The sequence below is a fragment of the Nostoc sp. ChiQUE01b genome, assembly GCF_034531255.1.
In the GTDB taxonomy this organism is placed as follows: domain Bacteria; phylum Cyanobacteriota; class Cyanobacteriia; order Cyanobacteriales; family Nostocaceae; genus Nostoc.
This window is the reverse complement of sequence record NZ_JAVRBM010000036.1, coordinates 1-57,671: the sequence shown is the minus strand read 5'-3', so window position 1 is coordinate 57,671 and position 57,671 is coordinate 1. Positions and strand designations below refer to the sequence as shown.

At 39.8% G+C, this 57,671-nt stretch carries 45 protein-coding genes and 1 pseudogene (1 of these 46 running past the window's edge); 34 read left to right on the top strand and 12 right to left on the bottom strand.

What is annotated here, in order from left to right; genetic code table 11:
• A protein-coding gene (locus RMY63_RS22465) for an ABC transporter permease (protein ID WP_322730836.1) crosses the window boundary here: on the top strand, nucleotides 1-183 show its 3' portion. The gene continues 879 nt to the left of window position 1, outside the view; only the last 183 of its 1,062 coding nucleotides appear in the window; its start codon lies off the left edge, out of view; its stop codon occupies nucleotides 181-183.
• 75 nt (nucleotides 184-258) lie between these two features.
• Complete coding sequence (locus tag RMY63_RS22460; protein WP_322730835.1) at nucleotides 259-1,197, top strand: ABC transporter permease; 939 nt, start codon at nucleotides 259-261, stop codon at nucleotides 1,195-1,197.
• A gap of 139 nt (nucleotides 1,198-1,336) precedes the next feature.
• Here RMY63_RS22460 and RMY63_RS22455 read toward each other — a convergent pair whose 3' ends face one another.
• The gene (locus RMY63_RS22455) at nucleotides 1,337-1,942 is read right to left on the bottom strand and encodes a DUF4276 family protein (protein WP_322730834.1); all 606 of its coding nucleotides are present in this window, start codon (nucleotides 1,940-1,942) and stop codon (nucleotides 1,337-1,339) included.
• Complete coding sequence (locus RMY63_RS22450; RefSeq protein ID WP_322730833.1) at nucleotides 1,939-3,093, bottom strand: AAA family ATPase; 1,155 nt, start codon at nucleotides 3,091-3,093, stop codon at nucleotides 1,939-1,941. The genes RMY63_RS22455 and RMY63_RS22450 overlap by 4 nt, the downstream gene beginning before the upstream one ends.
• Nucleotides 3,094-3,276: 183 nt before the next feature.
• On the opposite strand from RMY63_RS22450, the gene RMY63_RS22445 reads away from it, so the two are divergent.
• The 3 genes from RMY63_RS22445 to RMY63_RS22435 are packed head-to-tail and all read left to right on the top strand — an operon-like array spanning nucleotide 3,277 to nucleotide 5,578.
• Entirely contained in the window at nucleotides 3,277-4,035 is a 759-nt protein-coding gene (locus tag RMY63_RS22445; RefSeq protein ID WP_322730832.1) for an ATP-binding cassette domain-containing protein, read from the top strand.
• Nucleotides 4,032-4,664, top strand: a complete 633-nt coding sequence (locus tag RMY63_RS22440) for an ABC transporter permease (protein ID WP_322730831.1) — start codon at nucleotides 4,032-4,034, stop codon at nucleotides 4,662-4,664. Before RMY63_RS22445 ends, RMY63_RS22440 begins: the two co-directional genes overlap by 4 nt.
• Entirely contained in the window at nucleotides 4,664-5,578 is a 915-nt protein-coding gene (locus tag RMY63_RS22435; protein WP_322730830.1) for a glycine betaine ABC transporter substrate-binding protein, read from the top strand. Before RMY63_RS22440 ends, RMY63_RS22435 begins: the two co-directional genes overlap by 1 nt.
• A 181-nt stretch (nucleotides 5,579-5,759) precedes the next feature.
• On the opposite strand, the gene RMY63_RS22430 is transcribed toward RMY63_RS22435, so the two are convergent.
• The 3 genes and pseudogenes from RMY63_RS22430 to RMY63_RS22420 all read right to left on the bottom strand — a co-directional run bounded on the left by RMY63_RS22430 (nucleotide 5,760) and on the right by RMY63_RS22420 (nucleotide 10,850).
• On the bottom strand, nucleotides 5,760-6,389 hold the full coding sequence (locus RMY63_RS22430; RefSeq protein WP_322730829.1) for a Uma2 family endonuclease: 630 nt from the start codon (nucleotides 6,387-6,389) through the stop codon (nucleotides 5,760-5,762).
• A 78-nt stretch (nucleotides 6,390-6,467) separates the two neighbouring features.
• Nucleotides 6,468-9,413 (bottom strand): annotated as a pseudogene (locus RMY63_RS22425) (beta strand repeat-containing protein); the annotation flags it as partial.
• 705 nt (nucleotides 9,414-10,118) lie between these two features.
• A complete protein-coding gene (locus RMY63_RS22420) occupies nucleotides 10,119-10,850 on the bottom strand; it encodes a phytochelatin synthase family protein (protein ID WP_322730827.1) in 732 nt (243 codons plus the stop codon).
• A 100-nt stretch (nucleotides 10,851-10,950) separates the two neighbouring features.
• On the opposite strand from RMY63_RS22420, the gene ggt reads away from it, so the two are divergent.
• Complete coding sequence (gene ggt, locus RMY63_RS22415; protein ID WP_322730826.1) at nucleotides 10,951-12,732, top strand: gamma-glutamyltransferase; 1,782 nt, start codon at nucleotides 10,951-10,953, stop codon at nucleotides 12,730-12,732.
• 68 nt (nucleotides 12,733-12,800) lie between these two features.
• On the opposite strand, the gene RMY63_RS22410 is transcribed toward ggt, so the two are convergent.
• Both RMY63_RS22410 and RMY63_RS22405 read right to left on the bottom strand, forming a co-directional pair.
• A complete protein-coding gene (locus tag RMY63_RS22410) occupies nucleotides 12,801-13,061 on the bottom strand; it encodes a hypothetical protein (RefSeq protein WP_322730825.1) in 261 nt (86 codons plus the stop codon).
• 516 nt (nucleotides 13,062-13,577) lie between these two features.
• The gene (locus RMY63_RS22405; RefSeq protein WP_322730824.1) at nucleotides 13,578-13,712 is read right to left on the bottom strand and encodes a hypothetical protein; all 135 of its coding nucleotides are present in this window, start codon (nucleotides 13,710-13,712) and stop codon (nucleotides 13,578-13,580) included.
• 147 nt (nucleotides 13,713-13,859) lie between these two features.
• Here RMY63_RS22405 and RMY63_RS22400 point away from each other — a divergent pair, with 147 nt between their 5' ends.
• The 13 genes from RMY63_RS22400 (at nucleotide 13,860) to RMY63_RS22340 (ending at nucleotide 28,365) form a co-directional block, all read left to right on the top strand.
• The gene (locus RMY63_RS22400) at nucleotides 13,860-14,063 is read left to right on the top strand and encodes a hypothetical protein (protein WP_322730823.1); all 204 of its coding nucleotides are present in this window, start codon (nucleotides 13,860-13,862) and stop codon (nucleotides 14,061-14,063) included.
• Between the two features lie 879 nt (nucleotides 14,064-14,942).
• Nucleotides 14,943-17,147: a polysaccharide biosynthesis tyrosine autokinase gene (locus tag RMY63_RS22395; RefSeq protein WP_322730822.1), complete on the top strand. Its 2,205-nt coding sequence runs from the start codon at nucleotides 14,943-14,945 to the stop codon at nucleotides 17,145-17,147.
• A gap of 70 nt (nucleotides 17,148-17,217) precedes the next feature.
• The gene (locus RMY63_RS22390; protein WP_322730821.1) at nucleotides 17,218-18,171 is read left to right on the top strand and encodes a glycosyltransferase family 2 protein; all 954 of its coding nucleotides are present in this window, start codon (nucleotides 17,218-17,220) and stop codon (nucleotides 18,169-18,171) included.
• A 121-nt stretch (nucleotides 18,172-18,292) separates the two neighbouring features.
• A complete protein-coding gene (locus RMY63_RS22385; RefSeq protein WP_322730820.1) occupies nucleotides 18,293-19,615 on the top strand; it encodes a flippase in 1,323 nt (440 codons plus the stop codon).
• A 25-nt stretch (nucleotides 19,616-19,640) separates the two neighbouring features.
• Entirely contained in the window at nucleotides 19,641-20,567 is a 927-nt protein-coding gene (locus RMY63_RS22380) for a glycosyltransferase family 2 protein (RefSeq protein WP_322730819.1), read from the top strand.
• A gap of 18 nt (nucleotides 20,568-20,585) precedes the next feature.
• Complete coding sequence (locus RMY63_RS22375; RefSeq protein WP_322730818.1) at nucleotides 20,586-21,815, top strand: O-antigen ligase family protein; 1,230 nt, start codon at nucleotides 20,586-20,588, stop codon at nucleotides 21,813-21,815.
• A 48-nt stretch (nucleotides 21,816-21,863) separates the two neighbouring features.
• Nucleotides 21,864-23,135, top strand: a complete 1,272-nt coding sequence (locus tag RMY63_RS22370; RefSeq protein ID WP_322730817.1) for a glycosyltransferase family 4 protein — start codon at nucleotides 21,864-21,866, stop codon at nucleotides 23,133-23,135.
• A gap of 24 nt (nucleotides 23,136-23,159) precedes the next feature.
• Nucleotides 23,160-24,176 carry a hypothetical protein gene (locus RMY63_RS22365; protein WP_322730816.1) on the top strand — a complete coding sequence of 339 codons (1,017 nt, stop codon included), beginning with the start codon at nucleotides 23,160-23,162 and terminating at the stop codon, nucleotides 24,174-24,176.
• Between the two features lie 127 nt (nucleotides 24,177-24,303).
• Nucleotides 24,304-25,197 carry a glycosyltransferase family 2 protein gene (locus tag RMY63_RS22360; RefSeq protein WP_322730815.1) on the top strand — a complete coding sequence of 298 codons (894 nt, stop codon included), beginning with the start codon at nucleotides 24,304-24,306 and terminating at the stop codon, nucleotides 25,195-25,197.
• Between the two features lie 107 nt (nucleotides 25,198-25,304).
• A complete protein-coding gene (locus RMY63_RS22355) occupies nucleotides 25,305-26,456 on the top strand; it encodes a glycosyltransferase family 4 protein (protein ID WP_322730814.1) in 1,152 nt (383 codons plus the stop codon).
• Between the two features lie 120 nt (nucleotides 26,457-26,576).
• Complete coding sequence (locus tag RMY63_RS22350; RefSeq protein ID WP_322730813.1) at nucleotides 26,577-27,401, top strand: WecB/TagA/CpsF family glycosyltransferase; 825 nt, start codon at nucleotides 26,577-26,579, stop codon at nucleotides 27,399-27,401.
• A 217-nt stretch (nucleotides 27,402-27,618) separates the two neighbouring features.
• The gene (locus RMY63_RS22345) at nucleotides 27,619-27,918 is read left to right on the top strand and encodes a transposase (protein ID WP_322728688.1); all 300 of its coding nucleotides are present in this window, start codon (nucleotides 27,619-27,621) and stop codon (nucleotides 27,916-27,918) included.
• A gap of 18 nt (nucleotides 27,919-27,936) precedes the next feature.
• Nucleotides 27,937-28,365 (top strand): transposase, encoded by a 429-nt coding sequence (locus tag RMY63_RS22340; protein WP_322728687.1) that lies wholly within the window; start codon nucleotides 27,937-27,939, stop codon nucleotides 28,363-28,365.
• Nucleotides 28,366-28,586: 221 nt separating this feature from the next.
• Here the strand turns inward: RMY63_RS22340 and RMY63_RS22330 are convergent, their stop codons facing one another.
• Nucleotides 28,587-29,681, bottom strand: a complete 1,095-nt coding sequence (locus tag RMY63_RS22330) for an endo-1,4-beta-xylanase (protein WP_322730812.1) — start codon at nucleotides 29,679-29,681, stop codon at nucleotides 28,587-28,589.
• Nucleotides 29,682-30,030: 349 nt separating this feature from the next.
• Between RMY63_RS22330 and RMY63_RS22325 the strand changes: the two genes are divergently transcribed.
• From RMY63_RS22325 to RMY63_RS22285, 9 genes are all read left to right on the top strand, one after another.
• Nucleotides 30,031-30,606, top strand: coding sequence for a TetR/AcrR family transcriptional regulator (locus RMY63_RS22325; protein WP_322730811.1), 576 nt, complete (start codon nucleotides 30,031-30,033; stop codon nucleotides 30,604-30,606).
• Between the two features lie 183 nt (nucleotides 30,607-30,789).
• Nucleotides 30,790-32,079, top strand: coding sequence for an ABC exporter membrane fusion protein (locus RMY63_RS22320; RefSeq protein ID WP_322730871.1), 1,290 nt, complete (start codon nucleotides 30,790-30,792; stop codon nucleotides 32,077-32,079).
• A gap of 55 nt (nucleotides 32,080-32,134) precedes the next feature.
• Nucleotides 32,135-32,470, top strand: a complete 336-nt coding sequence (locus RMY63_RS22315; protein ID WP_322730810.1) for a DUF2834 domain-containing protein — start codon at nucleotides 32,135-32,137, stop codon at nucleotides 32,468-32,470.
• Nucleotides 32,471-32,483: 13 nt separating this feature from the next.
• Complete coding sequence (gene devC / locus RMY63_RS22310) at nucleotides 32,484-33,650, top strand: ABC transporter permease DevC (RefSeq protein WP_322730809.1); 1,167 nt, start codon at nucleotides 32,484-32,486, stop codon at nucleotides 33,648-33,650.
• Nucleotides 33,651-33,766: 116 nt separating this feature from the next.
• Nucleotides 33,767-34,531, top strand: a complete 765-nt coding sequence (locus RMY63_RS22305) for a DevA family ABC transporter ATP-binding protein (protein WP_322730808.1) — start codon at nucleotides 33,767-33,769, stop codon at nucleotides 34,529-34,531.
• Between the two features lie 135 nt (nucleotides 34,532-34,666).
• On the top strand, nucleotides 34,667-36,073 hold the full coding sequence (locus RMY63_RS22300; protein ID WP_322730807.1) for a Rieske 2Fe-2S domain-containing protein: 1,407 nt from the start codon (nucleotides 34,667-34,669) through the stop codon (nucleotides 36,071-36,073).
• Nucleotides 36,066-36,944 carry a nucleotidyltransferase domain-containing protein gene (locus RMY63_RS22295; RefSeq protein WP_322730806.1) on the top strand — a complete coding sequence of 293 codons (879 nt, stop codon included), beginning with the start codon at nucleotides 36,066-36,068 and terminating at the stop codon, nucleotides 36,942-36,944. The genes RMY63_RS22300 and RMY63_RS22295 overlap by 8 nt, the downstream gene beginning before the upstream one ends.
• 624 nt (nucleotides 36,945-37,568) lie before the next feature.
• Nucleotides 37,569-41,204, top strand: a complete 3,636-nt coding sequence (gene nifJ / locus RMY63_RS22290) for a pyruvate:ferredoxin (flavodoxin) oxidoreductase (RefSeq protein ID WP_322730805.1) — start codon at nucleotides 37,569-37,571, stop codon at nucleotides 41,202-41,204.
• A 1,149-nt stretch (nucleotides 41,205-42,353) separates the two neighbouring features.
• Nucleotides 42,354-45,263: a hypothetical protein gene (locus RMY63_RS22285; RefSeq protein WP_322730804.1), complete on the top strand. Its 2,910-nt coding sequence runs from the start codon at nucleotides 42,354-42,356 to the stop codon at nucleotides 45,261-45,263.
• 40 nt (nucleotides 45,264-45,303) lie between these two features.
• On the opposite strand, the gene RMY63_RS22280 is transcribed toward RMY63_RS22285, so the two are convergent.
• From RMY63_RS22280 to RMY63_RS22265, 4 genes are all read right to left on the bottom strand, one after another.
• Complete coding sequence (locus RMY63_RS22280; protein ID WP_322730803.1) at nucleotides 45,304-46,218, bottom strand: DUF1338 domain-containing protein; 915 nt, start codon at nucleotides 46,216-46,218, stop codon at nucleotides 45,304-45,306.
• A gap of 24 nt (nucleotides 46,219-46,242) precedes the next feature.
• Nucleotides 46,243-47,562: an acetyl ornithine aminotransferase family protein gene (locus RMY63_RS22275; protein WP_322730802.1), complete on the bottom strand. Its 1,320-nt coding sequence runs from the start codon at nucleotides 47,560-47,562 to the stop codon at nucleotides 46,243-46,245.
• Nucleotides 47,563-48,043: 481 nt separating this feature from the next.
• Entirely contained in the window at nucleotides 48,044-48,631 is a 588-nt protein-coding gene (locus RMY63_RS22270; protein ID WP_322730801.1) for a DUF2808 domain-containing protein, read from the bottom strand.
• Between the two features lie 28 nt (nucleotides 48,632-48,659).
• Nucleotides 48,660-49,091: a DoxX family protein gene (locus tag RMY63_RS22265; protein ID WP_322730800.1), complete on the bottom strand. Its 432-nt coding sequence runs from the start codon at nucleotides 49,089-49,091 to the stop codon at nucleotides 48,660-48,662.
• Between the two features lie 696 nt (nucleotides 49,092-49,787).
• Between RMY63_RS22265 and RMY63_RS22260 the strand changes: the two genes are divergently transcribed.
• The 6 genes from RMY63_RS22260 (at nucleotide 49,788) to cas5 (ending at nucleotide 57,470) form a co-directional block, all read left to right on the top strand.
• Entirely contained in the window at nucleotides 49,788-50,618 is an 831-nt protein-coding gene (locus RMY63_RS22260) for a lectin ESA-2 (protein ID WP_322730799.1), read from the top strand.
• Between the two features lie 626 nt (nucleotides 50,619-51,244).
• On the top strand, nucleotides 51,245-51,910 hold the full coding sequence (cas6, locus tag RMY63_RS22255) for a type I-MYXAN CRISPR-associated protein Cas6/Cmx6 (protein ID WP_322730798.1): 666 nt from the start codon (nucleotides 51,245-51,247) through the stop codon (nucleotides 51,908-51,910).
• Nucleotides 51,903-54,323 carry a CRISPR-associated helicase Cas3' gene (cas3, locus tag RMY63_RS22250; RefSeq protein ID WP_322730797.1) on the top strand — a complete coding sequence of 807 codons (2,421 nt, stop codon included), beginning with the start codon at nucleotides 51,903-51,905 and terminating at the stop codon, nucleotides 54,321-54,323. The genes cas6 and cas3 overlap by 8 nt, the downstream gene beginning before the upstream one ends.
• The gene (gene cas8a1 / locus RMY63_RS22245) at nucleotides 54,320-55,849 is read left to right on the top strand and encodes a type I-MYXAN CRISPR-associated Cas8a1/Cmx1 (protein ID WP_322730796.1); all 1,530 of its coding nucleotides are present in this window, start codon (nucleotides 54,320-54,322) and stop codon (nucleotides 55,847-55,849) included. The genes cas3 and cas8a1 overlap by 4 nt, the downstream gene beginning before the upstream one ends.
• A gap of 53 nt (nucleotides 55,850-55,902) precedes the next feature.
• Nucleotides 55,903-56,823, top strand: a complete 921-nt coding sequence (gene cas7i, locus RMY63_RS22240; RefSeq protein WP_322730795.1) for a type I-B CRISPR-associated protein Cas7/Cst2/DevR — start codon at nucleotides 55,903-55,905, stop codon at nucleotides 56,821-56,823.
• Nucleotides 56,820-57,470, top strand: coding sequence for a type I-MYXAN CRISPR-associated protein Cas5/Cmx5/DevS (gene cas5 / locus RMY63_RS22235; protein ID WP_322730794.1), 651 nt, complete (start codon nucleotides 56,820-56,822; stop codon nucleotides 57,468-57,470). The genes cas7i and cas5 overlap by 4 nt, the downstream gene beginning before the upstream one ends.
• Nucleotides 57,471-57,671 lie beyond the last annotated feature (201 nt).

The window sequence follows — 57,671 nt, the reverse complement described above, 5'->3', positions numbered from 1 at the left end:
GTAGTATTAACTTCTTTGTTTTTTGCAGCGCTTCGCAGTGGTGCAAATGTGATGCAGCGTAGTGCAGGTGTGTCGGTAACTGTAGTTTACGCGATTCAAGGCTTTATGGTGTTATTTATTGCTATCAGTTTCGCAGTCGAAAGAGAGATAAGACTCAAAACACAAAGGGACACGAAGGTTTAACCCAGACGAACACGGAGAAAACTTTGCGAAACTTTGCGCTTCCCTCTGCGAACCTCTGCGTTAAAAAATAACTCTATGAATAATCTCAACTTCTTCTCCGATTACTTAATAGCGACTTTGCGTCTAGCCATCCCCTTAGCATTTGCAGCCCTTGGAGGATTGTACTCGGAACGTTCAGGGGTGTTAAATATCGCCTTAGAAGGAATGTTGCTTACAGGTGCTTTTACTAGTGCTACTGCTACTTTCTACACTGGTAATCCCTGGCTTGGTATCCTTGCATCCTTAATTGCTGGCGGATTAGTCGGACTACTCCATGCTGTTTTGTGTGTAACTTTGCGTATCGATCAATTGGTATCTGGACTAGCAATTAATCTTGTCGCAGCTGGATTAACATCGTTTTTCGCTCGATTAGTGTTTAGTGGCAGTAGTACACAGCAGTTACCTGGAATCGGGGCAATAATTATTCCTGGTTTAGCCAATATTCCCCTGATAGGGCCGCTACTATTTCAGTCAGATATTTTAGTATATTTCTTATTTATCCTAGTTATTTTAACTACATACATTTTATTTAAAACTAGCTTTGGATTGACATTGCGGGCAGTGGGAGAATCTCCGAAAGCTGCTGACACGGCAGGAATTTCCGTACCATTTGTCCGTTATATCGCTGTGGTGATTAGTGGCTGTCTTGCGAGTTTGGGAGGTGCTTATTTAACTCTCGTACAAGTAAGATTTTTTGCCGAAGGGATGAGTGCTGGTAAAGGATTTATTGCGATCGCAGCATTAATTTTTGGCAGATGGCATCCTGTAGGTAGTGCTTTGGCTTGTTTGCTGTTTGGAGCTACAGAAGCTTTACAACTGCGAATTCAGGCATTAGGGGCAAATATCCCTTACCAATTTTTAGTCATGCTACCTTATGCGATCGCTTTATTAGCATTAGTGGGTAAATTGGGGAAATCTACACCCCCGAAAGCTTTAGGTACCCCCTACTTTGGAGAAAATCGCCACTCAGAATAATTTAACGTGAGTGGTTTAACTTTTGCCTTCTTAGATTACTGATTAGATACCGACAAATTACCGATATAACCTGAAAATTTTATGAGACAAAATTGCGAGTTTTCCTGAACCGAAACGCCGTTTAATTGAGGCAGTTCAGTCATGGAATCAAATCAATCTCACAAAGAGACAGAATAGTATTCAAAAATTCCTTTAATTCAGGACACAGATTGACTGCATCCATTAGATTATTGTTTTTTAAAATCTTGGCTGCATCGCGAGTTTTACTATAACTGCGTTTTTTACCTAACTCGCATATTTCTTTAATATGATATGACGGAGGTTTATTGTGATTCACCTGCTCAGGTAATCCCCTTGGTGCTGACTTATTATGTCCAGCCAATTTTTGAATAGTTGGCCAATAAGGTAGTAGCCAAGCTTCAAAATCATACTGCGCTGCATGGGGATAAAAATTCGGATTATTCCCAACCCACATTTTCATTTTTGCTTTAGCATCTGCGGCATCTTGAAAATCATTGGTTCCTGTATAAACATCTGTTAGTGCAATCACAGCATTGAAAGCATCTCTCCCTGTCAGTAAATTTTCAACCTTACGCCTGAGTTTTTCTTCTTTGGGAATCCGACCATCATCAGGTATAAACTGAAGTTTAGGCATTTGTTGTTGCAAGCGTGACTCCAGGAAATCTCGTAAAATCGGCGCAAAAGCTTTTTCTGTTGCACCCTCAACTAAAATTGCTATTCTCATGGACGACCACCGATTAAGTTCATCGCCCAAATTTGATCTAAACTATAATCTTCTAGCCATTTTTCTAAATCAAAAAAGTCACCCCAATTCATAGTTGTTAAACCATTCTCAGAATCACAAACTAGAACTTCTTCAGGTTTTAAAAATCTTATTAATCTATCTGAATGGGTTGCTACAATTAGCTGAGTTTGTTGAGCAGCTTCGCGCATTAAATCAGCTAATAGCCTTAATAATTCTGGGTGTAAACTTACTTCTGGCTCATCAATAAGAGTGACAGCAGTTAAATCTGGACTTTGCAGCAGCGTTACTAACCAAAGAAACCGCAAAGTTCCCTCAGACAACTGGTGCATATAAAGAGGCTTAGAAAAATTTTTGTCTTTCCAAGTCATTGCTAAAGTTCCTGCTGCTACTGGCGGGAACGATAAACGCTCAAAATCTGGAAATGCAGCAGCAAGAGTATCTTCAATAATTTCAAATCGTTCTGAATCAGTTTCTCGCAAATAATAAAGGCAGGAAACTAAATCTTCTCCATGAGAACCTGGTAAGGTCACTGGGCGCATTGATTGTGGTAAACGAACTGGGCTTTTAGGAGCAACATTTAATGCTCCATAAAAAGTGCAAGAAGCTAATCTTTTTCGCAGATTCTCTGGCTCTTGGTACATTTTGGGAACTTGAGCAAGAGAAGTTTCTAAGGGATTATGATCCCAATTTGGGCGTAATAGCTTTTGATCTTCTGTATTAAAATATTTAACATCTAAACCACGAGAGTCAATGTGTTTAAAGGGTTCCGATGCATGACGATCATTTTGTTGAGTAAGTGTTTCTAGAGAAATTTCATATGCTAACCCTTTAGGAGCGACTTCTAGCGAGTAGTCGAGTGATGCATAACCGGGCACACTCATGGACAAAGAAATTGTTATACTTTTAGCCTGATCGCGCGTCATAATATCACCCAGTCCACCTAATTCGGAAATTTTGGTTCCTAGTTGAGCATTTGCTGATGCTGCTAAAAGTGAAAAAATTTCTAACAGAGAGGTTTTACCTACACCATTAGCCCCAATCATCACCGTCAGGGATCGCCCATGCATATCGACTTGTACATTATACAAGCGACGATATCCTTCAATTGTTATACTTTGAAACGAGTTCATAATATAGTTACCAACTGTTATACTTATTGCTTTGTACTGTCCGTACTTTCTGATCTTTTCCCTACTGTAAAGCCTTAAGGCAATTCTTAGCAGTATCTACAAAATCTGAATAGGGCAAAGCGGGCGTTAGCATAATAGCAAATCAACAAATAATGTAATATATGCCTATATCAAAAGCCACTCATGCCGCAAAATAACCAAACCGCCGTTGAATTCCGCGATGTCACTTTTAGCCGCAATCATCGCCCATTGGTGTCAAATCTCAATTTCACCATCCGTCAAGGAGAAGCACTGGTATTACTTGGGCGCAGTGGTAGCGGCAAAACCACGACAATGAAGTTAATTAATCGCCTATTTACACCTACACAAGGCGAAGTTTTATTTGATGATATTCCCACAACTCAATGGGATGAAATTAAACTGCGGCGAAAAATTGGTTACGTTATTCAAGAAATTGGTTTATTTCCCCATTTTACAGTTGAACGCAATGTGGGTTTAGTTCCTTCTTTAGAAGGTTGGCAACCGAAACAAATTAAAATGCGGGTTTATGAATTGTTGCAATTGGTAGGCTTAGAACCAGCACAATTTGCAGGGCGTTATCCGCACGAACTTTCAGGAGGACAAAGGCAAAGAGTCGGTGTAGCCAGGGCTTTAGCAGCAGATCCGCCAGTGTTGTTGATGGATGAACCCTTTGGCGCACTCGATCCAATTACGCGGCTAGAACTGCAACAAGAGTTTCGGCATTTGCAGCAGGAGTTAGGCAAAACTGTTGTGTTTGTCACTCATGATATTCAAGAAGCCTTGGTGTTGGCATCGAGAATTGGTTTAATGTCTGGCGGAGAATTGATAGTATTGGGGACGAGAGATGAATTTATGCGATCGCAACATCCAGAAAGTCTCGCCTTTCTAAAATGTCTGCGTTCCCTGCAAGATACTTTATGAAAAATTTCTTCTTGGTTAAGTATGCCCCAGAAATTCTTCAGCATACTCTAGAACATCTATTTTTAGTAAGTATTGCAATTGGAATTGCCATACTTGTAGGCATTCCATTAGGTATTTTAATTACACGTAAAACCTATCTCCGTCAACCAATTCTTGGCATAGCGAATATTTTCCAAACTATTCCTAGTTTGGCACTCTTTGGTTTACTTATTCCTGTTCCCATAATTGGCGGCATTGGTGCAGTACCAGCAATTGTTGCCCTGACTGTATATTCTTTGCTGCCGATAATTCGTAATACTTACACAGGTATTGCTAGCATCGATCCAGCGATTCGAGAAGCTGGGAGAGGCATGGGAATGACAGATAAACAATTGTTATTGCAAGTTGAGATTCCCTTAGCGATGGGAGTAATTTTGGCAGGAGTGCGTGTAGCAACAGTAATTGCTATAGGTATTGCAACTATTGCCGCAGCGATTGGGGCTGGTGGTTTGGGAGTATTTATTTTTCGTGGCATATCAGTAGTGAACGATCAGTTAATTTTAGCTGGTGCAGTTCCGGCGGCGGGAATTGCATTACTAGCTGACTTTGCAATTGGCTGGTTAGAGAATAAATTAAAAATTAAAAATTAATGAAAAGATTTTTCAGGCTTTGCTTTTTAACTTTTGCTTTGTTACTGGTAATCACTAGCTGTGCGCCGAATTCAAATAATAGCAGCGATAGCAATATTATCGTTGCTTCTAAAGATTTTACCGAACAAGATATTTTAGGTGAACTTTTAGCACAGCAAATTGAGGCAACAACTAATTTAAAAGTAGAGCGCCGTTTCCGTTTGGGTGGTTCTTTTATTTGTCATAGTGCGATTACTTCTGGGAAAATTGATGCATATATTGAATACACAGGCACATCTTTTACTGGGATTTTAAAGCAAAAAGCAGTTAATGACCCTAAAGAAGTTTATCAGAAGTTAAAACAACTTTATGCCCAGCAATTTAATTTGGAAGTGATGCCAAGCTTGGGTTTTGAAAATACTTTTGCGATGATTATCCGAGGTGAAGATGCCAAGCGTAACAATATTCAAACTCTCTCCCAAGCTTCTCAATATACACCTCAGTGGCGCGGCGGTTTTGGCTATGAATTTTTGGAAAGGGAAGATGGTTTTCCGGGATTAGCTAAAACTTACGGGTTACTTTTTGCTAAACCTCCCCAAATTATGGACTTGGGTTTAGTATATCGTGCTCTGATTCAAAAACAAGTAGATATGGTGGCGGGTAGTTCCACAGATGGGCAGATTTCCCGCTTGGATGTAGTGGTGCTAAAGGATGATAAAAAATATTTTCCTCCTTACGAAGCTGCACCAATTGTTCGACAAGAAACTTTAAAAAAATATCCCGAATTAAGAACAGCGATCGCATCACTTGCCGGAAAGATTTCGGCAGATGAAATGCGGCAACTAAACTATTTAGTTGAGGGAGAATTACGTAATGTTAAAGATGTTGTCCAGGAGTTTCGGAAATCGAAGGTATTAGGTTTATCTCAAAGATAAGTAATACCAATTTTTAAAAAGAATGCGACAAATAAACTATTTGTAGAGACGCGATGAATCGCGTCTTTACCCAAAGATATGTTGCAATCATTAATTGAATTGGTACAAGATCGGAGTGTTGGGTTTCGTTTTTCAACCCAACCTACAAATTTTTTTGCAACAATTTAGCTTTGCCACGCCACTACTGCTGTTCGCGCAAATAGTTTCTTAACCACCTAATAATTTCACTTGTTGTTTGCTCATTAGCCATTTGGAGACATTGCTGCACAATTTCCCTGACGTTAGGAAAGTAGCTGCTTTCTGTAAGCACATAACTTTCTGCTTGCAATCGATAAATTAATAACCGATTATTCTTTAATATCCAAACTTCTGGCACTCGATAAGGCAAGAAATCATTAACGTCAGTGTAGCTTGTCACATCTATTTCAATTGCTAAATCTGGTGGTGGATCTGACTCCCAATCAATTCTTTTTTTGCCTACTACGGCTCTGCAATTTTCAATATAAAAGCAAAAGTCTGGTTCAATACCACTAATTTCTGGCAAGCTCATGGTGATCGGCGTAAATGACTCGTACGCGCGGTTTAAATGATCCAGCAAAACCTTAGCAATATCTGCTAGCAAACTCGCATCTCTTCCATGCTCTGGTAGCGGTGCCATCAGTAAAATTTCTCCTCTGCGATATTTAATGCGAGGTGAGGAGCGATCGCCTAGTTGCTGACTCAATACTTGATAGTCTTTCCAGTCTCCCAAAAGCTTCAACACCGCGCCCAGTGGTAACTTGATTCTTTCTGGTGTAATTACGGTATCCATAATTAGCTCACATTTTAGATATTGGCGTAGATGCGAAGCGGCTTGTCGCCAGACATCGCATTACATCGAGGATAACGATTAAACAACCACAAAATTGTTGTTCGTTAGTGACAACCCAGCAGATAATCCGGCAAATTGTACCTGAGTAAATGCGCCTGCACTACCATCCTGGTCAAAGAACAATGCACCTATAGTAGAGTTATAAATAAATCGCTGGCTGCTAGTGGTTGCAGATTCTCCAAGTGTAAATTGACTTGCCTGAAGTACACCTGCTGATAAACCGCCACCAAAACCAGCAGACGACACTTGAATTAGTTCATTAGGTTCATTAATGGCACCGAAGTCACGTATCAAATCGAGACCTTCATCGAAACTATTGAAAACAAAAGTATCAATGCCACCTTCCCCAAAGAGCCGATCATTACCCTTGCCACCGATAAGGATAGCATCGCCAAAGCCACCTGTAAGGGTATCATCACCATTGCCACCTTTGAGGGTGCTATTACCAGTGGCACCAGAGGCTATCAGGGAATCATTACCATCGCCCCCGTCTAATATGTTGGCACCTGAACTGCTAACATTCAATGTATCGTCACCAACACCACCGTTGACGGTGTTATTACCTGAGGTATTAATGGCTCTCAGAGAATCATTACCATCGCCCCCATCTAATAGATTATCGTCTGCTGAACCGTAAATATCCAATGTATCGTTACCAGCACCACCATTGAGGGTGTTATTGCCAGAGGCGCTACTTCCAACGTAATTTCCGAATTCGTCGTAAAGACTACTTTGGGCCTGTAAAGAATCATTGCCATTGCCTCCATTGAGGAGGTGATTCCCTTTTGAAAAACTAATATCCAATAAATCTTCACCAGCGCCGCCGTCTATTGTATCGTTGCCATTGCCTGAGCGGAGCGTATCATTACCATTGCTTCCGACTAGATAATCATCGTAGTTTGTACCTGTGATATTCAATTGTTCGATATTCTTGTAGCTAAACACTATTGTGTCCGCCGTCGTCGAAATTTCTGTAATATTAGTACTCGGATCAAAAGTTGAAGTAATTCCCGTGGTAGCACTGCTATAACTGAAAGACAAGATGTCGTTACCTGTTCCCCCATCTACTGTTTGAGTTACTAACGTCGATAGGGAGCCGAAATTTAAGGAATCATTGCCATTCCCGCCATTGAGGGTGTTATTGCCAGTGCCACCATTGAGAGTATCATTGCCATCCCCACCGTTGAGAGTATTATTGCCATCGCCACCCCTCAAAATGTCATTGCCACTTAAGCCTTCAATAATGTCATCACCTCCTTGACCATTGATCACATCATTTGAATTGTCAAATCCACTAACACTGTTGTCTAGGTCGTTTAGGAAGGTGACTGTGTTTTTTTTAAAGACAGTGCTTTGGGTAAAGTTGGCATCGAAGACATCAAAGCTGTCAGTGATAGTAGTTTGCCCATAAAACAAAATATTGCCCAAATCTACAGTGGCTCCAGTAGATTTGGTGAGGTTATCCAAGTTTTCCAGGGCAAAGTTTTCCAGGATGAATCTGGTATCACCATACCCTTGAAAGCTGATTGACAAACTTGTGCCATTCTGGGTGAGAAGCAAATTGTCGGCAGTAAAGCCACTATTGTCTTGGAATATCAGAGTATCCACTTCGGCTATGACTGCTGCTGTGGGGTTCGTTCCTTTACCTACTCCAGTAAAATCGGCGATCGTATGAGTGCCAGTATTAATCGTGTAGTTGCTTAAGCCTTTGTAAACAAATTTATCCTTACCACCGCCGCCTGTGAGGCTATCCTTACCACCACCGCCTGTGAGGCTATCATCGCCATTACCACCACTGAGGGTGTTATTACCAGTGGCACCAGAGGCTGTTAGAGTATCATTGCCATCACCCCCAGAAAGCAGGTTCTTGCCAGATGATCGAGAGTCGAGGTAGGAGTCAGAATATTGGATAACAAAACCAGAGATGTCTAGAAAATCATTGCCATCGCCTCCAAAAAGCAGGTTATCGCCATTTGAACCACTAGCGCTCAAGGTATCATCACCAGCACCACCGTTGAGGGTGTTATCGCCATCTGAGCGAGAGTTAGACGCTGTGTACTCGTCACTCCTTCTACTTCCAGAGATGGAGAGAGAATCATTGCCATCGCCTCCATCTAAGAGATTATCGCCTAATGAACCGCTAGCATTTAAAGTATCATCATCAACACCACCGTTGAGGGTATTATTACCTAAAAAGCGATCGTCGTAGTCTGGTAAGTAGGCGTTGTATTCGTCGCTGCCAGAGGTGGAGAGAAAATCATTGCCATCGCCACCATTAAGCAGATTATTGCTTGAGGGGGAGTCAGCATACAAAGTATCGTCACCAACACCACCGTTGAGGGTATTATTGCCCGCGCCACCCCTCAATATGTCATTGCCACTTAAACCTTCAATAATGTCATTACCTCCCTGACCATTGATGACATCATTTGAATTGTCAAAGCCACTAACATTGTTGTCGAGTTCGTTTAAGAATGTGACTGTGTTTTTTCTAAAAACAGTGCTTTGGGTGAAGTTGGCATTGAAGACATCAAAACTGTCGGTGATGGTAGTTTGCCCATAAAACAGAATATTGCCTAAGTCTACAGTGGCTCCAGTGGATTTGCTGAGGTTATCCAGGTTTTCTAGAGCAAAGTTTTCCAGGATGAATTTGTAATTACCAAACCTTTGAAACCTTTGAAAGCTGATTGACAAACTTGTGCCATTCTGGGTGAGGAGCAAGTTTTGGGCAGTGAAGCCACTATTGTTCTGGAAACTTAGGGTATCCACTTCGGCAATGACTGCTGCTGTTGGGTTTATTCCTTTACCTACTCCACCGAAATCGGTGATCGTATTAATGTAGTTTGAGTTGCCGTCAAAAAAAAATATATCGTTGCCATCGCCACCAGTTAGGGTGTCATAGTTATCGTAATCAAAAGCGCTCTTTAGGGTGTCGTTACCGCTAGTTCCAATGATAATTGCCATAAGTTTTTCCTGATTGAATCGATTTTTGGAGTAACTTTAGTTGTGAATAATCGAGTTAGTGATGTTTGAGCGCACAAATAATCTACCAAAAGTTGAAGCTTTCAGCATACTTTATTCACTCTTTAGATAGAGTGACAAATTGTTCATAAAAGATTTCCATTTTTATTCGCTAGCAAACATTACTTATCTCAGTATCAAGGACTATCTAAGTCTTAAGCACTGTACAAAATTTAGTTGGTTTGTCAACGTATAAGTCTTACTAGTTTCAAAATAGGGAACACTTGAGACAGCAGAAAACAGGAAATCTTTATGCATTCGTTCTCGGCGTAGCTTGCCGCCTTCAGCATCGCCCTGGAATTTCTATCTGGAAAATAGGAAACATCAAAATAACCCAACAATAACTAAATATCGAATATTTACTTAGATGTCTATCTTTTCCAAAAATCTTTGCATACTCTTCATATTTGTAACCGTTCAAGTGGGGGGATAAGAGAGTATTGGTGTCAACTTTAAGTGAAAGCCAGCCTAGAACCAGCTTTTAGATATTGTCTCGTTTGTCTCGTTCCCAGTCTCAGACTGGGAATGCCGTCCTAGAGGCTCCGCCTCACATATCCATAATTAACTCACATTTTAGATATTGGCGATCGCATTACATCGAGGATAAGCGATCGCCGGATTCATAAATTCAATTAACAGATTATTAGATCAAAGGCTTTTGCTGACAAATACAAAGCCACGGCTCTTCTTTGATACGGAATCATTTGTCAGCATTGCTTTCCATAAATCTGTTGTTTTTACCCACACTGGTGGATACTTGTAACGAGAAACATCAAGAATTAAAAATCTATCTGTTTGCTCATTATATGCTGCTACAGGAGAAATATGCCCGCCTTTCTCTTGACCAATTTCTTTGCGTAAATAGTTTACTAAAATGAAATTTTGCGGTTGTTTTAAATTTTCTGCTGCTTGTTTGCGGAACTGCTCTAAACTCGTGTCGGCAGCGTGGTAAACATTAACTTTAACGCCATAGCTAGCTAGAAATTGCCCTAACTGATCTAGAGTCATACCTTCGCGAGACACAGCTTCAGGAGTTAGGACTTTTTTTGTATTATCATTGCTAAAAAAGTTTTCTTGAGTAAATACTCGATATGGCTTGTACTGGGGTACTTCTGGTGCTGGGATTTTTAGACTATTCAGTACCATAACCATACTAGCAACACCACAATATGCCTGATTATTTTGAGTGATGAATTGCATACTCAGTGGAAAAAAATCTTCTTTTGATTTACTCTCAACTAAGAATTTTTCACCTTCAGGGGTATTAAAACCTATTAAGTTAGAGGAAAGCGGTAATGTTTGAGAGAGAACGCTTCCGCTAGATATACATAATCCAATAGTTAAAGCTTTGAAAAATGTTTTACTTATTTTTTGTAACATAGCATTTATAAGTACTGTAAAATTTTCAAGTCAGCTCGTATTAATAATCTCACACCAAGATGTTAAATAAGTATAAAATTTTAGGAGAAATGGGATAAAAATGTTTACTGTTGCTAAACCCAAGCGAGTTACGAGCGTAATTTTTTCTTTCACCATCTTACTTTACAGCCAAGTGGCATCAGCCGCCTTAACTTTACCCTTACGCAGCAAGAAGGGAATGGTGGTTTCAGCCCATCCTTTAGCAAGTGAGGCAGGAATTTCGATGTTACGCAAAGGTGGTAATGCAGTGGATGCAGCCGTAGCTACAACCTTTGCACTTTCTGTAGTTGAGCCTTTTTCAGCCGGAATCGGCGGCGGTGGATTTTTACTGATGCACTCTGAGAAAACTGGCGACATGAAAGCGCTAGATTTCCGCGAACGCGCACCCCTGAAAGCCACAAGAAATATGTATCTAGAGGCAGAAGGAAAGGTGCGCCCCAATGCAAGTATTAATGGTTATTTGGCAGTAGGGACACCAGGAACGGTGGCGGGACTTTATGAAGTGCATCGTCGCTATGGTAAGCTTTCTTGGCAAGAGGTAATGAAACCTGCGATCGCACTCGCTAAAGATGGCTTTATTCTTAGTGATATGGTTACTTGGCGTTCTCTGCAAGCAAACGATCCCCGTAAGGAAGTAGTTCTCAACAATCCCGCCGCACGGAAAATTTTTACTCGCAATGGCGAGTTTTATCAACCAGGGGAGAAACTGGTGCAGCGTGATTTGGCACGCACTTTAACAGCAATTGCCGAAAATCCCCAAAGTTTTTACACCGGAAGTATTGCTCGTGCGATCGCTTCTGATATGGTAAAAAATGGTGGTTTAATTACTCTCGAAGACTTGAAGACCTACAAACCAATCTGGCGCACCCCCGTTTGTGGCAATTTCCGCAAAGCTAAAATTTGCTCAATGCCACCACCATCATCAGGAGGCGTTCACCTATTACAGATTTTAAATATTATCGGTGACACCGATCTAAAATCTTTAGGATGGCATCATCCAGACGCGATACATTTAATGGTAGAAGCAATGAAGATTGCTTACAGCGATCGCTCAAAATATTTAGGCGATCCTGATTTTGTCAAAGTCCCTGTACAAGAACTGCTCAGTCCAGCTTACGCTAAAAAACGCCGTCAAGAAATTAATATGCAAATGGCTCGACCCTCCACCGAAGTCAAGCCAGTAGATTTAAATTCAAAATGTCTACGTCCTCCCTCATCTGTCCCTACTTCCCCTGCCTCATCCCCTTGTCTTCCACATGAATCTCTCCAAACCACTCATCTGAATGTTGTGGATGAACAACACAACGCCGTAAGTCTGACTTTCACGATTAACCTCATTTTTGGTGCTGGTGTCGTGACACCGGGAACTGGAATTGTTCTTAACAATGAGATGGATGATTTTGCCGTTGCGCCAGGAGTGCCTAATGCTTTTGGCTTAGTTGGTAATGATGCCAACAGCATTGCACCCCGCAAAACTCCCCTATCCAGCATGACTCCCACAATTGTCACAGAAAATGGTCATTTTCGGATGGCAGCGGGCGCGCCCGGTGGTAGCACCATCATCACCCAGGTTTTACAAGTAATCTTAAATGTGCTGGAATACAACATGGATGTTGGTGCGGCTGTTTCTGTTCCACGCATACATCATCAATGGCTTCCAGATGAGTTGCGCGTCGAATCCTGGGGCTTGGATGCTCTAACTTTGCAAGATTTACGCAGACGGGGACACAAAATAAAGGAAACTACTCCTTGGGGTAATGGTAACGCGATCGCTGTTACATCTGATGGAACTTTAGAAGGAGCCGCCGATCCTCGTGGTGAAGGTTCCCCCAGAGGTTTGTGAGCGAGACGCACAGACGCAAAGAATAACTAATGACAAATGACAAATGACAAATGACAAATGACCAATAACTATTGATTTTGGATTGTTGATTCTGCGTAGCTGCTACCAAACTCGTTTGCTCGTGCGCTAGGTACTAGTGTCCAACCTGCTTTCAAAAGTTTTTGATAAGTTGCCCAACCTTTAGAACCACCTGGTATTTGATAATCTGGGACTGCAAAATGTCCAAAAGCTGTGTAGGGACGCCAGGGTTGATTGGGTTCTGTCTGCAAATACAAAATTTTCTCTCCGTCGCCACCAGACTTAGATAACCAGCACATTTGTCGATGCATTGCAAACTCCTTTGCTTTTAACTAATGATGCATAATAGCTGCTCTTTATCAAGCTAATTATCCCTAAGGGTGATAATTTTTGCCTAATACTTTAGACAAAATGTAATTAAGTTCTATCCACTGCGGGATAATTGCTTAACAACTCATAGCCTGGAAGACAGCTGCTAAGGGGACATAAAGATAAACAGTTTTGCCTCACCTTGTTTGTTAGGTGAGATTTTTCTCATGTTATCCGCGTTTTTTGCGATCGTGTGTAACAATAACTACTATTTTTGCTGAGATTGGCAATCGGACTATCGCAATCACAATTGAAACGTGAGAAAATACTGAGATAAAAACTACCTATTTACAAGCTTTTCAGCCATTTTCTTTCTCACAACTGATTTAGGATTGCTATATTTGTTTTTCAGGGTAACTGAAAGTTTAGATTTCAAAACCCCTCATTTGGATGAAGGGCTATTGCATCAGGTCAGAGGAATTATTTTACACAATTCCTGGAACAGTAGGTTTACTACTTTACTCATCAGTTTTAGAAAGAATCTGCTTACCACCTAACAGCTTCTCATCCTGTTCACTGACGTTAGCTTTGAGTGAGTCAAGAATTTTGATACCAGAATAAATAAATTTGAAAAGTTTGAATGCCAATGCCAAAGATTATTTTCAGTTAAACAAGCAACAGGAAGCGACTAGCAAAAATGTCGAAGAGGTCAAAAAACAAGCAAATGAGGCACTGTATGAAACCAGGAAAGGACGCGAGATTTTAGAGAAAAAATTAACGATAACTTGTATGAATCAAGGGTGGCAAAAAAAGAAATTCAATTATCGTATAGTCAATTAAAAGCAAACTTTGATAAGTATATTGGGAATTTGAATACAAAGATTCAATCAAAACTTGAAGCCACCGTAAGAGATTTGCAAAAATCTGTGCAAAATACCACAAAAAAAGTATTGGAATCTAATATTATTCCGATTCAGAAAAGTACCGAAAGATGGGGGGGGTAACTATTACTCCAGCAACAGTTACCCCCGCCACCGTAAAAATAAGTAAATCGGGAGGAGTAACTGTTACTCCTAGCACTGGAAGGATTGCTAAAGTAACTTATGCTGATTTTTAAAGCAGCGATATACGCAAAAATTTGTCGTAGTTAGCGCTCAGACAGGAGGGAGCATAAAAGAGGGTTTTAGCCCAATTTACCTTTCTTGGCATGTTTAGTTTTAGTATGCCAATTTACTTACTAGCCGTTTATATTTAATGTGTGTTACCATGTATATACACTTGTAAGACAAAATGTAGTGTACGTCTACACAAAGGCAAATTAAACTGATTGCGAGTCCTTATAGGTTCAATACTCAAATCATGCAATTTTATGATTGCCAGTCCCATATTATTCCCAAAATTGACTCAATTGTTCTATTCCTTACCCTGAAGGAATTAACTCCTTTTGCCTTTTCAAAATTAGCAAACAGAAAGTGAATATATTAGTATATTGTATGAATTTTTTGTAAAGTTATCAAATTCAGTGTTCTTACAGAATATGATAGTGATTGTTAGTTTACTAATCAATACTTGCATTAGTAGTAACACAAAACGAAGTTAACCAAAATTAAGCCCCAAAAATGGAAAGCAACTAAATCAGGGATAAAATTGTGAGTTATCCTGTTTTTGCTGTCAGTAAAATATCAATCTAAGTTAAAATTGCGACTTGCAAAACTATTAGTTAACTTCAGCAGATATTGAAGAACCTCAGCAACAAGGTATTAGCTAACAATCAACGCAAATATTAATATTGCAAAGTAGACTACAGTACTACTGTAGTCCAAAATTCGGAGAACAATCTGCTGTAAGTAAATAGTCTTTTTTATAAAGCTTTACATAATATTATGACAATGGAATCTTTACCAAACTTTGAAGAAGTAAATATTCAGAAATATTTAGATGTTCTTCAACGGCGTTGGCTACCTCTAGTTGGAATTTTCGTCATATCTGTTAGCCTTGGATGCTTGTATGCATTTTCACTAAAACCTTCATACAAGGCAGAAGGAAGTTTGATGATTAAAACAAATCGCTCTTCTTCACTCACGGGCTTACCGGAAGACATAGGACGCTTAGAAGCTTTGAATGTGAACGACAATCCCCTGGAAACTCAGGTGAGAGTTATTGGATCAAATCCAGTAGTTGAGAAAACAATTAATTCCCTCAACCTCAAAGATATTCAAGGCAAACTGCTCACGATTCCCGACTTGGCAAAACAACTAAAAATAGAAGGAATTAAAGGCACTGATGTTGTACAACTTTCTTATAAAGGTGGCGATCCAGAACTAGCTGCTAAAATCGTCAATAAAGTTATTGACAGTTATATAGATTTAAATATCAAAGCTAATCAGAATGAAGCGCGGACAGCCAAACAGGTTCTCGTCACAGAAGTACCTAAAGCTGAGGAAGTTGTCAGAAGAGCCGAATCAAAACTGCGGCTATTTAAAGAAACGAATAAAGTTGTTGTCCTAGAACAAGAAGCAGCCGCAGCAGTCGATACAATTTCTAAGTTAGGAAACCAAATTTCTCAAGCTTTAGCTCAACTCGATGATGTGAAGGGGCGTCTACAACAGTTAAGCAGTGAAGCTCAGGTAGATTCACGGCAAGGTGTAATCGAATCTGAATTGAGTCAAGCACCTGGAGTTCAGAAAGTGCTAGCCCAACTTCAAGAAACAGAAAGCCAACTTGCACTAGAGCGTACCCGTTTTTCACCTGAACACCCTACAATTACTAGCTTAGAAGAAAAAGTCGCAGCTCTTAACAACTTGCTAAAAGAGCGGACGGGACAAGTAGCGGGTAAAGCACAAATAACACAGGGAAGTTTACAGGTTGGACAACTGCGGCAAAGCCTAATTGCAGATATTACTCGTGCTCAGGCAGAACGCGTTGGTCTGGAGAGACAAATTGCCACACTCAAACAACAGCAAGATGCCTATATCAAACGAGCAAATAATTTGCCAAGGTTAGAACAGAGTCAACGAGAGCTAGAACGGAAATTGCAAGCAGCTCAAACGACTTACGAAACACTCTTAAAGAAACGCCAAGAGATTGATATTGCACAGAACCAAAAGATTCCTAATGCTCGTGTAATTTCCTATGCTTTAATCCCTGATAAAGCAGAAGGACCTCGGAAAATGCTGTTTATTGTTGGTGGAGCAGGAATTGGTTTCTTCTTAGGTATCATTGTTGCCTTTACTTTAGACTTGATAGACCGCTCGGTGAAGACCGTCAAAGAAGCCAAAGAAGTCTTGAGATACAGTGTATTGGGAGTGATTCCTACACAAGCTAGAAATGGTAAAGATCATTCTTCTATAGCAGGACTCGATAGACCTATTCCCAAAATCATTGGTAGAGACATTCCTTACTTCCCTGTTGGTAATGCATATCAAATACTACAAGTTAACTTAAAGTTCCTCTGTTCTGATAAACCGCTCAAAAGCATTGTAATTACAAGTTCCGTTGCCAAAGAAGGAAAGTCTGACGTATCTGCAAATTTAGCTGTGACTATGGCTCAGGCGGGGCGTAGAGTGTTGTTGGTGGATGCAGATATGCGTCATCCCATACAGCATCATATCTGGGGGCTAACAAATACAATTGGATTAAGTAATGTCATAATTAACCAAGCTTCTTTAGATACAGTTGTTCAGGAAGTAATGCCTAATCTTGAAGTTCTTACTTCTGGCGTTTTGCCTCCCAATCCAGTGGCAATGCTAGATTCTCAACGCATGGCGACATTAATTAGTAACTTTGGAAGAGATTACGACCTTGTAATTTTTGATACTCCTCCATTATCAGGAATAGCAGATGCTGCTGTTTTAAGCACCTTGACTGACGGTATCTTATTAGTCGTTCGTCCTGGGGTAGTTGACTTGAACAGTGCAAATGCAGCTAAAGAGTTTTTAACTCAGTCAGGTCAGAAGGTATTAGGGATAGTCATCAATGGTGTGAATACTAAAAATGAACCTAATAATTATTTTCATGACACTAAAAAACGACAAATTGAACAAGATTTTGTATCTAGCAGCTTAACTAAATTTCGCAAAGAGCGTTAAGTTCTCTTATAAATTGTGAAAGCTACCAGCACTACAAACATCTAAACCAAGTTTTTTGAATGTAGGAATAATGGATAAAACTAAAATTAAAACTTCTTGTTTAATTAATAATTACAATTATGCTGAATTTCTCTCTGAAGCAATTGATAGTGCTTTAAATCAGACAGTTAAATTTGATGAGATTATCATTGTTGATGACGCATCCACAGATAATTCTGCGGAAGTTATCAAGAAATTTACCCAAGTAGTTAATGTTAAATCTATCTTGAAAGAAAAAAACCAAGGACAATTATCATCTTTTAATGAAGGTTTTTTAGCTGCTACTGGTGACATTATATTTTTTTTAGATGCTGATGATATTTATGAACCTCAGTATTTAGAAACCGCGCTAAATTTTTATAATAGACGTAGCGAATGTGATTTTCTCTTTTGTGCGTATAAAAAATTTGGAGCAGTGGAAGGAACATTTCAAGACGATGCAGTTGATTTAGATTTGGGTTATTCAGTAATTAGAACTTTATATAATGGTGAATGGATTGGTTCCATAACTTCAACATTATCAATACGTAGAGAGATAGTCAGAAAATTTTTACCTATTCCAAATATAGAAGATTGGCGTGTAAGGGCTGATGATTGTTTGGTATGGGGAGCTTCTTTGGTGGGGGCTAAAAAGTTTTATATGTCTAAACCTTTAGTATTGTATAGAATACATAATCATAACCAGTATCATAATAAGAAATTTTTAGACGTAGACAAAAACTATGAATACAAGAGATTCTGGAAACGCAATTCACTCTTTAATTACATTCTGCAAAAAAACAATTTTAGCTCACCGTTATTCTTAGCTTTCACATCTCTCAACGAGTTAAAAACGATCCCAATACCAAAATACCAAGATTTTGTTACGTATTTGAAAATAATATTTTTGTTTGAGCATAGTTTTTTTTGGAAAATTAAAGGCATCATTTTCTTACTTAGCTATTTTTTTAAAACTTTGATGACTGGTAAATTAAAAACATTGTAGGTAATATGATGATGTTAATTAATAAATCAATACACTTCATTTTGTATTTGGGAAAATTAAAAATTTGCACGAACAAACTTGATAGGTATAAAAAATGTCATATTATTAATTGATAAAAATAATGTTAGGTAAATTAAAAATTAAAAACTTATCAAAATTTCAATCTCATTCTGGGCTGCGTGCAATTATTGCCAATACAGGTTGGTTGTTTGCTGACCGCATTCTGCGTATGGGTGCAAGCTTGGTTGTAGGAGTATGGGTAGCACGTTATTTAGGAGTACAACAGTATGGTTTATTTAACTATGCTTTAGCTTTTGTTGCTTTATTTAGCCCAATTTTTACTCTCGGACTAGACGACGTAGTAGTTCGCCATCTTGTTCGTCAATCATCAAACAAAGAGGAAATTTTAGGAACCACTTTTTGGCTAAAATTTCTGGGTGGAATTGCTTCTGTTTTCTTGGCAGTTAGCACGATGTTTTTCTTAGGTGAGCATGAAATACTAAAGATATGGCTAGTTGCAATTTTAGGAATAGCAGGAATTTTTAGGGCGTCTGATACTATTGAGCTGTGGTTTCAATCACAGGTGCAGTCAAAATACACTGTAATCGCCAAAAATACAGCTTTTTTGCTAAATACTGTCATAAAAATCACACTAATTCTAACAAAAGCACCATTGCTAGCTTTTGCTTTGATAACATTAGCAGAATTTGCGATGAGTGCAATTGGCTTGCTAATTGTTTATCAAGTCAAAGGGGCTTCATTATGGTTATGGCGTTGGAGTTTTACGACTGCAAAAACTCTTTTGAAAGAGAGTTTACCTCTAATTTTTTCGGGGTTCGCCATCATGATTTTTATGAGAATAGATCAGGTGATGTTAGGTCAAATGATCGGAGATAGTCAGGTTGGAGTTTATTCTGCTGCTGTGCGTATTTCTGAAATTTGGTATTTTATTCCAGGGGCTATTGTTTCTTCTGTTGCTCCGGCAATTTATGCAGCTAAGGAAAAATCAGAAAGTCTTTACTATCAGCGAATAGGACAATTATTCAGTCTAATGACATATATATCTTTAGCAATCGCTCTGCCAATGTCATTTTTATCTGACAAGATAATTATGGTGATGTTTGGAAGTGGATATGCAGAAGCAGGACCAATATTAGCAGTTCATATTTGGACTTCCTTGTTTGTATTTATGGGTCTTGCAACATCACCTTGGTTTATTGCTGAAGGTTTGAACCACGTTTCTTTGGGTAAGACTTTATTTGGGGCAATACTAAACATTATTCTCAATTTATTACTGATTCCTAAATATGCAGGACTTGGGGCTGCGATCGCAACAATAATATCTCAAGCTGCTGCTGCTTTTATATGCAACGCATTTGATTCAAGAACAGAAAAACTCTTTAAAATTCAGGTGCGATCGCTTATTATTTTTTACAAAAGCTGATCATTATTATTTAACCTTTACTATTATGCAAACACCCGTAACTTTTATTATTTTTAAACGTCCACAAACAACAGAAAAAGTTTTTGAAGCTATTCGCCAAGCCAAGCCAACAAAACTTTTTGTAATTGCAGATGGGCCCCGCATTGACCGCGAAGGTGAGGCAGAAAAATGTGAAGCGACTAGGGCTATTATTGAGAGAGTTGATTGGGATTGTGAAGTAATAAAGAATTATTCTGATATCAACTTAGGTTGTGCAAACCGGGTATCAAGTGGTTTAGATTGGGTTTTTAATAATGTTGAGGAGACAATTATTTTAGAAGATGATTGTATCCCTCACCCAACTTTTTTCAGGTTTAGTCAAGAGCTGCTAGAAAAATATAGAGATGACACCAGAATCGCTACAATCTCTGCTCAAAATTTCCAACTTGGACAAAAACGTACAAATTACAGTTACTATTTTTCTCGCTACAACCACTGCTGGGGTTGGGCAAGTTGGAGACGTGCTTGGCAACATTATGATTTGACTATCAAACTCTGGAAAGAGGTGCAAGCAGAAAACCTTTTATATGACATTCTTATAGACCAAAAAGCGGTAAATTCTTGGCAACGAATATTTCAGTCTGTTTATGACAATCCTACAGGTATAACCTGGGATTACCAATGGACATTTGCTTGTTGGATGCAGGGAAGCTTAAGTATTATTCCCAGTGTCAATTTAATCTCCAATGTTGGTGTTGGTGCAGACGCAACTCATTTCACTTCCAATCAAGAATTTTCGTTCATCAATATGTCGATGCAAGCAATGGACTTTCCCTTACAGCATCCACCATTTATTGTCAGGAATGTAGAAGCAGATAATTTTACACAGAAAACAGTCTATAAAGCAACTGCATTGGACATTTTTAAAGAGGAAGTGAAGAAAAGATTGAATTACTCAGCGCTAAAAAAATAGATTAATTAAATATCCGAAATGAAAGTAAAATTAACAGAAAAAATATTAACTATCTTGCTATTACTCATTGCTGTAGGGGCATTAACAATACACCCTGCGCAAGAAGTTTCCATATCTACCCTTGGGGGTGATAAGCTAGATACTTTGTTCAATATAGTTTCATATTTAATCCTATTTTATTTCCTAATTTTATACTGGAAAGGTTTTCTTTATGTAATCACTAGAAGTCCATTACAGTTTTTTTTACTAGCAATAGTTATATTTTCTCTTTTATGGTCAGAAGACCTAAGTTCTAGTCTTACTTATCTAAAAGGTCTAATCCGAATATATTTTATTGCCATCTATTTAGCAATGCGTTATCCGCTTAAGGAACAAATTAAGCTGATAGCTTGGGCACTTGGTGTAGCTGCATCATTATCTATACTATTTTCTGCATTCGTACCAGGTTATATTCACGAATCACCTGAATTACTAGGTATGTGGAGTGGAATTTATGGTCATAAAAATGAATTAGGTTACATGATGGCTTGGAGTGCAGGAGTTTTTTTGCACCTTGCTCTTAGTGGCCATCGATATCGCTGGTTGATGTGGGCATTATGTGGGATCTCTATATGTCTAATTATACTCTCACGTTCAACAACATCTTTAACGATTTTGTTGACAATGATATTACTTTTACCTTTCTACAGATCCCTAAAAAAAACTAATTATAAATTACAAGTTATTCTGATTACTTCAACTTTGATGTTCCTGATGATTTCTTCAATATTACTTCTTAATAATGCTGAAACTGTAGTTGGTACTTCTGGTAAAGACCTTACCTTCAATGGACGCTCTGACGTCTGGGAGCTAGTGATTTCCAAGATTTTGGAAAGACCTTGGTTAGGTTATGGATTTTCGGGATTTTGGACTAGTAATGCTGCATCTAAATTAAGAGCTACTTATGATTGGGCAAGTAATGCCCATAATGGTTTTTTAGAATTATTGTTAGAATTGGGATTCTTAGGTTTTTTGACTTTTGCAGCAGGATTTGTCCGGTTTTTTGCAATGGCATTGACTCGAATTATTTCTGTTGCTAAAAAACCGGAAGATTATTGGCCAATGCAGATGCTACTTATCATAGTCATAGTTAATTTTTCAGAAGCCAGATTATTAACTCCTAGCTGGAATTGGTTAATGTATGTCACCACGTCATTATCTTTGACTGTTGAATATCAACGAAATCGTAAAAATATTTTAGTCAATTAGTTTTTCTGATAGTCAGAAATAGTTTTAGTGATTATTAAGTGAATAAAAATGAAAATTTTACATATTAGTACCCATGATATTAGTGGCGGTGCAGCGAGGGCTGCATATCGTTTACACACAGGTTTACAGGATATAGGACTACAGTCACAAATGTTAGTTCAGGAAAAATATAGTAATGATAAAACAGTAATTGCACCTAAAATTAGACTGTTTCAAGGCATTGCTAAGGCAAAGTTGACAGTTGAAAGTTTGCCATTAAAGCTTTATCGCCAAAAGAAAAATACTCCATTTTTTACTCAATGGTTGCCAGATAGAGTTATTCCTAAAGTTGCCCAGATTAATCCAGATATAATCAATCTGCATTGGATTAGTGGAGGTTTTATGCAAATAGAAACCTTTGCTAAACTGAAGCGTCCTCTAGTTTGGACTCTCCATGATATGTGGGGGTTTACTGGAGGGTGTCACGTTACTGGAGAATGCGATCGCTACAAAGTATCCTGTGGGGCTTGTCCTCAACTCAGCAGTGGTAATGAATGGGATTTATCCCGTTGGGTATGGCAGCGTAAAGTAAAAGCTTGGAAAAATTTAAATTTAACTCTGGTTTCCCCAAGTTCTTGGTTAGCAGAGTGCGCTCATTCCAGTTCTTTATTCCAGAATTTGCAAATTGAGGTAATTCCCCACGGACTAGATACTCAAAAATATCGACCGATTAATCAACATTTTGCACGAGAAGCACTCAATCTACCTCAAGATAAAAAGCTGATACTCTTTGGAGCGATAGAAGCAACAAGCGATAGAAATAAAGGATTTCATTTGTTGCAACCAGCTTTACAAGAATTAAGTAAATCTGGCTGGAAGGATGACTTGGAAGTTGTGATTTTTGGAGCATCTCAACCCGAAAATCCACCTGATTTAGGCTTCAAAAGCCACTATTTGGGACACTTACATGATGCTATATCTTTAGCAACTGTTTACTCAGCAGCTGATGTAATGCTTGTACCGTCTCTTCAAGAATCTTTTGGACAGACAGCTTCGGAATCATTCGCTTGTGGTACTCCAGTTGTGGCGTTTAATTCTACTGGCTTAAAAGATATTGTTGATCATCAGCAGAACGGCTATTTGGCTAAACCTTATGAAGTTGAAGATTTTGCCAAAGGAATTACCTGGGTTCTTGAAAATGAACAGAGGTTGCAAAAACTGTCATTTTATGCTCGCGATAAAGCCGAGCAAGAATTCACTCTGGAACTTCAAGCACGTCGTTATTCAGCCTTGTTTCAGGAAATATTGATGAGAGCAAAGAAATCTTCATTGAGTAATTAACTTAGTAAATCAATACTTCATAATATGTCAATACCTATAGCTTTTATAATTTGTACAGAACCTGGTCGTTTAGAAGGTCAATCTTTGATGCTTGCAGAAAGTATTCGTAAGTTCTGCGGCGAATTGAAAAATACACCTATATATAGTTTTCATCCTAGAGTAGGTGAACCGATATTAAAGCAAACCCAACAAGCGTTTGAAGCATTGGAGGTGATTCATCAACAAATTCCAATCAATCGAGAATTTCATGAATATTATTTAGCCAATAAACCCTTAGTTTGTGCCTATGCAGAAAAAAATGTCGATGCAGAAATATTGGTTTTTTTGGACAGTGACAAATGCTTTTTTTCTGAACCAAAAGAATTTTTATTGCCAGTAGATTGTAATGTACGGATGCGTCCTGAGTATGGTCAAGGAATTGGTTCTACAGGTCTGCAAGACCCTCAAGATTGGTATTGGCAAAAACTATATGAAGTACTGGGAGTAAAGCGTGAGGTATTTGTTGACACACCAATTGGTAATAAAAGAATCAGAGCCTACTGGAATTCTGGTTTGGTTGCTGTAAGAAGGAGTGCGGGTATATTTACAACTTGGAAAGAGAACTTTGAAAAAGTAATGCGCTTGGATATTACTCCTCCCCAGGGTATTTATTTTGTTGAGCAGTCTGTTTTGTCTGTAACTTTATGTGCCTTGGAAGAAAACGTTGAACATCTTCCTCCTAATTATAGTTATCCATTACCTTTACATAACCGTTTATCAAAAGAAATACAAATTAAACATTGGGATGATATTATATCAATTCATTATTTCAACTTATTTTTTTATAACGATTGGAAGGGACAAATAAAAAGATTGAAAAAATTTAATAGCAATTCAGATAAATATCAATGGTTATGTGAAGAGGTTGTCAGACTTAATATGCCTCGTGTATCAGTTTGGCATCGATATCTCTTGGGAGTCAGAAGAATGGAACAAAAACTAAAAAACTTTAATTTAGATATTAATTTTAGTGGCTGGATAGAAAAGAGAGTTAAGTTTTAAAATGCTATAACAATATATGAAAGGAAGAAGTTTGATAATTTAGATTATGAAGATTATCTGTCAGAGTTGCGTATAAGTTTATTATTTGAATTAATCATTTTTGTACATATTATATGAGGTCAATGAAATGAATAAAGCAAATCTAGCTGTAATTATGACATGTCATAACAGACGTAATACAACTCTTGCCTGTCTAAATGCTTTATATCAGCAAAAAAATCATTGTGATGTTTATTTAACTGATGATGGGAGTTCTGATGCTACTACAGAGGCTGTTAAAGCAGAATATCCAGAAGTACAAATTCTTCAGGGTAACGGCAATTTATTTTGGGTGGGAGGAATGCATCTAGCTTTTAGTGAAGCAATAAAATATCAATATGATTATTATCTGTGGTTGAATGATGACACATTTCTGGAAGCCAATGCTGTGAGTAAACTATTACAGGTTCATCAAAATTTGACAGAACTTGGTTACCGAGACTCAGTTGTAGTTGGTTCAACTAAAGACTCAATTACAGGAAAAGCAACCTATGGAGGAGCGGTAAAATCTAAAAAATGGTATTCTAATAAGTTTGAATTTTTAGAACCAAGTTCCATTATCCAAAAATGCGATGCTATGTATGGTAACTGCGTGCTAATTCCTAAAAGTGTTGCTGCCAAAGTTGGCAATATTGATACAGCTTTTGTTCATAGTTTAGGAGATTTAGATTATGCCCTGAGAGCGCGTAAATTGGGTTGTAAAATATGGGTAGCTCCTGGGTATATTGGTACTTGTACTAAAAATGCTATCCGCAATAGTTGGGCAGATACCAATTTAAATCTCTTAAAACGCTTGAAAAAAGTACTACAAATTAAAGCATTTCCATTGAAATCATGGACTATATTTTGTAGCAGACACTCTGGGCCATTCTGGATATTTTACTGGTTCTTACCCTATATCAGAGCAATTATTGGTTACAAAAATTTGGCAACTTCTCCTACATTTTCTGAGGATGTTAATCAAACCAATTCAGAAGTTTGAGACTTGCATGATAGTCATTAGTGGATAATATTTGGATAAATTATAACTATCTTAATAATTTGACAAATGTAGTTTCAAACTATAAAATTATAATCAACAATCATTTTATGGGTAAACGCTTACTGATTGTCTCAACCCTCGATTCTAGTCAGCCATTTGGTGCATTTACTAGACCTTTTTATCTAGGACAATATCTTACTAAACATTTTGATGTTTTTCAGCTAGGTTTAGATTGTTCATCTGTTAATTATGCACCTTCTCTTTCTATTGGATCGAGAAGCTTGAAGTCATATATTCAATCCATAGAAAAGTGCATCGACGAGTTTTGTCCAGACATTGTGTATGCTCAAGAAACACTACCTGGATTGGCTGCTTTAGTTTCACTAAAGCTTAGAAAACACAGTAGTTCCTCTCTTGTCTTAGATTTTCATACATTTTCGCCTTATGAATACTGGATGCGCTTGTTTTCAGTTGCCAATCCTTTCAAAGAGTTTGCACAATGTATTAAGACATATATTGCTCAGGGAATTTTAATATTCTCTGGTAGTCCAATTATTGCAGCAGGTGAATCAATTCCTAAACTAATTTCCCATTGGTATGGAAAAACTCCACAGCAAATTTATTCTATCGGGAATGGAGTGACTGAAGACTTACTCAAGACTGAAGTTTTTCCAGATAAAGACCCCTATCAAGCATTCAGACCAGCTAAAATAGTGGTTATTATTGCTCCCAAAACATTTCAATTTCCAACTAATGATATGTCTGTATCAATGGCTATTGAGGTTGCTCAATCCCTTGAAAGTCATCAAGAAAAAGTATACTTTGTTGTCATTGGTAGGGATAGTAGTGATATTTCAGAACCAATACCTTCTAACATTTCTTTTTTAGGCTTTTTACCTAAAAGAGAAGATTTTATCGCTCATCTGAAATATGCAGATATTGCTTTGTTGCCATTTTCAAAAAAAGCAGTAGCAGGTGGTGCTCGCAATAAAGCATTAGATTATTTTGCTAGTAGAAAATTAGTTGTATCAACATCAGAAGGCTTGCGAGGTTTAGAAGAATTTCACCACTTAGAACATCTGTTAGTAACAGGATACTCTAGTGAAGAAGTTGCTAACACAATACTTGATGCTGCTTCAAATCTTGATAAATATCAATCACTTGTAGAGACAGCATATACTTTAATTACAGAAAAGTATTCCTGGAATGCAAGAGCACAGAATATCGCAGAAATCCTGATGAAAACAAGTGCTTTTTAGTTATATTTAGATAATAAATTTTAACTAGAAAACTTAGTTATTTCAATATTTAAGTACTTCATTACTCACCTTTAAATTGAGATAAAATCTCATATTCATCAAAAGAAAAACAAACAAAATATGAAAAAGCGATTTTCTTATAAAGTTATTGGTGCTCAAGTGGATGCACTCTCTATCCTTGACTTAAATTTATTGATTGAAGAATCTATTGATCGGTATGAAAAATGGATTATTGCTAATCATAACTTACATAGTCTTTATCTCTTCCATAACGATCTAAAAATGCAAGCTTTTTATTCCAAGGCAGAATATACTCATATTGATAGTATGCCTTTAGTATTTATTGGAAAGCTGTTGGGTTTTCCAATTAAACGTGAACAAAGAGTAACCTATGCTGACTGGGTATGGCCTCTGATGGCAGAAGCTGCTACCAAAGGCTGGCGTGTATTCTATTTAGGTTCAAAGCCAGGAGTTGCTGAAAAAGCAGCAAATATTTTATGCCAGAAATTTCCTGGTTTACAGATTGCTTGCGCTCATGGCTATATTGATATAAATAAAGATAGTCAAGAAAATCTTGCCACTGTAGCTGCAATTAATGCTTACAAACCCCATATATTAATGGTGGGAATGGGTATGCCACGCCAAGAGTATTGGATTTATGAAAATCTTGAACATCTTCATACCAATACTATTTTGACTAGTGGAGCCTGTATGGACTATATAGCAGGAGCAATACCTACTCCTCCTCGCTGGATGGGAAAGGTGGGGTTAGAATGGTTGTATCGCTTGTTATCTGAACCGAAAAGGCTTTGGAGACGTTACTTACTTGAGCCTTGGTTTGTTGGCACATTATTTTTACGAGAAATTTGGAGTATCTCAAGTAAACGGAAAAAAAATAACCTGCTGGTATTTCTAAGTACGAAATTTCACAAGTTCGTAGCTTGATCGAGTCTCTCAAAGTCTTACCAGTAGGTCGCTCAATTCGTCACGAATTTATGAAATGTTGTACTAAGGTTTAATGATTAATTAGTCAGTAAGTCTTATTCAACTTTCATAATCGTGAATAGCGAAAAATATTTCCAATTATTTTGCTTAGAATAATACTTAAAAGTACTATAGAACCCATTTGGGATCTCTGGCAATGAGCTAGGATCAAAAATAAATGCCGTACACCAGCAGCTTAACCGATAAAGAGTGGGAACTAATTGAACCATTACTGCCAAAAAAGCAGAAAACCAGACCGCCGCGATGGACAAAGCGCCAAATCCTGGATGGTATCTTTTACCAACTAAAAAATGGTTGTAACTGGTGTGATTTGCCGAAAGACTTGCCGCCCTACTCGCCCGTTTTCTGGCATTACAAGCAGTGGCGTGTGGATGGGGTTCTAGAAGGGATGATGAGTGCGTTGCATTCACAGGTGCGGCAACAAGCCAAAAAAAACCGAAGTGGACAAGATTGCTGATCATCGACTTCCCTTGCGGTGAAGAATACCTGCACTGCAAGTATTGAATCCAAAGGGTTCTGTCATTACAAATGCACCAATGGCATCAAACGACATCTCGCTGTTGATACGCTAGGACTACCATTTTTCACACATTGTAGTAAAGCCAGTGTGACCGATGATCAAGGCTTAATTGAACTCTTGAGCCACAACCTGGATTACTTTCGAGCCAAGCCTGTCAACATTCCTAAAATTACCATCCTGCTCGACCACGGCTATCACCCAAACACAATCAGCACTGCCCTGGAAAAACTCTATCCACAAGTCTTGACCAAGATAGAAGTCAACTTGCACCTAAGCCGACGAAAGCCGAAAAAGCAGCCCAAGGCAAAGCAGGATTTGTCCCAGTTGCAACACGATGGATCATTGAACGTTCCAATGCTTGGATGGAGCGGTGTAAGAGCTTAGTCAAAAACTTTGAGCGTACCTTAAGTCATGCGACAGCAAAACTCAATCTCTGTTTCATTCGACTGATGCTCAAGCGGTTGGCGAATAGATAGATCCCAAATGGGTTCTATAGCAGTTCTCGGCAGAATGAGGTACATTTTCAAAGCTACTAAGCTTGGTAAACAAGATTTGGATGTACCTCAGTTGCTGAGGAAATGCTATATTTCCGTTTAGGTGGAGTATCAAGTTGATTCCTGAAAAGCCTGGGCTATAGCATGGCGGGCTGGTTTAGATTGTAGGTTCTCATCGAAGGGAAGCGGACGCAGAAATTTCCAGAGACTTGGATTGTTTCTAAAGATTTTTCTTGGCATCCAGTCGGGATGACGTATCCAGGTATGACGGTCGGTAAGTCCCCATGTAATTACAGTATCGACCTTAGCTGCAAAGCACAGGTCAAGATATCGCTTGTAACTATCGGCTACCATTTGGTCTAGGCTTTTGATACTATCCGGTAGCGGGCTATCAATGATAATATCTAATTCCGTAATTATTGGTTTCACTTCAAGATCGTTAAGCCGTTTTAAGACCGAATTAAATCCTTTTTCGTCAAAAGGATATGCAGTAGAAAACCATAGATGTGATTGGATACCTGCCCCGTCAATTTTAACTCCACTATTCTTTAGATATTCGACCATTCTTAAGAAACGTTCTGATTTCCATGTAGTGCCTTCAATACCAAAATCGTTTAGGTAAAATTTCTTGCTGCTATCAACTGAAGCGGCAATTAAAAACAAGTCTCGAATCAATTCTGGTTTTACCCCTTTACGCAAACCGGTTGTTGCGTTATCAGTTTGATTTTCACTATCGGCGATAATTTCATTGGCAATATCCCAAGACTTTAAAACGGGACTATTACGATAATGCCCCATGACTCCTTTAACATGGCGTTCGATCATCTTAGGTGTAGGAGGGTAAGGAACCCAGTCTGGTTTTCCCATGTGCCAGAAAAGGGTATGCCCGTGCAATTCTATCTTATGTTTTTGGCAGAAATCAGCGATCGCATCTCCTGACTCAAAGGTAAATAATCCTGGCTGTGGTTCAGTAGCATCCCATTTTAATTCACCATTCGGTGTCACAATCGAACATTCACGAGCCATCAGGTTAGCGTAATCTTTCTCTGTTTGCAAAAATTCATTAGAAATTGCTGCGCCGTAACGCTTTCCTTTGGCGGCAGCTAATTGCCGAAGGGAAGAATTTACATTTCTGCTTGTATAGTTTGCTATATCAGCATTCGTGCTATGGTCTTCTTTTTGCTTATCCTTTTGTAAAAACCCCATAGTCAATAACGCAGAAAGGGTTGTGTATCCTGCTCTTGTTAAAAATTTTCTCCGATAAGGCATAAATTATACTTAATAAAAAACGCATTAATTATTATTTTACCGTATAAAAATACACTGATTATTATTTTACCGTTCTTCACCAAGAATATACGGAGTTTTTACCAAAATCAAATCATAGTCTTATACTAAATGGCAAACATTAAAATTGATGAGTATTACATTTAGCGCAAAACTAGGTTAAACTATAACGCATGTTCGATTTCAATCAATCAACCTTGCTTTAACGTATCACCAGCAAATATGCTATATAATATATAACAACCGTTCGATATAAATAAGCTAAATCATGCCTAAGATTGTTGACCATGAGCAATACCGTAAAGAACTGCTCGACAAGTGTTTTGATTTATTTGCCCAAAAAGGCTATGGTTCCATCACTATGCGCCAAATTGCTGAAAGATTAGGGGTTTCTACTGGTACGTTGTACCACTATTTTCCTAGCAAACAAGCTCTATTTGAGCAATTAGCCCAGGAGATATGTGAGCAGGATTTAAGTGCAGCATTAGCTGAACTAGAAGGAGCGCAAACGCTACAAGAGTCAATGGAAGCATTAGGAAGATACCTAGTGAAAAACGAAGATTACTTCATTAAATGGACTTACATTTGGATTGATTTTTGTCAACATAAAGACTCTAAAGAAATGTTAAAAAATAGTATTTTTAAGCGTACTAATAAGCGGTATCAGCAGGCAGCCTGTGATTTTTTGGGTATTCAAGATGCAGTATTAGCTTCTTTTGTCTTGAGCTTTCTAAATGGTTTAATTCTAGAGAAGTTATGGGGTGATGAAACAATTGATTTTATTGAACAATGTGCGTTGTTAGGCAAAATGCTGACGGCATACTTGCCGCAATATGCAGCATAAACCAAGAGTTGAATAGGCTTTTGGTAATGTTTTATAGCTATATTTCGTACCTCTATAACTTTCAAAGTTTTGAAGATATAATAAATAAATTTATTTGGATGTCAAAGATAATTAACAATTGTTGATCATCATTAGCAGCTAAAATTTTACACAGGAAACAAAAGTTTTATGAGAACAAAAGAGATGGTTGAAAAGCTATCATCCAAAGCTTCCAGTAAAAGGTTAATTGCATTAGTAATTGCAGCTACTGCTATTACAAGTGCAATTGTTGTTTATGGGATTTCTCAGTTTGGGTTAGTTGGTCAAACTGAGAAATCTGAGCCAATAGAAACCCCGCTCAAAAGTCAAAAAGTGGCTGCATTGGGACGGTTAGAACCAGAAGCAGAGGTAATTAGCTTGTTTGCGCCCTTGGCATTGGATGGCGATCGCATTGCCAAAATCCTAGTCAAAGAGGGCGATCGCACTAAAGCCGGACAGGTGGTAGCAATTTTAGACGCCCGCGATCGCTTGCAAACTGCTGTAATACAAGCCCAACAACAAGTCAGAGTTGCTCAAGCTAAACTCGCTCAAGTGCAAGCTGGAGCAAAAGCAGGAGAAATTAACGCCCAGCAGGCAAGCGTTGAACGTCTCGAAGCTCAGTCCCAAGGAGACAAAACAGCACAACAGGAAGCGATATTCCGCATAGAGGCACAGTGGGAAGGAGACAGAATAGCTCAAGAGGCAACCATTAAGAAGCTAGAAGCAGAACTCAAAAATGCTGAAGCCGAATATCAACGTTATCAGCAGCTCTATTCTCAAGGAGCAGTTTCTAATTCTTTGTATGACAGCAAAGGCTTAACTGTAGAAACTGCCAAACAGCAAGTAGACGAAGCCAAAGCAGTTCTCAACCGAATTAACACCACTGCTAGCAAAGAACTTGCCGAAGCCAAAGCAACACTCGCCCGCACTAACGCCACTGGTAGCAAGCAAGTTAGTGAAGCCAAAGCCACGCTTACCAGTATTGCAGAAGTCCGACCTGTAGACATAGCCGCAGCCAAGACAGAAGTTGAAAATGCGATCGCTACACTCAAACATGCCCAAACCGAGTTAGCGGGTGCTTATATCAAAGCACCGATGGCGGGACAGATCATCAAAATTCATACGCGAGTCGGAGAAAAAATTAATGATTCTGGCATTGCAGACTTAGCGCAAACAGACCAGATGATGGCAGTTGCAGAAGTTTATCAAACGGACATCAGCAAAGTGAAACTAGGACAACAGGCAGTGATTAACAGTCAGGGATTTCCTGGTGAACTGCGAGGAACCGTTGCCCAAATTGGTTTGCAGGTGAATAGACAAAACGTTTTCAGCAACCAGCCAGGAGAAAACCTTGATAGCCGAGTAATTGAGGTGAAAATTCGCCTCAATCCTGAAGACAGCAAGCGAGTTGCAGGTTTCACCAACTTACAGGTACAGACAGCAATTGAAATATAGAGTTGTTGTTTGTTGTCTCGTGTATTCCAGCATTTTTTATAGGGTGAATTTAATCATGCTTAAAGTCATATACCTTCTGCTTTGTATACTTGGTTTCGTTCTACCTTACTCCCAGTTTATTCCATTTATCTTAGAGCATGGTCTTGATATAAAGCTGTTTTTTGAGCAACTCTTTGCCAACAAAATTTCTGGTTTTTTTGGCATGGATGTTATTGTTTCATCGCTAGTTCTATGGACATTCATATTTTGGGAGGGGACACGTCTGAAAATGCAAAATCTCTGGGTTTACATTGCCTGTAATCTTTTGGTTGGTGTGTCTTTAGGTCTTCCATTATTTCTGTTCATGCGACAGCGCCAGCTTGAACAGCAAGCTGAAACACTAGTGTATTAAAGTTTTTTTCAATATGTTTTCTAAAATATTTCGCAAAACGCCGCTAGCATGGCGGCAGTTAATGAAAGAAAAAACTCGTTTGGCTGTTGCAGTTGCAGGTATTACCTTTGCCGATATGCTGATGTTTATCCAGTTGGGATTTGAAAGTGCGCTTTTTGATGCCGCTGTGAAACCTCATCGTAATTTACAGGCAGATTTGGTTTTAATTAATCCCCAATTTCAAACTTTGTTTTCGGTAAAAAACTTTTCCAGAGAGCGACTATACCAAACATTAGGTTATGAAGGTGTCCAGTCAGTGAATTCTGTCTACATCAGCACCGGACAGTGGCGAAATCCTGAAACACGTCTTGAGCGTGCCATTTTAGTTTGGGGTGTCGATCCGACACAATCACCATTCAAATCGCCCGAAATTAATCAAAATCAGGATAACCTTAAACAGTTGTATCAAGTTCTGTTTGATCAGGCAGGTCGTCCAGAATACGGGGCAGTTGGCGATATCTTTAAGAAAACAGGCAAATTTGACACGGAACTGAATAGTAAAGCCGTCTTTGTTAAAGGTTTGTTTACTGATGGTGCTTCCTTTGCTGCCGATGGTAATGTGATCGCCAGTGACTCCACCTTTCTCCAGCTATTCCCAGAGCGTAAACCCGATCGCATCGAAGTTGGGTTAATCACGCTTAAACCAGATGCCGATCCTGAAAAAGTGCGATCGCAACTTGTCAATGGGCTACCTAAAGATGTCAGAGTTCTGACTCCAGAAGAGTTTGCCAAAGTGGAGAGAAGTTACTGGGAAGCTGGTACTGGCATTGGTTTCATTTTTGGTTTGGGTACAGGAGTCGGGTTTATCGTTGGCATCGTGATTGTTTATCAAATCCTTTACTCTGATGTTTCTGACCACTTGCCAGAATACGCCACCCTCAAAGCAATGGGATACACCGATAACTATCTCTTGGGAGTTCTAATTCAAGAAGCATTGTTATTAGCTATTTTAGGTTTTCTTCCTGGATTCATCCTTTCTTTTGGATTGTATCAAGTCACCTACGCTGCGACGATGCTTCCTATTTTCATGAAAATGGAACGGGCGATACAGGTTTGGATTTTGACCGTGATCATGTGTAGTGTTTCTGGGGCGATCGCTATGCGAAAACTACGATCTGCTGACCCTGCCGATGTTTTTTAGTTTCAGAGACGCGATTAATCGCGTCTGTACAAATGTTAAAAGTAGAGACGCGATTAATCGCGTCTCTACAAGAGTGAAGAATGATCTCGCCAATGCCCAATGCCCTATAATATCCTATGTTGCAAAAGTCTTTCCCAGTAACTTCCAACTCAACAGTTTCTGTTTTAGAATCCGTGATTTCTATCAGTAACCTCAACCACTACTTTGGTGAAGGTGCGCTTTGCAAACAAGTATTATTCGACATTAATTTGGAGATTAAGGCTGGAGAAATCGTTATCATGACTGGCCCCTCTGGATCGGGGAAAACCACCTTGTTAACCTTAATGGGTGGATTGCGTTCTGCTCAAGAAGGTAGTCTCAAAATCTTAGGAGAGGAAATTCGTGGTGCTAAAAAGCAACAGTTAACTAAGCTTCGCCGCCAGATTGGCTATATTTTCCAGGCGCATAACTTGATGACGTTTTTGACAGCGAGAGAAAATGTGCGAATGTCTCTAGAGTTGCATGACAATTTTTTGAATCAAGATATTGATGCCAAAGTGATCGCTATTTTGGAAACTGTCGGTTTAGCTGATCGTATAAATTATTACCCAGAGAAACTATCTGGAGGGCAAAAACAACGGGTTGCGATCGCTCGTGCTTTAGTTAGCCATCCTAAGATTGTTTTAGCAGATGAACCCACTGCTGCGCTTGACAAAAAATCTGGACGCGATGTCGTGGAAATAATGCAGAAGCTAGCTAAAGAACAAGGTTGTACGATTTTGCTAGTTACCCACGACAATCGCATCCTCGATATTGCCGATCGCATCATTTATATGGAAGATGGTCAACTGAAGACCGATAACACAGAATCTACACTACCAGCAAGTAATACCAATTCGTAGTTCGTCAAACTTACCACCGCAGGCATCGCACTTTGCCTGCCCACTTAAGCAAATTCATATCTAGCAAGCTTTTTGGGCTTTTATATTCGTCGAACTCACGTTAATATAGTTGTGTAAATTAGGTTTCTAGCTCTTGTGATCTCAACTCAGTTTTCATGGACTAAACAGTGGTATCCTATTATTCCTTTAAGCTATTTAGATAATTTGAATCCCACTCCTATCACTCTTCTGGGGAAAAAACTGGTGATTTGGAGAGACAAAAATCAAAAGTGGATCGTAATGGATGATGTTTGTCCTCATAAGTTGGTGCGACTATCTATGGGAAGCATCACTGAAGATGGAAACTTAATGTGTAGACATCACGGTTGGTGTTTTGATGGTGAAGGTAAATGCACTAAAATTCCCATGTTGGCTGGTAGCCAAGCAGAAGTAACTGCTTGTGATAGTTTCAGGTCAAGAGTTACAACATATCCTACACAAGTTATCCAAGAATTGCTTTGGGTATGGGCAGATGATAGTTCAACAGCCTTTGAGGATTGTAACTCAAAGCAGCCAGCTACCATACCTGAATCAGAACTAGATATATCTTCCACCTCCTGGCAGATGACAGAAGTTCCGGTTGGTTACACCGTGTCTGTTGAAAGTACTTTTGATCCTTCTCATGCAGAATTTCTTCATGAAGGAATAGGTCTTTTTTCACCGAAAACAGCTGTGCCTATGGAATATTTTGAATCTATTGGAGAAATATCTGCTCAAGAAGGTTTTACTCTCAAACATCAAGGTTACAATCTCTTCAACAAAGATATGGAGGCGAGGCGAAAGTTTACTCCACCCTGCTCTAATACTACGATATATAGTTATCCCAACGGTAAAACTAATATTTTTCAGTTGTATTTTGTTCCTACACAACCAGGTTATTGTAGGTATATTAGCAAGTTTATTTCTGATGGAAATTCAGTTAAAAGAAATTTTTGGTATGAGATTCTCCCAAAGGATTTAGAAACTGGGTTACAGCACTTATCCACATACAAGCTAAGTGACCAAGATTTATCAGCTATGCATTCTCAAGAAGTGAATCAGTCATTATTAGATAAAAAATGGCAAAGAGCATATTTTATGCCTTCTACTTCCGACGTGGGTATCATAACTTTCAGAAAATGGCTAGATGAATTTGCTGGAGGTAGTCCTTCATGGCAAGGGTGCATGGAAGGTAGTGTTAAACAATTGAATGAAGAACAACTATATGACCGATGGCATAGACACACAAAGCATTGTCCAAGTTGTCGTAATTCTCTGGTTTTTCTAGAAAAGGTACAAACCTTTAGTAATATTGGTATTCTTATTTTTGTACTATTAACATTGGTTTTTATCTCGATAGGTGTTCCCCTAAGTTTAGTCTTGATACCAATCCTCATTGCAGTCTTGAGTTATTTTTTATCATATAAATCGAACGATATCAAGCAGCTTTTTATTAGTAGTATTCCCCATAGAGGTTTACCTTTGGTTAAACTTTATGGCAGCAATGCAAAAATCTATGAATAAAGAATCGCCTCAATTCATCAACCATATTGTTTCAAGTTTGCTGTCAATTGAGGGAATTACAGCGATCGCCTTGGGTGGTTCACGGGCACGGGGCAACCATACCCTAAAGTCAGATGTGGATTTGGGGATTTATTATAATCCAGAAAATCCACCCGATTTAATTGCTCTAAATCGTCTTGCCTGTGAGCTTGATGATAACCATCGCGTAAATTTGATTACTGCGATTGGTGAATGGGGAAAGTGGATTAACGGCGGCGGTTGGCTTGTGGTAGAAGGTGTAGGTGTAGATCTCCTCTATCGTGATTTGGCGAAGGTCAATCGTGTGATTGATGATTGCCATATAGGACGCATTACTATTGATTATCAACCAGGACACCCTCATGGCTTTGTGTCCTCTATTTATATGGGGGAAATTGCTATTTGTCAGGCACTTTACGACCCCGATGGTGTTTTAAAAGCTTTGAAGGTAAAAACAGAGCTTTATCCAGTTGGGCTGAAACAGGCAACTATTGATACTTTCGCCTGGGAAATAAGTTTCTCGCTGTTGGTGGCAAAAAAGGCGATCGCACGCAATGATGTTGTTTACGCAGCAGGTTGTTGTTTCCGCAGCGTGGCGTGTATTAATCAGGTTTTATTCGCGCTCAATGAAAATTACCTGTTGAATGAAAAGGGGGCGATGCCTGCGGCGGGCTACGCCAACGCAGTTGCTAATACGTTTGCTATTTGCCCTACTGACTATCAACAACGGGTTGAGCGAGCGTTTGCACTTTTAGCTGCCGATGCAAAATCAATAACTGAGGCGATCGCGATTCTTGAGGCGATTGAGGATGATTTGAGTCAATGGTATGGAAATCGGCGATTAGCAATGTAATTTTTATTGCCATCTTTCTGCTGTTGCTATGGGATTGCAAGTGATATTTGACCATTGTAGTAAATAGTCCCAAAACTGCGTAGGTTTTGCTTAAAAAACAACTTCAGTGTAGGTTGGTTGAGGAACTTAGACGCAATATTTTCAGAGCTTTGTTGGGTTTCATCACCTGCAACTAATACCAATTCAATTAATGATTGAAACACATCCTTGGGTAAAGACGCGATGAATCGCGTCTCTACAAATGGTCTATTTGTCGCATTTTTTTCAAATTGGTATAATCTACAAATTTTCTTAACCGAGTAGTATTGTTCCCGACCCTATACCCCACAAAAAAGAATAAATTGTTTTAAAGTGTTATCAAATAAAGACTTTGGTCATTGAGTACATTATTAATACATATTAATAGATGCAGGATTGCAGATGAGATATTAATAGATGCAATATTTGTTCAAAGTTAACTTAAGAGCTTAAAGCTATCAACAAACTATCCTTTAACACGGAGTAAATCCTACTGATAAATCTTTAATGCAGATAATACACTTACTTTCTAGTACTGGCTATTTCTGATTCTTATATTCACGTGTTCTGATAATGCAGCTTAGAGGCGGGGACAAAAATCATATTATGAACAAAACCTTTGCAACTATCGATGGGAATGAGGCTGTTGCTCGTGTTGCTTACAAATTAAATGAAGTGATTGCCATTTATCCGATCACCCCCTCTTCAGCAATGGGTGAATGGGCTGATGCTTGGTCAGCAGAAAATCGTCCTAACCTCTGGGGTACTATTCCCAGTGTCGTGCAGATGCAGAGCGAAGGGGGAGCGGCTGGTGCTGTGCATGGAGCATTGCAAACAGGTTCTCTGAGTACCACCTTTACTGCATCTCAGGGATTATTGTTGATGATACCCAACTTCTACAAAATTGCTGGTGAGTTGACTAGTGCCGTGGTTCACGTTGCTGCTCGTTCCTTGGCTACTCATGCTTTATCAATTTTTGGCGACCATAGCGACGTAATGGCAGCTCGGGCGACTGGTTTTGCCCTGCTGTGTTCCGCTTCGGTGCAGGAAAGTCAAGATTTTGCTCTTATCGCCCATGCTGCTACCCTAGAGACGCGAGTCTCCTTTATGCATTTCTTTGATGGCTTCCGCACCTCCCATGAAGTGCAGAAAGTCAAATTGCTCTCAGATGACGATTTACGATCGCTCATCCACGATAACCTCATACTCGCCCACCGCAGCCGTGCCCTCACCCCAGATCGTCCCGTATTGCGAGGGACTGCCCAAAACCCCGATGTCTACTTCCAAGGACGTGAAGGTGCTAACCCTTATTACAACGCCTGTCCAGAAATTGTCCAACGTATCATGGATGAATTTGGCGAACGCACGGGAAGGCATTATCAAATCTATGAATATTACGGTGCTAACGATGCCGATCGCGTTATCGTTCTTATGGGTTCAGGTTGTGAAACCGTCCATGAGACAGTAGATTACCTTAACGCCCGTGGTGAAAAACTTGGTGTAGTGAAAGTGCGACTTTACCGCCCCTTTGATATCCAAAGGTTTGTTGCAGTATTACCAACTAGTGTAAAAGCGATCGCAGTTCTCGATCGCACTAAAGAAGCAGGTAGCGCCGGGGAACCGTTGTATTTGGATGTCGTGGCTGCTATCCATGAGGCGTGGGCAGATAAGAGAGCAGGGGGAGCAGAGAAAGCAGGGGAGGCAGGGGAAGAAAATACTTCCTCATCCCCTAAAATTGTGGGTGGTCGTTACGGTCTTTCTTCTAAAGAATTTACTCCGGCGATGGTGAAGGGCATTTTTGACAACCTTGCCCAAGCTAAACCAAAAAATCACTTTACGATTGGGATTAATGACGACGTTAGTCATACTTCTCTCAACTTTGACCCTAATTTCTCTACAGAATCGGATAATGTTGTTCGGGCAATGTTCTATGGGTTGGGCGCTGATGGTACTGTTGGCGCTAACAAAAACTCTATCAAGATTATTGGTGAAGAAACTGACAATTACGCCCAAGGCTACTTTGTCTACGATTCTAAGAAATCTGGCTCAATGACCGTCTCTCACCTCCGCTTCGGTAAAGAGCCAATTCGCTCCACCTACCTAATTGATCAAGCCAACTTTATTGGTTGTCATCACTGGGGATTTCTGGAACGCATAGATATTTTGAAGGCTGCTATTCCTGGGGCGACTTTGTTACTTAACAGTCCATACAATGCAGATACCGTTTGGGAATATCTGCCGATGAAGGTGCAGCAACAAATTATCGACAAGCATTTGAAGTTATACGTAATCAATGCTAGCCAGGTTGCCCGTGAAAGTGGGATGGGTGGCAGAATTAACACGATTATGCAGGTATGCTTCTTTGCCTTAGCGGGTGTCTTGCCGCAAGAAGAAGCGATCGCTAAAATCAAACAAGCGATTGATAAAACTTACGGTAAAAAAGGTGCAGAAGTTGTTCGCATGAACTTGCAAGCTGTAGACAACACCTTAGACAACTTACATAAAGTAGATGTCCCACAAACAATCCCCACTCCTAACTCCTCACTCTTAACTCCTCACTCCTCACTTAACTCCGCTCCCGAATTTGTGCGAGAAGTTTTGGGTAAAATCATGATTTGGGAAGGTGATGATTTACCTGTTAGCACACTACCTGTTGATGGCACCTTTCCCGTAGGCACTGCCAAGTGGGAAAAACGTAACGTTGCCGAAGAGATACCTGTGTGGGAGCCGGATGTCTGCGTTCAATGTGGTAAGTGCGTTATGGTTTGTCCGCACAGTGCCATCCGGGCAAAGGCTTATCAAGCCGATGAGTTAGTTAATGCACCAGAAACCTTCAAGTCAACTGGTGCAAAAGATAAAGACTTTGCCAATCAAAAATTTACCATTCAAGTTGCCCCAGAAGACTGCACGGGATGCACGATTTGTGTAAATATTTGCCCTGCTAAAAATAAATCTGAGCCATCGCTGAAAGCAATTAACATGGCAAAGCAGTTGCCATTGCAAGAGCAAGAGCGGAAAAACTGGGATTTCTTTTTGAGTTTACCTAATCCTGACAGGCGATCGCTAAAATTAAACCAGATTCGCCAACAACAACTGCAAGAACCATTATTTGAATTCTCTGGTGCTTGTGCAGGTTGTGGTGAAACACCTTATTTGAAATTATTAACACAATTGTTTGGCGATCGCGCCGTCATCGCCAATGCTACAGGTTGTTCTTCAATTTATGGTGGTAATCTCCCCACAACTCCTTGGACAACCAACGCCGAAGGACGCGGCCCCGCGTGGTCTAATAATCTATTTGAAGATAACGCTGAATTCGGTTATGGCTTTCGCCTTTCCCTCGACAAACAAGCTGAGTTTGCGACGGAATTGTTGCAAGAATTGGGGAGTGGGGAAATGAGCCAATCAATAATTTCTGGTGATTTAGTTCAGTCAATCCTGAAAGCTGAACAAAAATCTGAAGCTGACATTTGGGAACAGCGCGAAAGAATAGAACTGTTGCAGCAGAAGTTAGATGAAATTGTAACTTTCGATCCCAATCTCAAATCCAAAATCCAAAATCTCAAATCCCTTGCAAATTACTTGGTGAGAAAAAGCGTCTGGATTGTTGGTGGTGATGGTTGGGCTTATGATATTGATTTTGGTGGTATCGATCATGTAATTGCTACTGGTCGAAACGTCAACATTTTGGTGATGGATACAGAAGTGTATTCTAATACAGGCGGTCAGTCTTCCAAAGCCACGCCACGAGCCGCAGTTGCTAAATATGCCGCTAGTGGTAAGCCAGCACCTAAAAAAGACTTAGGGATGATTGCGATGACCTACGGAAATGTCTACGTAGCAAGTGTAGCCCTTGGTGCTAGAGATGAACATACTCTGAAAGCATTTTTGGAAGCAGAAGCTTATGATGGCCCATCACTGATTATTGCTTACAGCCATTGCATTGCCCACGGCATTAACATGACTACAGGGATGAATCACCAGAAAACTCTGGTAGAATCAGGTCGTTGGTTGCTGTATCGGCATAATCCAGAGTTGCTTAACCAGGGTAAAAATCCATTGCAATTGGATATGCGATCGCCTACGCAATCTGTAGAACATTCGATGTATCAAGAAAATCGCTTCAAGATGCTCACTAAGAGCAAACCCGACGTTGCCAAGCACTTGTTAGAACAAGCCCAAGCTGAAGTAGATGCACGTTGGCAGATGTACCAATTTCTGGCAAAACGCGATATTCTCTGAATATTAACCCTAATTTTAGTTATAAAAATTGCGACTTGATTAACTCAAGTCGCAATTTTCGTTATAAAAACTCATTTTTTTTGTTACAAACATCAGAATTTTCGTTACAAAAAACCATTTTGGTTACTAAACTCATTATTTTTGTAACAAATATTATAAATTTTGATTATAAAAAACCATTTTGGTTAGTAAACTCATTATTCTCGTTACAAACATCATAATTTTTGTTACAAAAGCACCATTTTGGTTACTCAAATAATTATTTTCATTACTAACGCTATAGTTTAAGTTGTATTCAACCCAAACTTTATTCAACAAACGCGCAAATGTTGAATTACCCTGCAAGAAGCAATCTACATTCCTCAACACAATCTGTAAAAAGAGTGCAATGTCTACGACGGACTGTGACGCTCGAAGGCAAGAGCGTGTTGCAGACAAGACTCACTAACGCTTCTTTACAAGACGCTTGGCGTAGCTTGCTTTTTTGTAGAGGTACGCTATCGGTGACACAAAAACTTCATATAGCACTTCCTAAAATTCACTCTAACTTTATCAGAATTATATCCAGCCTCTTGACAATGCTTAGATATTCATAAGAGTATTTAAGTGATTCAACGGTTATCAAAATAATTTTTATTTAGAAAGTCAAATAAGTTGCTAGCTGACATAAAAAGACTGCTATCAACATAATTCGTAATTTTCAGATGGTAATTCGTGATTGAATTTTCTAATTACGAATTACAAGCTTGCAAATTATTTAATTACCGCTATTGGTCAGATGTGGCAGCACAGAAGCATCAAAGAGGATAAGCGGAGGAATATTAATAGATATGCAAATCAATTTTAGAAGAGAGCAGGTGCGATCGCCCAATCTACAACGCAGTAACAAATTGACAATTTAATGGCAGTGCGGTAAAGGCAGGAAGAGCAAATTAGATTAAGATTTTCGTAAAAAATTCTGACCAAGCAGCTTGGTACTCAGCCTCATAGTACAGATTGGTGTAAATGAGCCACCCTTATAAAATGTCTAAAATCCTTATGCAATGGGAATTACGAATTACCCGTTCATGCAGCGTCTTGTAGAGAAGCGGTACAAGTGTCTTTGCTAATGACCAAGGACAAATAACTTATAAAAACTAAACTGGAGACATGATGGCAAATTCAACTTTTAACCTTTTAAATCTCAACGCCACTCAGGGCTTTGCTATTAACGACATCAATAAAGGTGACAGTGCACGAAGTTCTGTCAGCAATGCGGGAGACATAAATGGCGACGGCATCGACGATGTGATTATCGGGGTATTCCTTGCTTCCCCCAACGGCTTATACAGTTCAGGGCAGAGCTACGTGGTGTTTGGCAGCAAAGGCGGTTTTGATGACGAATTCAGCCTTTCCTCCCTCAACGGCACCAATGGCTTTACTATCAACGGCATCAATGAAGGTGACTTCTTAGGCTCTGTCAGTAATGCGGGAGACATCAACGGCGACGGCATCGACGATGTGATTATTGGTGCAAGCTCTGCTGACCCGAACGGCTCCAATTCAGGGCAGAGCTACGTGGTGTTTGGCAGCAAGTCTGGTTTTGATGCCCAATTTAACCTCTCTACCCTCAACGGAACTAATGGCTTTACTATCAACGGCATCAATGAAGGTGACGGTTTAGGCTGGTCTCTCAGCAATGCGGGAGACATCAACGGTGACGGCATCGACGACCTAATTATCGGGGCACGCTTTGCCGACCCTAACGGCGACTTTTCAGGGCAGAGCTACGTGGTGTTTGGCAGCAAGAACGGTTTTGATGCCCAATTCAACCTCTCAACCCTCAATGGCACTAATGGCTTTGCCATCAACGGCATCGAAGAAAGTGACTTCTCAGGCTGGTCTGTCAGCAGTGCCGGAGATATCAACGGTGACGGCATCGACGACCTGATTATCGGGGCATTCCTTGCTCACCCCAACGGCTTCGGTTCAGGGCAGAGCTACGTGGTGTTTGGCAGCAAGAACGGTTTTGATGCCCAATTTAACCTCTCCACGCTCAACGGCACTAATGGCTTTATTATCAACGGCATCAATCAAGAAGACCGTTTAGGCTCGTCTGTCAGTAGTGCGGGAGATATCAACGGCGACGGCATCGACGACTTGATTATCGGGGCACCAGATGCCAGGCCCAACGGCTTCGGTTCAGGGCAGAGCTACGTGGTGTTTGGTAGCAAGGGCGGTTTTGATGCTCAATTCAACCTCTCTACCCTCAACGGCATTAATGGCTTTACTATCAACGGCACTAATATAACTTACTTCTCAGGCTCGTCTGTCAGCAGCGCGGGAGACATCAACGGCGACGGCATCGACGACCTGATTATCGGGGGAGGATTCGGTTTAGGGGAGAGCTACGTAGTGTTTGGTAGCAAGGACGGTTTTCGTCCCCAACTCGACCTCTCCACGCTCAACGGCACTAATGGCTTTACCATCAAAAGCGCCACAGGTAGCTTATTTAGCTCCGCTGTCAGCAGCAGTGCGGGAGATATCAACAGTGACGGCATCGACGACCTGATTGTCAGCACACTATATGGCGACTTCAGCGGACCTTTTTATAGCTCATTGCAGAACACCTACGTGGCGTTTGGCAACCGCGCTCCCGTACTCGATCTCAACGGCAATTCAGAGGGAATTGATTTTAGCACTACCTTTAGCGGTACTCCCGTCTCCATCCTCGATCGCAATTTCACCCTAAGTGACAATAATACTACCTTAGCTGGTGTCACCATTACCATTACTAATCTTTTTAATGGCGCAGCCGAAAGTCTTAATGCCACTGCTATTGGTAACATCACTTCTACCTACAACCCCACGACGGGCACTCTCACCCTGAGCGGCACAGATACCATTGCCAATTACCGACAAGTTCTTAACAGCCTTACCTACAATAATACTGCTGCCGCTACTGCTAACACTACAATTGAGTTTGTCGTTAATGACGGGCAAGGTTTTAGTAATACCAGTGCAGTAGCAACTACCACCTTGGGTATTGTCCAGAAATTCATCACGGGAACTAAGAGTGCAGATATCCTCATCGGCACACTCAACAACAATATTATCGATGGAAAAGCTAGTAACGATATCCTCACAGGTAACGGTGGTCAAGATAAATTTATCTTTCTCCCTGGCGATGGTATCGACACCATCACCGACTTTGGCGGCATTGGCAAAGGCACAAATCCTTCATCAGGAGTGATTTCTCAAGTTGACACGCTAAACTTTACAGGATTGGGATTGACTGCTAAAAATCTGCAATTAACTCAAAATGGTAACAATCTAGAAGTCACTTTTGAAGATATCGCCAACACCAAAGTCATCCTGCAAAACTTTCAACTAGAATACTTGGATAATTTACCAGTATTAGGTAGCAGAGCTGCGATCGGCAATATCCTGTTTGATAACCAGACCAGCATCGCTGACAGTTTTGATGTCTTCGATGCCAACTCCACTCAAACTAACTTGTTTAACAAGAACACGGTGACATTCCTCAATGACCTTAACAATAACATCACGGGTTTTGACAATTCCAATGATGTGATTAATGGTCAGGGAGGTGATGATATCATCAACGGCAAAAGTGGCAACGATTTGCTACGAGGCGGCGCTGGTAATGATACCCTCATTGGTAATGATACCCTCATTGGTGGTGAAGACTATGATACTCTCGTTGGCGGTGCAGGTGCTGATAAATTTGTGTACAAAAACGATTTTTACAGACTTTCTACTCTTCTAGTAAATACCATTAGTGACTTTAATAGTTCTGAAGGTGACAAGATTGTACTGGATATAACTTCCTTTAGTGCCATTACCTCTGTTGCGGGAAATGGTTTTAGTAATGTCAGTGATTTTCAAGTCACTAATTTAGCAGGTACTAGCACGGCGAAAATTGTGTACGATCCTGTGAGTGGACAGTTGTTCTACAACCAAAATGGCAGCGCGGCGGGTTTTGGCAATGGTGGTATATTTGCAACTCTAACTGGTGCGCCAACTCTCACGGCATCAGATTTTGTGTTGCAAACATAGGGGCAAAACATTGCTTATTAGTATGCCCCTACCGTATGTTCTATTTAGATAGACGAGTCATTTCAAACAATTGCTGGGCATTACTTCCTAAAAAAGCATCAAAAAGTACCTGCTTTCCAGATTCCACTTCTACTAGATAGCGCTGGGCAATTTCATAATAGGCGTAAGTCCAAGGAATCAGAATTTCTGCACCACTGTTATCATCTAACACCGTCACCATTTCCGTTACTGCTTGAGTTGCAGTTTGCCGCAAACCACAAGCAATATTTCCCTCTATCTCTGCTTTCATTGGTACACACAGGTTAGCCAAAGCATTGGCGGTAGTATCAATGTCTGGATATTCTGGGGTATTCTGTCCGTTAACGTAGCCTGTAAAGTGGTTGACAGCATATCCGTGCAGCAACACCCAAGCCCCATACTGAGTAATCTGATTCACCTCTTCGACAACAGAACGCTGGGGAGGTAGCCAAGGGCGGGTGAAGACTTGCTGGAGTTGTTTGGCGATGGTTTCAATATTCCCGTCTTTTTGTAGAAGAGTAAGGGGTGAGGTCAGTTCCTTTGGGATTGAAGATACTGTTGTAGAGATGAGTTGAGCGATATTGCTAGGCAATTCATCGACAATCAACTCGCTGATAAACAGCTTGGGTAAATTAAATTCCTCTTGCTGCGGATGACGATAATGACGGGCGTACAAATAAGTTTGAGCAAAAGTATACTCTCCAGCTGCCACATAACCCAAAGCTTCTGCAAGTTGCCCCAGGTAGTCAATTCCCAAGTTAACTTGACCTTGTGGAGTATCTACTAATAAACGCAATGACCGAAAGGCAATGTGGTCGTTGGCGACAGTTCCACCCGCAGCAGTAATCATTTGCTGGTAGGTACGAGCATAATTTACCCTGGCGCTGTATTCTTGCCAAAGTAATTTCCATAAATTAAGGGCAATTTTATTTGTCATTTGTCATTTATCATTTGTCATTTGTTATGAACTTAAAATCTCATTGATAATCTGAAGGGCTATCTGAATTTGGTCGCTGTCGATAACTAAAGGGGGACAGAAACGAATTGCTGCTTTACCGCAACCTAGTAATAATAAACCGCGTAAAAAAGCTTCTTGGATAATGCGATCACGCAATTTATAATCGAGATTATCCTGTTCATCCAATAAATCTACCGCTACCATCAAACCCTTACCTCGTGGCGGCGATACTCTGGGAAATTTTTGATGCAACTGGGTAAGACTAGCTTGTAATAATTCTCCCATTTGGGTAGCGTTGGTCATTAAACCACTTTCTAGCAGTCGCAGTGTGGCAATACCAGCAGCACAAGCTACGGGATTACCACCAAATGTAGTAGCGTGAGAACCGGGAGGCCAAGTCATTAACTCTGGTCTGGCAAGTATCGCTCCTAATGGCATACCACTGGCGATACCTTTAGCAGTGGTAATGATATCAGGAATCACACGCCAATGCTCGATCGCAAATAGGCGACCAGTCCGCCCCATCCCTGCTTGTACTTCATCCACTATCATCAGAATACCGTAGCGATCGCATATCTCCCGAATCCGCTGCAAAAAACCATCTTCGGGTACGATATATCCACCTTCCCCTTGAATTGGTTCGACGACGATCGCCGCCACTTCTTGCGGTGGTAAGATTGTGCCAAATAGCTGTTGTTCTAAATAATCTAAGCTAGCGTGAGTGCCGTAGGGGATATGAGTTACCCCAGGAACTAAAGGCCCAAAATTAGCTCGCTGCACTGCTTTGGAACCAGTGAGAGACATTGCTCCATAGGTGCGTCCGTGAAATGCGCCTAAGAAGGCTACGATTAGCGATCGCTTGGTGTAATATCGAGCTAGTTTGATGGCTCCTTCGTTAGATTCTGCCCCGGAATTGGTGAAAAATATCTTTGCAGGAAACGCAGCATTACTCTGTGGGTGGGGAAAGGGAGCGCGAATTGCTAATTGTTCCGCTAGTTCCACCATCGGTTCATAATAAAAATCCGTCCCTGACATGTGCAACAGACGCGCCGACTGTTCTTGAATTGCCTTGACGACTTCTGGGTGGGCGTGTCCGGTGGCTGTAACGGCAATACCTGCGGTCATATCCAGAAATACATTACCATCCACATCTTCTACCATACAGCCCTGGCCGCGAGATACAACTAATGGGTAATCGCGGGTATAAGAAGGAGAAGTTACGGCGCGATCGCGTTGTACAATTGCTTGAGCGCGAGGCCCAGGTAAAGAAGTTACTAAACGGGGTATACGAGGTAAATTTAGGTTAATAGGAATACTTAACATAATTTTTTTTATTTTTTAAAGATTACAAGAGAAAACAGAAGGCAGATAGCGTAGGGTTAGCGAGTCCGCGAGCGTCGGGCAGGAGGCAGCAAGAAAGAAGTATGAATGAAAACTTAGTTCTGGGTATAAATTCCAGTTTAAAAGAAGAATTTTAGCCAGATGCGTAGCATGAGATACAAAGCGTTCAAAATTAATCCCACGTTTAAATAAAAAAGTTGGTTCCTCCTGCCTCCTGCCTCCTAAATGATGATTAAACGCTAAAGCTTGATTGCTTACAGTAGCATTTGATTCCATTGCTGTAAGAATTACGCATTTACTGAAAAATCAGAGTATACGTCAGCGACTCAGGAAAAATACAGCTAATTTTTCCTGAACCCTCAGAAGTATTTAACGAAAAAGCTTGATGGTAAGCCCTTTCGTATTGTTTAAGACTATTGCCCGTTTTTATAACACAACTTTTAGAAAATATTTCCTATTCCCTCTATGGGAACCACCAGCTTCCCCTATTGCTGTAAAACTGAAAGCGTCCAAAGCCGAGAAATTGACCGTGAGATTTTTCACCCACAGGGAATGCTGTAACACCTAATAAGTAAACACCAGAAAAGCTCGGATTACTTACAGGGCGGAGGGCGATGGTAATTGTCTGTCCTGGAGTTACAGGTGGGTCAAAGTTTACAGAAACCGTGCGTGTGTGGCGGTCGTTTGTGACTGGGCCTAGTTTCAGTTGTGTTTTTTTGCGTAGGCGTAGCCCGCCGTAGGCATCGCGGGTTCCGACAAATGCACGGGTATCATCAAGATTGTAGCGGATGTTTTCTGATCCCTCTCTTTGGGCGATCGTTACCTTCTGGAGGGATTCTCCAGCATTTTCCGGCACATTGATGGTGAAATAGTAAGTTGCGCCCCAAACATTCACCTCTTTGTAAGTAGTTGTCGCCTCAACAAGTTTCGGCGGTTGGACGAAATAGACTAGGCCATCTCTAAGCTGCACAGCTTGAGTCACCGGAAGCGTAACTTCTCCAATACCTATTGCTAATGAGAGTGTTATTCCAAACAAAGTTGTAAGGCGCATGATTCAGATATAAAAAACGCACTTATTCTCATTCTAGTTCCTTGGGAATCAGTGACTTAGGAATGATAGAAGCTTGTTTTTCCCCAAACGAAGATTTCGTGTACCACCAAGCCCAAGCAATTAAAACAGCTTGCAAGGGAAGTCTAACTACGTGTACCCAAGGTGAGTTTGGTATATGTTCAATCTTAATAAGATTAACTGCCATATTGATATTGGCAGGGTAAACAGCAATAAAAAGAGCAAGAAGTCCCCAAGCAGCAGCTTGACTTACAGGCGGAACTAATAAGCCGATACCACCCAAAATTTCATAAAAGCCACTCAGATAAACCAATCCTAAAGGGTAAGGTAGTTGTGGCGGCACAATTTTGACATATTCTTCTGGAACAACAAAGTGTGTTACTCCAACCACAATGATGGATATAGCAAGGATGACACGTAATGTTTCCTTATACTTCTTCATGGTTTTTGCCTTATTATATACTTGCTCTATTACTTCAGTTTGACTGACGGATGTTAATCTGCATTGAGTCAATAGGAGTAAAAATCGACAAAATCTTCCAAAGTACTTACCAAAACAGTGCTGAGTAAAAAAGCAATAATTGCACTCAGCACGGGCTAAACCTTAGCTATCCGCTAACGGAACTCACAACTGGGCACTCCTGACAAAAGTGACTGCAAGTATAAATATAACTGATGCACCGGGCTGTACTAAAGGATTTATTAACTATGTCACGGCTCGGTTAGTGAAGCAAAACAACATTTTTATCAAAAATTTTCTTAACTACTCTTGTGCTTTTAAGCATAGTTGTATTAGTATAAATACGACGGCATAAAACAATCATATTTGCTGTTTAACAGTACTTTTGCCAAAATCGCCTAAGATCAGCGCTTGCTTGACTATGAGGCAAAACGTAGAATTTGCACTCAGACGAACACGACAGTTAAAACTACTTCTACAAAACCATACAGAACAGAATTTTCTTGACTGAATTTTTTGTTACATGGCAAAAAGAAGTATTTAAAATCTTAGGTTTTTTCTATGTCAAGCCTCGTAATTTGGCGAAGGTATTGTTAATTGTGCGTAATTTTTTCCGAAATCAAATTGGATTGCTATAGATTCACTTTGATTAAACAATCAAAACTTTGGAGGAAAACAATGACAGCTACAACAACAACCAATGCTAATAATCTATATAATGTACAAAATCAGTGGGGTGGTGCTTCTGCTCCGTGGAATCCTGGTGGAGTATGGATAATTGGAGCTAGAGCAGATCAGCGCATTGTCGAACTCAAAGTTTCATCCAGTGACAACGGCAAGACACTTACCGGAACCACGACATATTCTGGTGAAGGCCCCATCGGTTTTAAGGCTACCTTAACTGGGAGCGACACCTACAACGTAGAAAACCAATGGGGAGGCTCATCTGCTGCGTGGAATCCGGGCGGGACTTGGATACTCGGCTCTCGGGGAAATCAAAATGTTGTTGCGATCGATATTACATCCAACGACGGCGGTAAAACCCTGACTGGAACTATCACATATGCTGGTGAAGGCCCGATCGGTTTTAAGAGTGCTGCTGTTGATGGCCGTGTCTATAATGTGGAAAACCAATGGGGAGGCTCATCTGCTCCGTGGAATCCTGGTGGTAGTTGGGTACTTGGCTCTCGAGCAAATCAAAATGTTGTTGCGATCGATATTACATCCAACGACGGTGGTAAAACCCTGACTGGAACTATCACTTATGCTGGTGAAGGCCCCATCGGCTTTAAAGGTAACATTGTCGGCAGCAACAATTACACAGTAGAAAACCAGTGGGGTGGTAATACAGCGCCGTGGAATCCTGGTGGTACTTGGCTAATCGGTGCTCGTGTGGGACAGAATGTAGTAGCGCTTAACGTCACATCTAGTGATGGTGGGAAGACCCTAACTGGAACTACAACCTATGATGGTGAAGGGCCTATCGGCTTCCGCTCAAGCCAAATCTAAGAAGGCGATCGCTCTATACCGATTCTCGGTTAAGTAGGTACTGAACCCCACCCCCAACCCCCTCCCCGCTGTCTGGTGGGAGGGGGCTATTATGTAAATTGTTTTATTAAGAAACGCTACAATAATTAAGCAACAATCTCCATATATGACATAGCAGGTGGAACTTCTGCCATCAATGCTCTTGTCGTTGAATCTCTATGACAGAAATTTAAGGGTAGCGATCGCGTTTACTAGGTTGACATAATAGGTTAACCTAGTTTAGTAATTGAACCTTTGATGTTGTATAGTGTTGAGCAACTGTAGAGTGTTGAGCAATTTCACGATTTAAAGGTTAACACCTTCGTTTGTTGTACAGCAGCTGGGACTAATATAACCCTGCTTGCTTCAAACCTTTGATGCCATTAGGCGTTGAACATCCTTGTAAATATCTTGACATTGGAATAAATATCTGTTATGTATGGTTTATTCCGATGTTTCAAGATTTAAAAGCAAGTTTGACTGTAAAATAGAGTTCGGTGCTGGCTTGAAGCAGTATGTACTGCTAGTTTTTAATCACTACCTCAGATGCCGTAAGGTTTTGAACATTTTAAGTATTTAGAATTTTGTCTTTTAGGGAGATTCCTAAAATGATTGCATCTGTGGGTTTTTCTGCATTTCAAGATGCAGATAGTGAACTTGAGCCATTTGTTGAGCTTTGCTTTCCAGTCCGAGGGAGATGTATACCTGCGGATCATAATTATGCACTTTTCGCAGCGTGCGTTCACATTATTCCAGAAATACGCTACTCAACTGCACTCAGCATTCTAACAATTCCTGGTTTTGCAGATAAACAAGGTAAAATTCTTCTGACCGAACAATCCTGTTTCAGAGTTCGTGTACCAATTACGCAATTATCTTTGATTTATAAATTAGCAGGAAAGAGTATTAGATTAGGAATACATGATATTCAAATTGGTATTCCAGAAATCTTTACGCTCAAACCAGCAAACACTCTCAGAGCAAGAATTGTTGTTATCAAAGGACATACCGAACCTGAGTCTTTTTTAAATGCGGCACAGCGTCAGATTGATAATTTAGAAATTTCAGGTAAACTTTCTATTCCGGTAGATAAAAAAGGTGAACTTAGTCGTAAAACTCTGAAAGTAAAACGATATACCATTGTTGGTTTTACAACTGAGATTTCGCAATTAAGTAATGAGGATTCTTTAAAGTTACAGCAATGGGGAATTGGTGGTAAAAGACACCTTGGTTGTGGATATTTCTTACCTTGTAAGAGAGGTAAGAATGTTTAAGAGGTTGCTAGCAAAATCTTTATCATCCCAAGAACAGAATGATGCTAAAGCAAAGGGGGCTGCCACATATACAGGACATATTAGCTTTGTAATGCAAGCAGCTGATGTTTTAGTAGATAAATTGGGGTTATCTATTCTCCAGCAATTAGGAATAAACCATATTGATTTAGATTACTTTGCAACAACAGTAAGATTAGGTGCATATTTGCACGATTGGGGTAAAGCAAATCAGCATTTTCAGGAGATGGTTTACCTAAAAACTCTTGACCCGAACTCATCAAACCAGAAACTTATTAAGTATTACAAAGATTTGTTGAAATCCTCAAAAGAGCATTCAGATAGGCAAATGCTGCGTCACGAAATCATTAGTGGCATTTTTGCATTACAAGTATCTAGCTTTAGAGAGTGGTTAGAACAATGTCAGAATTCAAACTTGATGATTGCTGTTTGGGCAGCAATGGGACATCATCTCAAAATAGGGACAAATCAAAATAATCAACCTGCCGAATTTATAGCTGAAATTCCTTCTGGCACTGGAGATGAATTAATAATTTACACCCATCATTCTGACTTTCAAGCAGTCTTGAAAATGGGTCATCAAGCTTTAGGATTACCTGAAAAGTTACCAAAACTACCTGCAAAAATTTGGTCAAAGTCGCAATTAAAAAAGGCTTTAATAAGTCTACGCAACGAATTTATTCAGTTTGCATCGCAACTAGACTGGGAACAGCAAAAATTTATTGCTGCGGTAAAAGCAACAGTGATTGCAGCAGATTTGGCTGGTTCTGCGTTACCTTTAGCTGAAGAAGACTTTCAAGTATGGATTGAACAAGTATTATCATTGCAACTATCAAAAGATGATATTCAGCAATTGGTCAATCAACGCCTCAAAGGTCAAAAATTACGTCCATTTCAAGAGTTAATTGCCAAATCGCCTCATCGAGTAACACTAGTCAAAGCAGGTTGTGGAACAGGTAAAACGATTGGTGCGTATGCTTGGGGAGAAAAATGGGCAGTAGGACGTAAACTGTTTTTTTCTTATCCGACTACAGGTACAGCTTCTCAAGGATATATTGACTATGCAGATGGTACGGAAATCGAAGCAGCTTTAATGCATTCTCGTGCTGATTTGGATAGAGAATTACTATTTTCTGGTGACTCGGATAATTCAGAGAGTATCAATATTCGATTAATGGCTTTTCAGGCATGGCGGAAAAAATTAATTGTCTGTACGGTTGACTCTGTACTGGGTTTGATTCAGAATAATCGCAAACCTCTTTACTCTTGGGCTGCGATCGCTCAATCAGCCTTTGTATTTGATGAAGTTCACGCTTATGATACACGGCTATTTGGTGCGCTGTTAAAATTTCTCAAAGCGTTTCGCGGTGCGCCTATTCTCTTAATGAGTGCCAGCTTTACTCCCCAACAGTTACAAGCTATTCGCCAAGTACTAAAAGAACAAGGTGAAGAACTAGACGAACCCATCGAAGGGCCAAAGGAATTAGAGGAACTTAAACGCTACGACATTAAATATATTCCTGAAGTTACTGAATTTGACGAACTCAGAGAAATCTGGCAACCTGCAATAGACGCTCTTAAAAATAAGCAAAAAGTGTTATGGGTGACTAATTCTGTAAAAACCTGCATCGAAATTTATCGTGCAGCAAAAATTAAGCTTGCCGAACACTTAGCAGATTTAGACATTAAACCACTAATTTATCACAGTCGCTATCGTTACAAAGACAGACTCAAGAAGCATCAAGCTGTAATTCAAGCCTTTGGGAAAGATGAACCAGTTTTGGCTGTGACTACACAAGTATGTGAAATGTCGCTGGATTTAAGTGCTGATTTACTGATATCTGCAATGGCTCCCGCAGCTTCTCTAATTCAACGCTTGGGAAGATTGAATCGCAGGATGACTACACAAGAACAAGGAACAAAATTAGCAATTATTTATCCTTGGGATAATCGGCGACCCTATGATACAGCAGAGCTTTCTACAGGAGAGCAACTAATTAAAGAATTTTCTTGTAAAACAGGTATTTCTCAACGAGATTTAGCTAAAGTCGCTGCCTTTCTGAATTCTGAGAAAGTTGAGCAAGTTCAATCAAGTTGGCTAGAAGATAACTGGTGTAATCGTCCAGATTTTTTACGTGAAGGCGGATACACAATTACTGTGTTATTGGGTGAGGATGAGACACTAATCTGGGATATTGCTGAACAAAAAAGGCAAGAATTACTCAAGCGGGGAATCAATGAATCCCGAATGAAATTATTTAAGCAAGAAGCACAAGCTTGGTCAGTGCCTATCAGAATTGAAACAGATTATGGGCAATGGAAACGTAGGGGATTTTATCCTGTAACTCCTATTGGCAGAATTTCTTACAGCGAAGAGGTAGGAGCAGAGCAGTGAAATTAGAGTTTGATTTAGGTAATTCTAGCTTTACCTTGTTGCATTGTGCTGGTTTAGCTGGGCTATGGATGACTTTAAACCAGTTAGAAATCGAAAAAGTTATTCGTCCAGAAGGTTTAAATTGGCAGCTTGATAACCGAAAAGTTATTTTAAATTGGCAAGGCAACGATCAAATAGTTTTAGAATGGCTATTAAAAGAATCGTTTCAAATAAATAATGGACTAATTGCCCTTCGCGGTCTAGATTCGCCAACTATGCGTAAGGACGCTCAGGTGATTGTACATCAGGGAATTCTTGGCACTTTTTTACAACATACCAGCACTCATAAATCAAGTGGAACCAAAACCGAATCTTTATCATTAGGCGAAGAGGAAAAAGAGATTCAGGTTACATATAAAGTTTTACAAAGCTATGCTTATCAAGATTTTACCAGTAACCTTTGTGATAAAAATGGACAATTGTTAACAAAATCTATTAGTGTAGCTGGATGGTTAAATCCTGGTGCAGCAGTACGTCATGTTGCTTTCAGTTCTGATACAAGTTTTGAAGAACCTCCAGAAAATGCATTTGTCTTATTATTTGCTCCCATTGCTTGTTATTATTATATTCTTCGCTCAAAGTTAAGAGATAAACGCGCCCAATATGCATTAGTGATTCCAGAAATCACAGATTTAGAAAAATATGCTCAATATCGTCAAGATCAACAATTGAGATATGCCACTTATAAAGATTTTCATGCATCAGGTTTAGGTGATGCTGGGTTGCGATTTTTGACCTTAGAGAAAACTCTAAACATCACTCAAACTTTTGGTGTACCGCGTTGTCAGGTTTTGACATTGGGAACTGTTGCCTGGGCAACTCAACAAAAAACTCGGACGGATATGTATATGGTAGAAGCCACCGATGAAGTTTGTCATAACTATCAGGTTTGTGATGCTTGGTTAAAAGATAAATCTGTAAAAGGTAAAAATGGTGATTTTGTAGTAACTAGTTTTGCTAGAGAATTAATTGCTGAAAATTTAGCAAGAAATCAACTTTGGTATTCTGGGATTTCCGAAAAAGTCAATAGTAACGAATTGTTCAAAAAGTTAGCTTATGAAAGAGGAGGACTATATCAAGTGATTCAGAAAATTCAATCGGATGAACGCGAAAAACTATTTGTTCAAGCTTGTCATGAAGCAATTAAGTTTACTTATGGACAAATTTCCGAACAAGCAAAGAAACGAGGAGAAGTTCCAAATTTCGACCGTGAAACAGTACGTATGAGAACTGGATTAAGTCGATGTAAAAATTCAGATACATTTCGAGAATTTATTACTGATTTTTGGTCACGAGCCGGGAAAATTCCGACTTTACAAGAACATTGGCAAGAATTGATGGAGTTTGTACTAGTTGATAAAAACTGGAAAAAGTCTAGAGATTTAGCTTTATTGGCATTAGCAAGTTATAAAGGCAAAGGTGTTTCTCATGGAGATGATAATGAAGATAGCTTGGATGAAGAAAATGTGATTGATATTGGACTTTAACAGTTTAAATAAATCAACTTGGAAAATATTTGTAATTTTGAGGAGATTGTATCGTGTCGTTTCATTTATTTGGAAATGTCTTAACTGGGTATGGTACTGCTGCCAACAACCGTGGAGAAAATGAAGGTAATATTACCACTCTACAAAAAATTCTTTGGAAGGGAGAAGTACATACCACCGTTTCTGCTGAAGCAATTCGTTGGGCATTACGCTATTACTGGCAAACAACTAGTAACGATTATCAAGTTAATCGTCGCTGGGATGATGAGGTTAACGATAATATTTGGCAGAATGAAAGTTTTGATGATACCAATTTTATTGATGATGATGTGTTAGGTTTTATGCGTGCAGAAGGCGCAAAAATTGAAGCTTCAGATGAACCAAAACAAAAAGGAAAAAAAGCACCAAAAGGTACAACAACTGCTAAACGAGGAGTTTTAGAAGTAACTCGTGCTGTTTCTACAACACCTTTTAGTGGTGATTTAACTTTCAACTCTGCTAGTGGTAAGAAAGGACGGACTTCACTTTATGGTACTGAAGTTCATGCCACTCGTTATCAATATGGATTTGCATTAACTCCAGAACGTCTCAAAGATAAATCTCGCATAATTCCAGTTCTAGATGGTTTAAGTTCTCTAGGCGAAGTAGCAGGTAATCATTCTCGATTCCTCTATGATTTTTCTCCTGAAAGTTTAGTTTTACGGTGGACTCATGATTTTTCACCCCGAATTCTTTACTGCTTTGAAGAGAATGAAGGAGAAATATCAGTTGAAGAATTAATTAGGAAAGTCAGGAACCAAGATATTGAACCCCAAGAGTTGTGGATAGCAGGTGCAATTACAGAATATCAAGAAGTAGAAGAATTAGCAGAATTGGGGGTAAATGTTTTTTCAGGGGTTAAGTCAGCTGTGCAAAGTATGAAACAAGTTATCTCTAGAGATTTGCAACTACCTCAACTGGAGTTAATTCGATGATTGCAATGTCTGAAAAAATGTTAGCTCTGGAAGTAGAAGTTCCCATAGCTAGTTTTCGTCAATCTCGTGCCAGAGAGTATGCTGAAACTTATCCAGTTCCTCCACCATCCACAGTTTATGGAATGTTGTTGTCAATTGTGGGAGAAATGGACAGATATAAACATTGTGGAATAAAAATTGCGATCGCTCTAGTATCCCAACCACAAAAATCAACTGTTATTCGCACATTTCGCCGCTTCAAAAAGAAAGATATCCACGATCCCAGCAACGCTAGACCAGATTACCAGGAACTATTAACTGATATTCGTTTTATTACTTGGGTTCGTACTGGAGAAGATAATTCACAGCCAACACTACCAGAACGCCTACAAACAGGACTTACTAACCCTGCTTCTATTAATCGTTTTGGTGGTCTTTGTTTAGGAGAAAGCCGGGATCTAGTTAATTCTATTACCTTGTTGCCAAAAAACTATCAAAGTCAATCGCTGCGGTGGTTGGTACAAGATGAAAATGGTTTATTGACTTTACCCTATTGGGTAGATCACATTGGCTCAAAGAATACTCGTTGGCAGAGGTACTTGATGCTTGAACCTTCCGAGTTTGCTTATCCTCCTCAACCTGCTTGGACAGTAATACAAACAACTTAGAAAAAATGAGAAGGAGTCAGAATTCAGAATTCAGAATACCCCATGCCCAACATTGTGGGTAACGGTCACTGGGGTTTAAATCCCCGTCACAAAACGTAATTGCGAATTGCGAATTGCGAATTGTTTTAATTCCTACCTCTGATGTCGTAATACCATTTCACTAAAAAAATGATAAAGATAGTTAAAGAAGAAATATGAGCA

Bases quoted from the DNA above. Each gene is read 5' to 3' on its own strand.
- nifJ (WP_322730805.1), top strand. From the start codon at position 37,569: ATGAACAAAACCTTTGCAACTATCGATGGGAATGAGGCTGTTGCTCGT.
- RMY63_RS22355 (WP_322730814.1), top strand. From the start codon at position 25,305: ATGGGTAAACGCTTACTGATTGTCTCAACCCTCGATTCTAGTCAGCCA.
- RMY63_RS22295 (WP_322730806.1), top strand. From the start codon at position 36,066: ATGAATAAAGAATCGCCTCAATTCATCAACCATATTGTTTCAAGTTTG.
- devC (WP_322730809.1), top strand. From the start codon at position 32,484: ATGTTTTCTAAAATATTTCGCAAAACGCCGCTAGCATGGCGGCAGTTA.
- RMY63_RS22325 (WP_322730811.1), top strand. From the start codon at position 30,031: ATGCCTAAGATTGTTGACCATGAGCAATACCGTAAAGAACTGCTCGAC.
- ggt (WP_322730826.1), top strand. From the start codon at position 10,951: ATGTTTACTGTTGCTAAACCCAAGCGAGTTACGAGCGTAATTTTTTCT.
- cas3 (WP_322730797.1), top strand. From the start codon at position 51,903: ATGTTTAAGAGGTTGCTAGCAAAATCTTTATCATCCCAAGAACAGAAT.
- RMY63_RS22305 (WP_322730808.1), top strand. From the start codon at position 33,767: ATGTTGCAAAAGTCTTTCCCAGTAACTTCCAACTCAACAGTTTCTGTT.
- RMY63_RS22350 (WP_322730813.1), top strand. From the start codon at position 26,577: ATGAAAAAGCGATTTTCTTATAAAGTTATTGGTGCTCAAGTGGATGCA.
- RMY63_RS22455 (WP_322730834.1), bottom strand. From the start codon at position 1,942: ATGAGAATAGCAATTTTAGTTGAGGGTGCAACAGAAAAAGCTTTTGCG.
- RMY63_RS22320 (WP_322730871.1), top strand. From the start codon at position 30,790: ATGGTTGAAAAGCTATCATCCAAAGCTTCCAGTAAAAGGTTAATTGCA.
- RMY63_RS22385 (WP_322730820.1), top strand. From the start codon at position 18,293: ATGTTAGGTAAATTAAAAATTAAAAACTTATCAAAATTTCAATCTCAT.
- RMY63_RS22315 (WP_322730810.1), top strand. From the start codon at position 32,135: ATGCTTAAAGTCATATACCTTCTGCTTTGTATACTTGGTTTCGTTCTA.
- RMY63_RS22370 (WP_322730817.1), top strand. From the start codon at position 21,864: ATGAAAATTTTACATATTAGTACCCATGATATTAGTGGCGGTGCAGCG.
- RMY63_RS22275 (WP_322730802.1), bottom strand. From the start codon at position 47,562: ATGTTAAGTATTCCTATTAACCTAAATTTACCTCGTATACCCCGTTTA.
- RMY63_RS22270 (WP_322730801.1), bottom strand. From the start codon at position 48,631: ATGCGCCTTACAACTTTGTTTGGAATAACACTCTCATTAGCAATAGGT.
- RMY63_RS22360 (WP_322730815.1), top strand. From the start codon at position 24,304: ATGAATAAAGCAAATCTAGCTGTAATTATGACATGTCATAACAGACGT.
- RMY63_RS22440 (WP_322730831.1), top strand. From the start codon at position 4,032: ATGAAAAATTTCTTCTTGGTTAAGTATGCCCCAGAAATTCTTCAGCAT.
- RMY63_RS22430 (WP_322730829.1), bottom strand. From the start codon at position 6,389: ATGGATACCGTAATTACACCAGAAAGAATCAAGTTACCACTGGGCGCG.
- RMY63_RS22450 (WP_322730833.1), bottom strand. From the start codon at position 3,093: ATGAACTCGTTTCAAAGTATAACAATTGAAGGATATCGTCGCTTGTAT.
- RMY63_RS22390 (WP_322730821.1), top strand. From the start codon at position 17,218: ATGGATAAAACTAAAATTAAAACTTCTTGTTTAATTAATAATTACAAT.
- RMY63_RS22330 (WP_322730812.1), bottom strand. From the start codon at position 29,681: ATGGGGTTTTTACAAAAGGATAAGCAAAAAGAAGACCATAGCACGAAT.
- RMY63_RS22280 (WP_322730803.1), bottom strand. From the start codon at position 46,218: ATGACAAATAAAATTGCCCTTAATTTATGGAAATTACTTTGGCAAGAA.
- RMY63_RS22395 (WP_322730822.1), top strand. From the start codon at position 14,943: ATGACAATGGAATCTTTACCAAACTTTGAAGAAGTAAATATTCAGAAA.
- RMY63_RS22420 (WP_322730827.1), bottom strand. From the start codon at position 10,850: ATGTTACAAAAAATAAGTAAAACATTTTTCAAAGCTTTAACTATTGGA.
- RMY63_RS22375 (WP_322730818.1), top strand. From the start codon at position 20,586: ATGAAAGTAAAATTAACAGAAAAAATATTAACTATCTTGCTATTACTC.
- RMY63_RS22345 (WP_322728688.1), top strand. From the start codon at position 27,619: ATGCCGTACACCAGCAGCTTAACCGATAAAGAGTGGGAACTAATTGAA.
- RMY63_RS22445 (WP_322730832.1), top strand. From the start codon at position 3,277: ATGCCGCAAAATAACCAAACCGCCGTTGAATTCCGCGATGTCACTTTT.
- cas5 (WP_322730794.1), top strand. From the start codon at position 56,820: ATGATTGCAATGTCTGAAAAAATGTTAGCTCTGGAAGTAGAAGTTCCC.
- RMY63_RS22460 (WP_322730835.1), top strand. From the start codon at position 259: ATGAATAATCTCAACTTCTTCTCCGATTACTTAATAGCGACTTTGCGT.
- RMY63_RS22435 (WP_322730830.1), top strand. From the start codon at position 4,664: ATGAAAAGATTTTTCAGGCTTTGCTTTTTAACTTTTGCTTTGTTACTG.
- RMY63_RS22410 (WP_322730825.1), bottom strand. From the start codon at position 13,061: ATGCATCGACAAATGTGCTGGTTATCTAAGTCTGGTGGCGACGGAGAG.
- RMY63_RS22260 (WP_322730799.1), top strand. From the start codon at position 49,788: ATGACAGCTACAACAACAACCAATGCTAATAATCTATATAATGTACAA.
- cas6 (WP_322730798.1), top strand. From the start codon at position 51,245: ATGATTGCATCTGTGGGTTTTTCTGCATTTCAAGATGCAGATAGTGAA.
- RMY63_RS22265 (WP_322730800.1), bottom strand. From the start codon at position 49,091: ATGAAGAAGTATAAGGAAACATTACGTGTCATCCTTGCTATATCCATC.
- RMY63_RS22380 (WP_322730819.1), top strand. From the start codon at position 19,641: ATGCAAACACCCGTAACTTTTATTATTTTTAAACGTCCACAAACAACA.
- RMY63_RS22285 (WP_322730804.1), top strand. From the start codon at position 42,354: ATGATGGCAAATTCAACTTTTAACCTTTTAAATCTCAACGCCACTCAG.
- RMY63_RS22365 (WP_322730816.1), top strand. From the start codon at position 23,160: ATGTCAATACCTATAGCTTTTATAATTTGTACAGAACCTGGTCGTTTA.